Below are 55,932 nucleotides of genomic sequence, written 5' to 3' on the forward strand. Positions count from 1 at the left end.
TGCCCCTCCAGCCCAAGATCACGGTCGTGGCGGGCACTGCGGCCACCAACACGGGCAGGCTGGACTCCAACACCGGTGGCCCCCAGCAGAACATCCTCGTCGGCAACTACTACGGTGTGCGCGCCAGCATCAATCCCGGCGGCTACGGCACCCTGGGCCTGTCCTTCGCGCAGAACAACGGCAACCGTACGGCCTTCGGCGTGGACTATGACTTGGGCTTCGGCGCGAAGGATGCTGAAGGCAACTCGCCCTTCACCCTGACGGGTGCGTATGTCGCCAGCATTCCCCAGACGGCTGCGGGCTTCGCGACGGGTGGCGGCACGTTCCAGAACGCCCTCAACAGCCGTGACCAGGCCTTCTTCACCGAAGGCAAGGCCAACCTGGGTATCGTGAACTTCGGCGCAAACTTCCGCGCGATTGATCCTCAGTTTGCCAACGGTGTGGCGGGCATGTCGGCCAACGACTCGGGGTACTACTACGGCGCGCAGGGCCTCAAGTCCAGCATGCCCTACGCCCCCAATCAGGTCGGCTTCGGCGCCGGGATCGGCACCAACCTCGGCCCTGTGGCCCTCGCGGCCTACGGCGACAGCTACGTGCCCTACCTGAACGGTGACCGCAACACCAGCTTCGGTGTGAGCGCCGGGGCGAAGCTGGCGGGCTTCAAGCTGGTCGGCTTCTACAACCGCTCCACGCTCAACAACGGCCTGATCCATGCGGACCTGAACTACGCCGGTCCCGGGGCCAGCGGCTTCTCGTACAACAGCACCACCCCCTACATGGACATCGCGGACGTGCCCTTCGCGTGGTCCAGCACGACCGGTGCGGTTCTGAGCCATGATGGCACGGCCACCAACGCGCTCGTCAAGGGTCTGAACTTCACCGTTGCCGACGCCTACTTCTACGGCGACCGCATCAACGACTTCCAGGTCTACGGTAACTACAGCGGTACCTTCGGCGGCGTGAAGGTCGAGCCGTTCGCCCGTTATCACCTCTTCACCACGCCCAACGACACTCCGGTGGACTACAACGGCACGCCCACCAATGCGGCGGACGATGCCCGCACCTACAACACCGTCAAGTACGGCGTGAAGCTCAGCACCCAGCCCCTCACGGGTGTTCCGCTCCAGCCCAGCCTGTTCTTCAACATCGCCAACCGCATCAGCAACGTGGGTCGCGGCGTGCAGGTGGCGGGCGGCTCGGTCACCGAGCTGTTCGGCCAGACCGGGATCACCTTCAACCAGTTCCTGGCGCCTAACATGAAGGCCAGCCTCGGCTACGCCTACTACCAGGGCTTCAACCTGGGCAGCACGACCACGGCCAGCAGCGCCAGCGGTGCCACGGCGACCTACAGCGCGACCGCTGACCGCTTCTACCGCAGCCCCCTGGGTGGCGCGAGCGACCCCTACACGGGCGGTAACTTCGGCACCCAGTCCGGCATTCTCCAGGGTGTGTTTGCCCAGGTCAACTGGAACGGTCTGGCGGCCAACTACGGCATCTTCCGCCACACCGACCTCGACACGCCTTCGCAGAGCGGCGTTGCCCAGGGCTTCAAGGTCAGCTACACCTTCAACTTCTAAACCCTCTCGCCTCAAGGGGACCCTCCGGGGTCCCTTTTTTTGTTGCCCACGCCTTAGAATCCTGCTCATGCTGGCTGTTTTTGGACACACCAACCCTGACACCGACGCCATCGCTTCTGCCCTGGTCTATGCCCGGCTGCTGACCCGCCAGGGTGTGCCTGCGCAGGCCTACCGCCTGGGCGAGCTGAATTTCGAGACGCCCTTCGTGCTGCGCGAGGCGGGCGTGGAGGCGCCGCCCCGGCTGCCCGAGCTGGAGGCTGGCACCCCGGTGGCCCTGGTGGACCACAACGAGAGCGCGCAGTCGGCGCCGAACCTGGCGGAGTTGACCGTGACGCGGGTGGTGGACCATCACAAGCTGGGCGACCTGACGACGGCGCAGCCCGCTTACCTGCGCTTCGAGCCGCTGGGCTGCACGTCCACGATCCTGCTGAAGCTGCACCGGGAAGCGAACCTGCCGGTCGAGCGGGTGGACGCGCGGCTGATGCTGAGCGCGATTCTGAGTGACACTCTGCACTTCCGCAGCCCGACGACTACGGCGGAGGACCGGGAGGCGGTGGCCTTCCTGGCGCCTATTGCCGGAGTGGAGGACGTGGAGGCGTATGCTCTGGCGATGTTCGCGGCCAAGAGCGACCTGGGCGACACGCCCGCCGAGACGCTGCTGAAGATGGATTACAAGGTCTTCCCCTTCGGGGACCCGGCGCAGCTCCAACGCTGGGGCATCGGCGTGATCGAGACGACCAACCCCGGTTACGTGCTGGGCCGTCAGGCGGAACTGCTGGCCGCGATGGACCAGGCGCGCGCCGAGGACGGCCTGAACGGTATCCTGCTGTCGGTGGTGGACATCCTGCACGAGACGAACGTGACGCTGGTGCTGTCGGCCACCGAGGAGAAGGTGCTGCGCGAGGCGTTCGGCGCCGAGGTGGAGAACGGGCGCGCGGACCTGGGGCACCGCATCAGCCGCAAGAAGCAGATCGTGCCGACGCTGGAGACGTACTTCGCGCCGGAGGCGTGACAGGAAGCAGAGACTAGAGGGCTGGGAGGATTTCCCGGCCCTCTCGCTTTTTTGCCCCCAGCCCGGGCGCCTAGGGCGGCGTTCCGTTGCGTTGCCGCGTGTCTTGGGCGGCAACTCCACTTCGCGCCGCCCTCAGCACGTTTGCTCACTCCGTTCGGCTCAGAAAGGTTCGGCAACCTTCCTGAGCACCGCTCTATGCTGCCGGTATGACCGATCTGGACTGGTTGTTCGCGCGGCAACGCTTTGGCGTCCATCCCGGCCTCACGCGGGTGCGGGCGCTGCTCGCGCGTCTGGACGATCCGCAGCAGGCCTTCCGTACGGTACTGGTGGGCGGCACCAACGGGAAGGGCAGCACTGCCGCCACGCTCGCGGCCATGCTGACGGCGGGGGGCGAGCGAGCGGGCCTCTTCACCAGTCCGCATCTGACGCGCTTCTCCGAGCGGTTCGTGGTGGCCGGGCAGGAACGGCCGGAGGAGGAGGTGCTGGACGCCCTGCACCGGGTGCGCCCGCACGCCGAGGCGGTGGAGGCCTCCTTCTTCGAGGTCGTGACCGCCCTGGGGTGCCTGCTGTTCGCGGAGGCGGGCGTCACGACCGCCGTGATGGAAGTTGGGCTGGGGGGACGGCTGGATGCCACAAACGCGCTGGACCCGGGGTTGAGCGTGATCACGAACATCGCGCTGGATCACACCGAGATTCTGGGCGAGACACGTGAAGCCATCGCACGTGAGAAGGCAGGCATTCTCCGGGCGGGACGGCCCGCTGTGACGGGCGTGGCGGCGGACCTCCTGCCCCTGCTGGAAGCACAGGGGGCCGACCTGTGGGTGCTGGGCCGTGAGGTAAAAGTAGAGGCCTTGCCGCTCGGCTGGGACGGCTGGGACGTGCGGGTGGGGATGCCGAAAACGGCCCTGACCTTCCGCACGCCGCTGCTGGGGGCACACGGGGCACGGAACGCGGCGCTGGCGGCGGCGGCCGCTCACCGGCTGGGGGTGGGGGAGGAGGCCATCCATGCGGGGGCGGCAAACGTCCGCTGGCCGGGCCGCCTGGAAGTGCTGCCCTGGCGCGGCGGGCGCGTGCTGCTGGACGGGGCGCACAACCCGGACGGGGCACGGGCGCTGGCGGAGGCGCTGCGGGGCCTGGATGTGGGGCGCCTGCCCATCGTCTTCGGCGCGGCGGCGGACAAGGACATCGCGGGGGTGGCGGAGGCGCTGCGTCCGCTGGCGTCCGAGGTGATCCTCACGCGCGCCGTCCTGAGTCCCCGCGCCGCCGACCCCGCCGCGCTCGCGCCGTCCTTCGCGGGAGTGCCGGTGCGGCTGGCGGATACCCCTGCGGACGCCCTGGACCGGCTGCCGCCCGCTGGCCTCGCGGTGGTGTGCGGCAGCCTGTACCTGATCGGGGAGGTGCGGCCCCTCCTGCTCGGGGAAGCGGGGGAGAGGCGGGAACGCTGGCAGTGATACCACCGGATGGGCCGAATGACGTATTTCGCTGCCCCCCTGCCCGGACGCTAGGCTGCGCGCATGAGCATGGACGAACTGAAGCGCCGTCTCGGTCAGGTGAGCGACCTGTACGCCGCCGCCGGGCTGATGTCCTGGGACCAGGAAACGCTGATGCCCGAGGAGGCCGCCCGCGTGCGTGGCCTCCAGATGGCGACCCTGGAGGGCCTGGCCCACGAGCTGTTCACGGGGGCGCGCACCACCGAGTTGCTGGAGGCGGCACGCGAACCCCAGGACGAGACGGAGGCGGCCGTCCTGCGCGTCACGCGCCGCGACCACGCGAAAGCCACCCGCCTGCCGACCGAGTTCGTGGAAGAGGCCGCCCGCGCCCGCAACGAGGCGCACCACGCCTGGCTGGACGCGCGGCAACGCAGCGACTTCGCCACCTTCGCGCCGCACCTCGAAAAGATGATGGACCTGGCGCGGCGACAGGCCGACCTGCTCGGCTACGAGGAACATCCCTACGACGCCCTGCTGGACGAGTATGAACCGGGAATGCGCGCCTCACAGGTGGAACCGGTGTTCGCCGACCTGCGTGACCGCACGCTGCCGCTGCTGCGCCGGATCGTGGCCGCCGGGGATGCCGCCGACTACAGCGTGCTGACGCGCCCCTTCGCGCCCGAAGCGCAGAAGGCGTTCGCCTGGCGCGTGGCGGGAGAGGCGTTCGGCCTGAAACCGGAGTTCGCGCGGCAGGACGAGAGCGCCCACCCCTTCCAGACCAACTTCAGCCGCAGCGACCTGCGGATCACCACCCGTGTGGAGGACTACTGGCCCGCCTGTCTGTTCGGAACCTGGCACGAAACCGGGCACGCGATGTACGAGCGCGGTATCTCGGAACGCTGGGAACGCACGCCGGTTTCCCGCGGCGCCAGCCTGGGCGTCCACGAGAGCCAGTCGCGGATGTTCGAGAACCTGCTGGCCCGCTCCCGCCCCTTCTGGGAAAGGTACTTCCCGCACCTCGCGGAGGCCGCGCCGGAAGTCGTGGCGGGGCTGGACGCCGAAACGCTCTACCGCGCCGTCAATCGCGTCAGCCCCAGCCTGATCCGCGTGGAGGCCGACGAGGTCACCTACAACTTCCACGTGATGCTGCGCTTCGAGCTGGAACTCGCGCTGCTGGAAGGCCGCCTGAAGGTGCATGAACTGCCCGAAGCCTGGAACGCCAGGATGCAGGCGTACCTGGGCCTCACGCCGCCGAACGACGCCCTGGGCGTCTTGCAGGACATCCACTGGTCTTCGGGCCTGATCGGCTACTTCCCGACCTACACGCTCGGGAACCTGCTGAGCGTGCAACTGCTCGAAGCGGCAAAACGTGACCCGGCCGTCGCCGCAGGCATCGAACATGCCGAGTACGGCCCCCTGCTGGCCTGGCTGGTCGAGAACGTCCACCAGCATGGCCGCAGCCTCACGCCCACCCAGATCGCCGAGCGGGCCACCGGCCGCCCTCTGACCGCCGATCCCTACGTCGCGTACCTGCAAGAGAAGTACGCGGGGATTTACGGGCTCAAGGCCGAGGACTGAGCGCCGGGGGCCGAGAGTCATGAGAAAAAGCAGGGGGCAGAGAGCCAGGAAAGGCCTCTGCCCCTTGCTCCCGGTGCTCGGCCTCTACACCGCCTGCTTCCGCTCGGCCTGCGTGATCAGGTAAGCGCGGGCCGAGCCGAGCCACGTCTGCGCGAGGCCGCTGTGCGGGTGATGACGGTCGCGCAGGGCGCTCAGGCCCACGCTGAGGTGACGCTCGATACGCCGGATGGCCCCCAGACCGCCCTCGTTCTCGGCCTCGATCAGGGTATTGAGGACGGTGGTGGGATGAACGTAGCCGACGCGGATGCTCTCGGCGATGATGTCCAGTGCGCGCATGGGTGGCCCTCCTGCGGGCGGGAAGATGAAAAATACGTGGTTGAGGTGAATCTCGCCTTTGATTACGATAGTAGCAGAGTGTCTTGGGAGTAACAAGAAGAGGAAGCCTTTATTCTGTATTGACCGTAGCGGGGAGCGGTGTTACACTCCGATCAAGGGTGGCGGATTCTGCTGGCAGGCAAACGCCGCCCCAGGCGGCACACACGCTCCGGACGGCCAGCCTGGCGGACGGGAACGGGTGAGGCGACGCCGCAGCCGAGGAGGTGAAACATGAAACTGCACGAACGACTCCGCGAACTGCGCAGCGAACGCGGGCTGCGGCTCAAGGACGTGGCGGAAACCGCTGGAATCAGCGTTCCGTACCTCAGCGACCTGGAACGCGGGCGCACCAACCCCAGCCTGGAAACCCTCCAGACGCTGGCGGGCGCCTACACGATCACCGTCCACGACCTGCTGGAGGGCGTCGAGTTCTACGGCGACTCCACCGAGGGCGCGCTTCCCAAGGGCCTGGCCGATCTGGTGGCCGACCCCATGCTGGGCGGACAGATCACGCCCGACTGGGTGCGGACCCTGTCCCGCATCGAGCTGCGCGGCAAGCGTCCGCGCGACAAGCAGGACTGGTACGAGATCTATCTGCATCTCAAGCGCATCCTGGGCTGAGCGCTTCTCAATCACGGCGGGCCGGAGACTTGCTGCTCCGGCCCGCCGTCCTGTTTTTACGATTCGGCTTCCCGCCCCGGGCGGGTCAGGAGCAGCGTACCCGTTCCCCAGGCCCCACCAACCAGCGCGCAGGTCAGGGCCAGCGGCGGCAGGCTGAGCGTCGCGGCGACGGCCCCCAGACCCAGCAGCGCCCCCAGGGCATCCGGCGCGGGCAGCCGCAGACGGTAGGCCACCGCGCGGCCCGCGTCATAGGCGCTGACGCTCAGACCGGTCGCCACCAGCAGCAGCGCAAAGGCGCTGGCCAGCAGCGCGGGCACCAGCAGTCCCGCCAGCGCCAGCCCCAGCGCCGGGCCGATCAGGAGAGCCAGGGCCAGCACCCCCAGCGCGAGGGTCAGCAGGGGCGCGTGGCGCTGCCGCCGCGCCAGTACGGGGGCGGCTCCGGCCACGAACAGCAGCAGCAGCATGCCGCCGGTCAGCACCACGAAGATCCGGCTCCACGCCGCGCCGCCCAGCCACCCCAGCAGGGGCCGGAAGGCGGAGGCGGTCGCCAGGCTCGCGCCGGTGGGGGGCGCGGTCTGGAGGGCGGTCGCGTCACCGGGGGCGTGGCCCAGCAGCGTGTTCACGCGGCCCGCCACACTCGCCCCGGCTTCCCGCCGCACGTCCCCGAACAGCGTGATCACCTCGCCCTGCACCTGGGCGTCCCGGGCCAGGATGACGTTCCCGCCCAGCGCGACCACGTTCCCCGCGACCCGGCCGTGAACGGTGACATCGTGGCCGACCGTGACCCCGCTGCGTCCGAACGCCTGATAGAGCGGGGGCAGGGTCAGGACGGCCGAGAGCGCGAAGGCCCCCGCCCCCAGGCGCTGCACCGCTGGCGTGGGCCGCCAGGCGATCAGGAGGCTCACCGCCAGCAGCAGCACCAGCCCGACCCCGGCCAGGGGCGACACCTGCGCGACCAGGGTCTGCAACACGGTCGCCCCGGCCGCCAGGTTCGGCCACGCGCTGGTGATCCCCAGCAGCGTCAGGCCGACCAGCAGCCCCGACACCAGCAGCAGCGGTGCGGGATTGTGCCTGGCCGGGGTGGGTGCGGGCGTTGCGGCCCCGCCCCCCACCTCCCGCGCGATCCGGGCGGCCAGCGGACCGGCCGCCGAGGCCGGAAGGGGAGGGGAGGGCCGCTCCAGCCGCGCGGCCCAGCCCACCTCGGCGGCGACGGTGGGCGCGAGGCTGCGGGGCAGGACCGGGGCCGCACCCACCCAGGTGGACGCCCGCACTTCTGCCGCCACGTCCTGCGCCACACTACGCGGCAGCGCGGGGCCAGCGGCCAGGGAGAGGCGCTGGCTCAGCCCCACCTCCGAAGCGACCCGCGCCGCGACTGAGGACGGCGCGGGTGGTGCGGCCCGCAAGCGCATGGACCAGGCGATGTCGGAGGCCACCTCTTCCGCCAGGCTGTGGGGCAGGCCGGGGGGACGCAGCGCCTGGAGAGCCCCGGTCGCGTGGGCGAGGTGTTGCCGGACCTCGCTGAAGGTGGTGTCCTGTTCCAGCAGGACCAGTTGCGCCCGCTCGGCCTCGGTGAGGTCACCGTCCGCCTCGCGGTGCAGCAGGTCCAGCCAGGATTCACCCCCCTTCGCGCCCATATGTTCTCTCTACGTTGAACGAAGGCCGAAAGTTCCCGGCATCCGCCTAGCCTGCACGTTCCGCCGTGGCGTAGTCACCGCTCTTGCCCCCCGTTTTGGCGAGCAGGCGCACGCCCGTGATCTCGATGGCCTTACTGGCCGCCTTGAGCATGTCGTACACGTTCAGGGCGGCCACGGTCACGGCGGTCAGGGCCTCCATCTCCACTCCGGTCGGGGCGGTCGTGCGGACGGTCGCCTCGATCCGTACCCCCGCCTCCTCCAGCGTGACGCGCACGTCGGCACCGGTCACGGGAATCGGGTGGCAGAGCAGGATCAGGTCCGCCGTGCGTTTGCTGCCTGCCAGGCCCCCCAACCGCGCGACGGTCAACGGGTCCCCTTTGGGGTTGGTCCCCGCCTCCAGGGCGGCCCGGGCCTCCGGCGGGAGCCTGACCCATCCCTCGGCGGTCGCGGTGCGCGTGGTGGCGGCCTTCCCGGTCACGTCCACCATGCGCGGGAGGCCATCCCGGAAGTGCGTCAGCTCGGCGGGGGGCAGGCGGGGTGTCTCCTCCGCCACGTTCAGTCCTCCGGGAGCTTCAGGTCCCGCAGCGCCGTGAACGGGTTCTGCCGGGCGTGGGCGGACCCTTCGGGGGTGCCCAGCTCGTCGTCGATCTCCTCGACGGGCACCTGCGCGCTGTGCTCGCACGGCCCCTCGTTCAGGTCGTGGCCGCAGACCTGGCACAGCCCCTTGCAGTCGGGCGCGTGCAGCACGCTCAGGGGGGCAGCCAGCAGCGCGGTTTCGGCCAGGTAGGCGCTCAGGTCTAGGTCGGGGTCCCCGAAGACCAGCACCTCCTCGCCCGTCTCGGCCTCCTCCAGATAGGGGGCGTCCACGGACGGCTCGTAGCGCAGCAGGGTGCCCAGCTTCAGGTCCAGCGGCACTTCCACGTCGCGCAGGCAGCGGGCACACTCCAGAATCAGCGTCGGCTCGAAGCGGCCCTGAAGGTACATCTCCCCGCCGCCGAGGGGATTGACATCCACTTCGTAGGGGGCCGGGCGCGCAAAGCGCAGGGTCTGCTCGCTGCCGCCCTGCTCGTAGGTGAGGTGATCCAGTTCGCCCTCCGCGTGCGCGTCCGAAGACGACCGCAGCAGCGAACCCAGGTGAATGTGGGGCGTGTCGATCATCCTCCCATGATAGGCCCCTGGGCTTCCCGGTACCGGGTCGGGCGCACGGTCAGGCGGGATGCGCGGCCAGCCAGGCCAGCACGTCCGCCGCGTTGCGGTCGGGCGGGAACACCAGGTAAAAGACGTGTTCCACCACGCCTTCCCGCAGCATCAGCGTCACCCTTTGCAGGAGCGTCTGCCCCTCCACCTCGAAGGTCGGGAGCCGAAGGGCTGCCGCCAGCCGCAGTTCCGCGTCCGACAGCAGCGGGAAGGGGAGGTGGAGCCGCCCAGCCGCCTCCCGCTGATAGGCCGTGTCCTGGGTACTCAGGCCGAAGACCCGCGCCCCCGCCGCCTGCAACTCGGCGTGGTGGTCCCGAAAAGCGCACGACTGCGGCGTGCAGCCCCGCGCCCCCGGGATCAGGTCCCAGCCCTCCGGTAGGGGTCCATCCGGCCTCCCCGTGCGCGGGTAGATGTACAGCACCGTCCTCCCCGGCAACCCTGCGAGGTCCACCCAGTTGCCCGCCGAGGTGGGCAGAGGCACTGAAGGGACCCTCGCCCCCGGCAGGTGATCGCAGGCGCCGTCGTCCAGCGGGGCGGGGAGGTTCGCGGGGAGAGCGGAGAGGTCCGTCAAGCCAGTTCGACCACGCTGGCGTCCGAGAGGGTGAGCTTGTGGGTGCGCGGCACCTTGCGCCCGCCCCGCACCTGCGCCCGCACGCCGATCAGGCAGTCCTGAAGGCGGGTGTTCAGGTTCTCGATGCGGGCTTCGGCGTCCACCACGCTGTGTTCCACCTCGGCCTGCCGCACCACGCTGCCCGGCCCGATGCTGGTAAAGGGGCCGATATAGGCGTCCTCGATCACCACGCCCTCGCCCAGCAGCACCGGCCCGACGATCTTGCTGCGCGTCACCCGGGCCGAAGCCGGGATCACCACCCGGCCCGTCAGCCGGGAGCCTTCCACCTCACCCTGCACGTCCTCCACGATCTGCTCCAGCAGCAGGCGGTTGGCGTCCAGCAGGTCGGCCGGGCGGCCCGTGTCCTTCCACCAGCCGCACACCCGTTGCCCCAGCACCCGCCCGCCGCGCTCGATCAGACCCTGAATCGCGTCGGTGATCTCGTACTCGCCCCGTGCCGAGGGCGGCATCCCTTCCAGCACGCCGAACACCTCGGGCGTGAAGCAGTACAGGCCCGCGACGGCCAGGTTGCTGGGCGGCACCTTGGGCTTCTCGACCAGGCGCGTGATGCGCTCGCCGTCCAGTTCGGCCACCCCGAAGGCGGTCGGGTCGGGCACTTCCACCAGCGCGATCACGGCGGCCGGGCGCTCCCGCCGGAACCGCTCGATAAACGGCGAAACCCCGTGCTCGAACAGGTTGTCCCCCAGGTACACGCAAAAATCGTCCTGCCCCACCCACTCGCGCGCCATCATCACCGCGTGCCCCAGACCCAGTTGCTCGTGCTGGTTGATCAGCGTGACCTCGACGGCCGGGGCCTGCTTCAGCGCGTGCGCGATCTCCTCGCGGGTCGCGTCCGACACGATGATCGCGACCTCGCTCACCCCGGCGGCGCACAGGGTTCTGAGCGCGTGCACGATGATCGGGGCACCGGCGACCGGGAGGACGGGCTTGGGACGGGTGTAGGTGAGCGGCCGTAAGCGCGTGCCCAGTCCCGCAGCAGGAATGATGGCTTTCATTGCGAGCATTCTAGGAACATTTGGGCCTCTCATAAAGCTGAAGTCGCCTTTACGCAGCGTGCCCCATTCTGCTCACCGGCCGCTTTCCCTGTCAGGGTGCCCTGGAGTGAGGACATTTCGCCAGAGGAAGTGGGCCCGACAGGGTAAACTGAAGCAGAGGGAAACTTTCCCAATGACCACTGGAGTTCTCATGAGTCAACAATTGTTCCTTTGGGCCTGGACCCTGGCCCATCCGGCCAGAAGCCTCTCCAGGCTGACCGCCGTGTGGGCCGGAGACGAGGCGTGACCGCGCTTCCTTTTCTCCCCGTGATTCTCGCGGGAGGCAGCGGCGAACGCTTCTGGCCGCTGTCCCGCAAGCATCGCCCCAAACAGTTCCTGACGCTGGACGAAACCGGCCGCAGCCTGCTCCAGGCGACCAGCGACCGCCTGAGCGTTCTCAGCGGCAGCGCCGAACAGGTGATGGTGGTGACCGGTGGTGAGTACCGCACGCAGGTGCTGGAGCAACTGCCGGAGATGCCGGTCGAGAACCTGATCGTCGAGCCGGTCGCCCGCGACACCGCCCCCGCCGTCCTGTACGCGGCGCTGCGGGTGGCGCAGGAAGCTCCGGACGCCGTCATGGGCGTCTTCCCGGCCGATCACCGCATCACCGACCCGGGGGCGTTCGGCCAGGTGGTGCGCCGGGCCATCTCGGTTGCCCACACGACCGGCCAGCTCGTCACGCTGGGGATCACGCCCACCTTCGCCGCCACCGGCTACGGGTACATCCAGCGGGGCGAACTGCTGCTGGATGGGGAGCTGCCCGCCTACCGCGTGGACCGCTTTACCGAGAAGCCCGACGCCCAGACGGCGCGGACGCTGGTGGCCGACGGCCGCTACACCTGGAACAGCGGGATGTTCATCTGGCGGGTGGAGGCGATCCTCGCGGCCTTCCGGCAGCACCAGCCGGAGATGTACGCCCAGCTCTCGGAGGCGTTCAGGCAGGGCCGCCGCGCGCAGGGCATCCGGACGACCTTTCCCGAGCTTCGGAAGATCAGCATCGACTACGCCATTCTGGAAAAATCCGATCAGGTGGTGGTGATCCCGGCAGAATTCGGCTGGGACGACCTGGGCGACTGGAATGCCCTGGAGCGGCTGCTCAAGACCGAGGGGCAGAACGTCACGGTGGGGCGGCACGTGGGTCTGGACACGGGGGGAGCCATCCTGTATACCACCCGGGGAGATGACCTGATCGCCACCATCGGTCTTGAAGACGTGGTGATCGTCCGTACCGACGAGGTGACCCTGGTCGTGCGCAAGGACCGCACCCAGGACATCAAAAAAGTCGTCCAGCAACTCAAGGCCCACCCAGAATTGGAGCGCTTCGCGTGACCCTATACCCTCAGCAGGAACCCGGCCCGGCCGGTCGTCAATCTCAGGGTGCCGAGACCGAGATCGATCTGAACACCCTCTGGCGGGGGGTACGGCGGCACCTGGCCTGGATTCTCCTGACCGCGGCAGTGCTGGCCCTGGGCGCTTATCTGTGGTCACGGACCCAGCCGCCCGTGTACGAGGCGTCCTCCAGCCTGATCGCGGCCAACGGTCAGGGGCAGGATGGTCCCTTCGGCAACGCGCTGGTCAAGGCCCCCCCCCTCCCGGAAGGCGCGGTAGCCCAGGCGATGCAAAGCACCCTGGTGATCGTGCCCCTTATCCAGGCTCTTCAGGGGGATGAGACGATTCCTCAGGCCGAACGTACCCGGCTGGCCCAGGCGCTGAGCCGTGAACTGCGCGAGCAGCGCCTGCGGACCATTACCCTGACCTCGCAGCTTGACCTGAGTGGAAACGGCATCTATACCCTGCGTGCCCGTGCCCGCAGCGCGCAGGCGGCGCAGCGTCTGGCGAATCTGGCCAGTGCAGCCCTGCTGAACTGGGACCGCAGCCGCGCCCTGGAGAACATCCGGCGTGCCCAGGCAGGCTTTCAGGCCCAGCTCGCGCAGATCGACCAGCAGTTGCGGCAGGGGAATCTGCCCGCCGTGGAGCGCCAGACGCTGATCGCCCGCCGAGCCACCGTTCAGGAAAATCTCGCCCAGGTGGGCATTCTGGAGAATTCGGCCACCGGTGTCCTGAGTCTCCTCTCCAACGCCGTTGAACCGTCGCGCCCAGTCGCGCCCAAACCGCTGCGCAATGCCGTTCTGGCTGCGTTGCTGGGCCTGCTGCTGGCCACCGGGGTGGTGGCGCTGCTGACCATTCTCGACCGCACTGTCCGCAGCGAAGACGATCTCCTGGCGCTCAATGCCCCCACCCTGGCGGTAATTCCACGGTTGCGCCAGCGCGACATTGTCTTCTCGGGCATCGTGCGGGCCGCCCGCCAGGCCGGGCTGTACGAAGCCATCGGCTTTCTGCGCGTCAACCTGATGACAGCCTTCGGGAACAAGCCCCATCCAGTCGTGATGATCACCAGCACCGCTCCGGGTGAGGGCAAGAGCAGCCTGACCGCGACCCTGGCGGACGGCTTTGCCTCCAGTGGCCAGCGGGTGCTGATCATCGACGCGGACCTGCGGCGCGGCACCCAGGCCGCCGTCTGGAAGAAGTACGACGAGGGCGGCCAGTGGCATCAGTTGACCGGACAGGGTGGAGCCAGGACCACCCGCGAGGCTCTGGCCAACCCACAGAACGTGCAGGTGCTCCAGGTCGAAGACAATGTGGACATGCTCCCCGCTGGACCTGGGGTGCAGGACAGCCTCGCTATCTTCAACCAGGCCGACATCGAGACCGCCTTGCGGTTGTGGCGGCAGAACTACGACATCGTGCTGATGGATAGTGCGCCCCTGCTCGCCCTGGCCGACGGCCTGGTCCTGGGCGGCCACGCCGACGCGGTCCTGATGGTTACCGAGTACGGCCGGACCAATGTGCAGTCCGTACGGAGTGCTTTGCGCCGCGCCGAGCGTGCGGGCCTGAACTTGATCGGCTTTGTGATCAACAAGTCCGACGTGCGTGAGGGCAGCAGCTACGGGTACTCGTATTCCTATGCCCCCAGAGCTGGAGGCGTGAAGGTATGAAGGCGCTGCTGGCTCCGAGCTGTGCCTCAGGCGGCGCGTCCTGCCCCGCCGCCCTCCCTGTTGTAGAGCCTGCCAAGCTTTCAAGGTGAAGTCCTTGCTCCTTCGCAACCTCGTCTCGCTGTATGGGATTCAGCTCGCCACGCTGATCCTGCCGCTGCTGACCCTGCCTTACCTGACGCGGGTGCTGGGACCAGCGGCCTGGGGTCAGCTCGCCGCTGTGCAGGCTCTGGCGATCACCCTTTCCCTGGTGGTCGAGTTCGGCTTTGGGTACTCGGCGACGCGGGCGGTGGCGCAGCAGCGCGGGAACACGTCGGCCCTGGCCCGGATCGCCGCTGGCGTGCTGGGTGCCAAGCTGTTCCTGCTGCTGAGCCTGCTCCTGGTGGCGACGATCATCTATGCGCTGGCCCCGGCCTTCCGTCAAAGTCCGGCCCTTTACTGCTGGGGCATCGTCTTTGCCGCTGTTCAGGGCTTTGCTCCCCTGTGGTACTTCCAGGGACAGGAGCGGTTGCAGCAGGCCGCCGCGCTGGATATCGCGGGCCGTGTGGTCGCGACCGCCGGGATTTTTCTGCTCGTCCGGGTGCCCGAGCAGGCCTGGCGTGTCCTGGCCCTCTATGCCGTGATGATCGGGCTGGCGCAGGTGATCAATACCTTTCGCATGTACCGCGAACTCCCCTTTGTTCTCCCGGCCTGGACGACCACCGTCGAGAGCCTGAGGGCCGGGTTCAGCATGTTCCTGTTTCGCGGGGCGACCAGCCTGTACCTCTCGGCCAATTCCGCCCTGTTGCGGCTGTACCTGCCGGGCGCGCAGGTGGGGTACTACGCCAATGCCGAGCGCCTCGCCGCGGCGGGCAAGAGTATGGTGCAACCCATCACCCAGGCACTCTTTCCCCGCGTCTCGCACTTGGTCCAGCACGACGGCGAGGCTGCCCGGAGCCTGCTGCGCCGCAGCCTGTTGCTGATGCTGGCCGTGTCCTGCGCCGCCGCGCTCGGCCTGTTCATGGCTGCGCCGTGGTTCGTTCCGTTGTTCTTCGGGGCGGCCTATCAGCCCTCGGTGCCGCTCCTGCAAGCCCTGATCGTGACCCTGCCCATCGTCGCCGCCAGCAACGTCCTGGGCCTTCAGTGGATGCTGCCCAACGGCCAGGACCGCGCCTTTAACGCGATTGTGGTGGCCGCTGGTCTTCTGAACATTGTCCTGGTGATGCTCCTCGTCCCGCGCTATGGTTCACAGGGCATGGCCTGGAGTGTTATCACGACAGAGAGCGTCATCACCCTGAGTATGGCCCTTTACATCCTCCGGCAACCCGACCACCCCTTTCGCAAACAGCAGCTACCTCAGGCGCTTTGACAGACCGCGCTTGGCTGTCTTGGCCTGCCTTCTGAAGCATCGATATTGGGCCTGAGCTTAGATTCTTGAACAGAGGGTAAAATATGAGTTTTGGACAGACTTCGAGCGTGTGTGCAGTAGTGGTAACCTACAACAGGCCGGAAAAGCTGGCGAAGACACTCCAGCTTCTGCTGGGCCAGACCTACAGTCTGCAAAAGATCATAGTCATCGACAATGCCTCTGATGAGAGGACAAAAGATCTGCTGAGCCATTTCAAGTCTCGCTCAGAGATTGTGGAAGTCCATTACCTTCTAGAGAATAGAGGCGGTTCCGGCGGTTTCCATGAAGGAATGCGGCTTGCTATGGAGTCAGGAGAAGATTGGGTCTGGATCATGGATGATGATGCTTACCCTACACCTGACTGCCTGTATAAACTAGTCATGGCGTCCGCGGACGCTCCCGTCAGGGTGGCCGTTCAGGTCGATCAACTCGGGCAGAAATATGGCATTTATCGGTGGGACAATGCAGTAAAGGCGCTCCCAGTTGACGATAATCAGCTTTATCAGCCCATAGACCTCTTTGCGTTCGTTGGCCCTTGCTTCCGACGTGAAGTGGTCGTGGCGGTCGGCCTGCCCCGCGCCGACTTCTTTATCTGCGCTGATGACTGGGAATACTCTCTACGGATAAAGGGTAAGGGGTTTTCTGCCGTTGCTGTTACAAATGCGATTATTCATCATAACTACGGCGAAACGTCCAGAGTCGTTGAACGTTTCTCTCGCAAGAGCGTGCGAGATGGGCAGCCAGCTTGGAAGCAGTATTACGCGGCACGTAATGAAATAGAGATCCTCCGATCTTCGAATAGCGACTCACTTGTAAAGGCTAAATATGCAAGAAACTTACTAGTGAAATGGCTCCGTATAACGATTGGGGAAATAGTTTTTGAAGCTAACTTATCGAAAATAAAATATAGAATGAAGGGGATCTTTGACGGACTGATTGGAAAGATGGGTAAAATAAAGTGACAGAGCGCAAAACTGTGTATCATGTTTTGGGAGAACTAACTGGTGGAGGCATTGAGAGGTGGCTCCAAAATGTTGCGGAATATCCTAGTGCAAAGTATGAGCATCATTTTATTCTACTAAAGAAAACAGTTGGCGACATTGAAGTTGATCTCATTGAGAAGGGACATAAAGTTTTCCATGTAGATTCAAAAAACCCCTTAAAGTTTGGGATTTTTATAAATAGATTAAGAAGAATAGAGAAAATAGATATATTGCATTCTCATCTGCATTTCTATTCTGGCTTAGTTGTTATGCTGGCCGCTTTGATTGGAATTAAAAAACGTATATCACACAGCCATCTTACCGACGACGGCTCTAATGCATTCTACAAGTTTGTGATGAGACTCCTGATTTGGGCATTCTCTAGTAGGGGCGTAGCTGTGAGTAGGGAGGCATATAGTGAATTATTTTTCAAAAGTTCTAAGAACGTGGTCATACATTGTGGTTTGCGGTTAGATACGATAGAGAAGGCTAGAGTTAGACGAGATGATTCTATCGTCATAGGAACTGTGGCGAGATTAGAGAGGATAAAAAATCAGACAGTTTTGATAGATATACTGGAAGAATTGCAGCGTAGGGGATGCGTAAACTCCAGTCTAATAGTTGTTGGTGACGGCTCACGTATGAGCTATCTTAGAGAGTATGCAGATGCAAAAGGGCTATTACCCTACGTGGAGTTTTCTGGGTGGCAGGGCAATGTCAACGCTTTTCTTGATCAGATGGACTGTTTTATTTTGCCCTCTTTGGCGGAAGGATTGCCCTTGTCGGCAGTGGAGGCACAGGCAAGAGGCCTGCCAATAATTATCTCACAGAATATTACAAGGGAAGTAATTATTGACCCTGCCGCTGGAGTAGATATTCGGCTAGACGCAGGCATTGAAGCATGGGCTGATGGGGTGCTGAATGTTATTGATAGAAAAGTAGATATCGGATTGGTTGCGGCAAGCGATTTTAATATAGATATAAATATAAAAGAGCTGGAGCGACTCTATGATGGTCTCTAGGCTATTCAACATTTTTGTTGCCGTAGTCACACTTTTTGCCATATTCTCCCTAAAAACATTTGAAATCACTACTCTGGATAAGATAAGCTTCTTATCTGCAATTATGCTTATTTTTGCAGTTTTGCATTTGGTGCTAGATTACTATAGTCTAGGAAGACGTTTTGTTATTACGCCTTATAATATTTTTTTCACTGCTCTTTTTATATTCAACCTCGGCTATTCCATCACCAATGGGTTCCCTGGTGGTCCGAAATTTACTGATATTCCCGTGGACGAGAGTATTATTTTTAGAGCAGTGGAATATGTTTCTCTTTCTATTGTCGTTTTTTCTTTAGGCTACTTATTGTTTTGTTCTCCAAGAGGGGTCAAAGGTGGACCAGTTGAGATTGAAGGTTTTTTTAGGAAAAAAGAAGTTAGGACTATATCTGTCCTTTTGCTACTGTTGAGTCTTCCATTCCTTGTCTATGAACTACTCAACAAGATAATCTTGGTAAGTAGATATGGTTACTTAGGGTATTATAAAAACGTAGACGATTCTTCCCTAGGAAGCATTATCAGCTCATTCTCTTCTTTTGCGATAATGATGCTTCTTGTATGTATAGTTCTGTTTAAAGGCGAAAAGACAATAACTGTGTTGCTGACGCTTGCGTTCTTTTTAGCAACTGCATTAAATATAATGCTTGGATTCAGGGCGGGGGGGATGTTGCCGTTTTTGGTATACCTCTATATACGTGATAGGTACATTAGAAAAGTCAATTATATAGGAGCACTACCTATAGTATTGCTAACTTTCATAATTGTCTTTCCTATTATTGCCGAATATAGGGACTTTATAGGACAGTCGAATAGGAATCTGGGTAGTGAAAATGAAAGTGGTTTAATAGGTATAATTAGAGAACTTGGAAGAACTTTTCAGGCGACAGCATATACAATGAAGGTATTGGATTTTACTAACGAGTTTAGATTGGGGTGGAGCTATGTTGGTGCCCTTGGATTGGTCCTACCCTCGGGTGTGTTGGGTATTGATGTGGAGAGCGTGCGTCCATCTGTCTGGTTGGTTTCGATTGTTGACCCTGTGTTTAAGCGTGCTGGCGGGGGTCTTGGATTTTCCATGATAGCAGAGTCATATTACAATTTTGGTATTTTAGGAGGATTGGCCGCAATGTTTTTGCAGGGTATCCTCATAGGAAAGCTATCCGAAATTTCACTATTTTCTAGAAGATACATTCTGGGACTCCTTGCTGCCGCCTATATGTCTGTTCTGGTTTTTTACGTTAGGCAAGAGGCTGTCGGGGTGGTTAGAGGTTTCTTCTGGTTTGTGGTGGGTACATATGCCGCTTATCTAATTACTTGCTACAGGGGAAATGCAGTTGAAGCCCGTCGTCTTAGGGAGCTGGGAGGGGATAGATAAATTGTTGCAACACAGCCTTTTAGCTGTCACGGTATTAAGGTGGCAATAAATATACTAATTCGTGTTACTGGAGGAAAAGAATGATCACAATTGGCCTTGAATATCGTTTCTTGCGGGACACTACCGGTAGGGTTTGGGCCAAGACTCAATGCGATGAAGCATTTTGGCGGAAGTATACTGAAGTTCTTGGGAATATTAATATTGTTGCCCGCATAAGAGAAGTATCAGAAAAGCCTGAAGATTATCTGCGTTCTGATGGTCCAGGGATTGACTTTAAGGGTATTCGGGACTATCACGGCCCAGCTTCATTTCTGAGATACATCTTTCCAGTAATTGGCGATATAGTAAGCTATACAAAAGATTCGTCGCTTCTTATCTTAAGGACTCCAGGGCTAATTGAGAATGTTATGTATCTAGTCGCTCGCGCTCGCCACATTCCTTTCGCTGTTGAAGTGGTTGGTGATCCACAAGAGGTATTTGCGAACAATGGCGCTGGTGGACGAGTGGCTCCATTATATGAGCTGTTTTTCACTAGTATGCAGCGTTGGATGTGTCGTGATGCCGAAGTCGTTTCATACGTCACTGGTGAGACTTTGCAAAAGAAGTACCCCAACAGTGCAGGGAGAGAACATGCTGTTTCTGACGTTTATCTTCCCGACGAAGCTTTTCTGCCTGAGCCGCGCCACTTTAAGAAGTTGCCCTCGCCCTTAAGCATGGTCATGGTAGGATCGCTAGAAGTGCCGTATAAGGGTGTAGATGTTGCTCTTCGAGCGCTCAGTAAAATCAAAAATTATGTCAACGCAACACTGACTATTGTTGGGGACGGCGTACTTAGGCTTGAACTTGAGGCTATGGCACACTCTCTCGGCTTGCAACAGCAAGTGCGTTTTTTGGGCGCTTTGCCAGCGGGGGAAGCTGTACGTAAAGAGTTGCGTCAGGCGGATCTATTTCTAATGCCCTCAAGGACGGAGGGGATGCCCCGCGCCTTACTCGAAGCGATGGCCCTTGGACTGCCTGCGCTGGCCTCACGCGTGGGCGGAATCCCGGAGGTTCTGGGTGAGGACTACCTCTTTACCTCTGAGCAGCCGGATGAGCTGGCGGCCCTGTTGATGCTGCTCACACCCGAAAAACTCGGCAAGATGTCCAGTGAGAACCTGCAAACGGCTCGGAAGTACCATCTGTCCAATACGACACGAGCGCACAGAGAGTTTTTGCGGGAAGTCAAAGCGCTCATGGCAGAGAACAAATGAGAGCATCTCAACAGACCATCTTCTACTCCGTCACGATCTCCTTCAGCCTCAGATTCCTCAAAGGGCAACTGGGGCGTCTGGAGGAGCATGGCTGGCGGGTGCTGGTCAGCGCGGGTGAAGACCCCACTACCCCTGGCGAGCTGGAGGCCTTCGCCCGGCAGGAAAAGGCTCTGGCCATTCGTGTACCCATGCACCGTGAAATCAGTCCGCGTGCTGATCTGGTTTCGCTGGCTCGTCTGTTTCTGACGTACCGCAAGGCACGGCCCACGGTCATCAATGTGGGGACGCCCAAGGCGGGACTCCTCGGGGGCCTGGCGGGTGTCGCAGCCAGAGTGCCCATCCGCATCTACACGCTGCACGGCCTGCGCCTGGAGACGGCCACGGGGGCCAAACGCCAGCTTCTGACTGCGATGGAACGGCTGGCGATGGCTTGTGCTCACCGCGTCGTGTGTGTCAGCCCCAGCCTGCGTGAGCGTGTCCACGAACTGGGGCTGGCTCCAGCCAGCAAGACGGTGGTGCTGGGGGCCGGGAGTGTGAACGGCGTCCCCCTCCCCGATCCGGCAGCGACCCTGGGCGCCAGCGCCGAACTTCGGCGGACGCTTCCGTTGCCCGAGGGGACGCCGGTGGTGGGGTTCGTGGGAAGGTTCACGCGGGACAAGGGCATTGCCGAACTGATGGCGGCCTATCGCCAGGTCCGTTCGCAGTTCCCGGCAACAAGGCTGCTCCTGGTGGGGGATTACGAGGCTGGCGATCCGGTCCCGGCGGATATACGGAAGGCGATTGAAAGTGATCCGTCGGTCATCCATGTGGGCTTCGTCCCCGACGTGACCCCCTACTACCCGCTGATGAGCGTGCTGGCGCTGCCCACCTACCGCGAGGGTCTGGGACTGGTGGCATTGGAGGCGGCGGCGGCAGGCGTCCCCGCCGTGACCACCGACGCGACCGGCGCACGTGATGCGGTGCAGGAGGGTGTAACTGGCTGGCGGGTTCCTGTGGGAGACAGCGGCGCTCTGGCCCGGGCCCTGCTGGAAGCGTTGACCCAACCGGAAGTGGCGCGCGCCCGTGGTGCAGCCGGGTACCGGCGTGTCCGCGAAGAGTTCGCCCCCGAAGTGGTACAGCAGCACTGGAAAACCTACTATCAGGAACTGCTGGCGGCGCGCGGACCGGGACGAGGCCAGGCGGTGAAGCGTCCCGCCGCCCGATCAACCTCACCGGCTTTGCTGGGCGTTCCGCTGGCGCTGCTCGCCGGTTTGCTGTATGTGAAACAGAGGCGGAAGGAGTGCCCCCTCGCACGACCAGCCAGGCGGTGCAGCGGGTTTGGCGCCTCCAACGAATCTACGAGACGAGGAGAAGTGAACGACGCATGACAATGAGTCACCCTCACGCGCCCGCAGGGCGTCTTCTGATGACCGGCGCGACCGGCAACACCGGCCTGGCGACGCTGCGCCGCCTGCGGGCGCTTCAGCCCGAACGGCCCGTTCTTGCCCTGGTGCGCGCGAGTACCGACACGGCGCCGCTGGCCGAACTGGGCGTTCCCTGGCACGTCTGTGACCTGGACCGTGCGGAAACGTACCTTGGCGTAGTGCAGCCCGGTGATGTCCTGCTGGAAACGGCCAATCTGCGGCACGCACGGGCGCTGCTGCCTGCCCTGGCCGGAGCGGGCGTGACACGCGCCTTTTGTGTGACGACCACCGGCGTCTTTTCCAAACATCACTCGTACTCGGCGCTGTACCGCGAGATCGAGGAGGAGATGCGGCATGGGCTGGTCCAGGTGACGATCCTGCGGCCCAGCATGATCTACGGAAACGAGCGGGATCACAACATGCACAAGCTGCTGCGTTTCATTGCCCAAGTGCCCCTGTACCCGGTCTTCGGGACTGGCCGCGCACTGATGCAGCCTGTTCATGTGGAGGATCTGGCAGAAGGGGTGGCGCGGGCCGTCACGCAGGATGCCCGCGGGGAATTCAACCTGGCAGGCCCGGTCGCGCTCCCCTACCGGCAGATCGTGGACGAAGCCTTCCGGGCGCTGGGTCGGCGGGGAGTAATGCTGTTCGTTCCGGTGGGGCCGGTGGCGGGCCTGGTGAGTGTGTTGCAGCGGGTGCCGCGCTTTCCCGTGAAGCATGAGCAGGTGATTCGCCTACAGGAGGACAAGGCGTTCGACATCGGCGCGGCGCGGGAGGCTCTGGGGTACGCGCCCCGGACTTTTGCCGAGGGAATCGCGCAGGAGGCTGCACGCTTGCGGCAGGTGGGGCTGCTGTGAAGTCGCCTGTACGGAGCGGAAGTGTCCGGGCGGCCGTGTACGAGCCGTTCAAGCTGACCTTCGACCGCTGCCTCGCTGCGGTAGGTGTGTTGGCATTGTTGCCGGTGATGGCCGTGGTGGCCGCGCTGATCTTCCTTGATGATCCCGGCCCCGTCCTTTTCCGGCAAAGCCGCGCCGGACGCGGGCACAGGCCGTTCACCATCTACAAGTTCCGCACTATGAAACGGAACACGCCTAACGTTTCCACCGAGGAGATGCGGCGGCTGAAACTCAGCCCCTACACCCGCATCGGGCCGTTCCTGCGCCGCACCAGCCTGGACGAGTTGCCGCAGCTCCTCAATGTGCTGCGTGGCGAGATGAGTCTGGTCGGCCCCCGACCGGCCCTCATGACGCAGCAGGTGGTGTTGAGCGGCCGGGAAGCGGCGGGTGTGGATCAGCTCCGCCCAGGCATCACCGGCCTCGCTCAGATTACCGGCCGGGACGACCTGCCCGACGAGGAGAAGATTCGCCGGGATATGGCCTACCTGCATCAGATCGGGCCGCTGACGGACATCATTATTCTGTTCTATACCTTGCGTGGCGTACTGGGTGCGCGAGGTGCCTACTGAAATTCACGTCCGAATGAACGTGATGTGATGGAATGGAGAACAGGATCATGAGCGTCACATCAAACACGCCACTGAAATTCCTCCTTGACCTCGCCCTGTGGGGCAGTGCGGCACTGCTGGCCTACGCCTTCCGGCAGCCGGGGCTGGTAAGGCTGGGTATTCCCATGAGCGTGTGGGGCTACCTGCTGCTCAGCGTTCTGGTGATGGCGATGCTGGAAGGCCGGTATGGACTGCACCGGCAGACCTGGCGGCGGGTCGGGGTGCTGGACCTCAATATGCTGGCGCGGGCGGTGGCCCTGGCCACCCTGGTGATGTTTGCGCTGGGCTTCGTCTTGCAGACGTGGCTGCAACTGCCGCGCAGTGTGCCCGTGCTGGCGGGGGTGCTGGGTTTCCTGCTGATGGGCGGGGCACGGCTCGTGGCCCGCCGGACCAGCGAGCGGGTGCGGCTTCAGGCGACGCCCCTGCGGCAGCGGGTCCTGATCGTGGGCGCGGGAGAGGCGGGCAGCCTGATCGCGCGGGAGATGCAGCGGCACCCGGAAGCAGGCCTGGACCCCATCGGCTTTCTGGACGACCAGCCGGGCAAGGTGCGGCAGCGGGTAGTGGGCCTGCCGGTGTTCGGACGGGTGGAGGAGCTGGTGGAGGTCGCCCAGCGGGAGGGTGCACAGGAGATCCTGATCGCCGTGCCTTCCGCGGCGGGCGAGTTCGTGCGGCGGGTGGTGGACCTGGCACGGGATGCGGGGCTGCGCTACCGCATCATTCCGGGCGTGTTCGAGATTCTCAGCGGTGACGTGAACATCAACCAGATCCGCGACGTGAACCTGGAAGACCTGCTGCGCCGTCCCCCCGTCCACCTGAATACCGCTGAGATCGCCGGGTACCTGTGCGGGCGGGTGGTGCTGGTCACGGGCGCAGGGGGCAGCATTGGCTCCGAGATCGTGCGGCAGATCGTGAGCTTTGCGCCAGAGATGGTGCTGCTGTTTGGTCGAGGGGAGAACAGCATCTTCGGTATTCAGCAGGAGCTACTGCGCCGCTGGCCGGACATCAAACAGGTGGGCCTGATCGGTGACGTGCGCGACGAGGCGCGGTTGCGGGCGGTCTTCGAGCAGTATCGCCCGGAGGTGGTCTTTCACGCGGCCGCCCACAAGCACGTCCCCCTGATGGAAGAGACCCCTTCAGAGGCCATCCTGAACAATGTGGTCGGCACGCAGAATGTAGTGGAGCTGTGTCTGGAATACGGCGTAACCCGTCTGGTGAATATCTCCACCGACAAGGCCGTGAACCCGACCAGCGTGATGGGCGCGTCCAAACGCATTGCCGAAATGGTGGTTTCGGCGGGCGCGGCCCGTGCCCGTGAGACGCAGGCGTTCGTGTCCGTTCGCTTCGGGAACGTGTTGGGCAGCCGGGGGAGCGTGGTCCCGACCTTCATGGCCCAGATTCGCGCGGGCGGCCCCATCACCGTGACGCACCCGGACATGGTCCGGTACTTCATGACCATTCCTGAGGCGGCACGTCTGGTGCTTCAGGCGGGCGGCCTGGCCGAGAACGGCAAGGTCTACGTGCTGAACATGGGCGATCCGGTCAAGATCGCTGACTTGGCGCACGACGTGATCCGTCTGAGCGGCGCGCAGAATGTCGATGTGGTCTACAGCGGCATCCGCCCCGGCGAGAAACTCTACGAGGAACTTCTCACCAGCGGCGAGGGCATCGACGCCACGACCCACAGCGAGATTTTCAGTGCCAAGCTGGACGCTGTCGCCCCCGAATTCATTGCCAGCCGCCTGCACACGCTGCGTGCTTACGCCTTACACAACGACGCCGAGGCGATTCGCCGGGAACTGCGCCGCCTGATCCCCGAGAACAAATTCGGGAGCATCCGGTAGCCTGCGGGGCAGGCAGGCCTGCCTGTGGAGGCTGTGGTCAGCCTCACTCTGACAACGGGTACAATTACCGTTATGAAGGTGTTGGTTACAGGTGGTGCTGGGTATATTGGAAGTACTGTTTGCTCGGCCCTCAAAGATGCTGGTCATGTGCCGGTGATCCTCGATTCTCTGATCACGGGCCAGAGGGCTTTTGTCAAAGATCGGATTTTTTATCATGGCGACATCGCGGATGAAGTGCTCCTGCGCCGTATTTTTGCAGAGCATCCTGATATAGGAGCAGTTATTCACTTCGCGGCCCTAATTGTTGTGCCGGAATCCGTCGCCGTCCCTCTTCGTTACTATCAGGAAAATGTTTCCAAGTCGATTATTCTCTTCCAGACATTGCTTGACCATGACGTAGAAAGGGTAATCTTCAGCTCAAGTGCGAGCATTTATGACACTACCTCTGCTACATGTGTCTCAGAAGAAAGCTCCTTGTTGCCAGCGAGCCCCTATGCCAGAACCAAGCTGATGATGGAGATGATTCTGGAAGATGTCTGTCGGGCCTCCAATCTGCGGGGTATTGCACTGCGCTACTTCAACCCCATAGGGGCCGACCCGCAGTTTAGAAGTGGGCCGTACCGGCATGATCCCTCACATGTCCTGGGCCGAATGCTGGAAACAGCCAGGGGACGGTCCGGGCCTTTTCAGGTGACGGGCGTGGATTACCCGACGCGAGATGGCACGGGCTTACGCGATTACATTCACGTGTGGGACCTAGCTCTGGCGCATGTTCAGGCTGTGGAGCAGTTCGACCGGGTTTTTGAACGCGCGCAGGCCCGGGGAATGAAGGGGCACTATCTGGCGCTGAACGTAGGCTCAGGCAACGGCGTAACCGTTCGGGAACTGATCGGCGCTTTTGAACATGCGTCCGGACTGAAACTGCCCCATCAGGATGCTGCGCGCCGTCCTGGCGATTCACCCGGCGCCTATGCTGTGATCGAGCGGGCGCGTGAGCTGCTGGGGTGGGAACCACGCTCCAGTACGGAGACAGCTATCCGCAGTGCGTTGGAGTGGGATGAACGGTACCATCAGGCTGTCAAATCCTAGCTGACCCCTCATCCCTCACTCCATTCTGGAATCCGTACTTTTTCTTTCTCCCTCCAGTCGGGTTTTACCGTTAGGGCGCTATTACACGGCTATTCAACTGGAAGTCATATCAGGACTTCGTGTGCGGCGGGGCGGGAATGAACAGGAGCTTTTGTACATCGAGATTTCGGTCCACGATAGGACCGACAAAAGGGTTGGTCAGTTTGACCGTTACCGGCCCTCTGGAGACTGGTAATTGTACAAACTCACGTTGTGCTGAAGTTTGCTTTTCCAGAAGCTGCTGACCATTCTGCTCGAACAGGAGAACGGGAAAAGCCCCCCGAGCTTCACGCCCCATCACATAGAACTTCAGCCGCCCACGCCCGCAAGGCACAAGGGTGGCTGGTATCTCGGAAACCAGGACAGCCGTGTTGGCTTCTGGATACCAGCCACCGGCACCCTTAGGGACATGAATGTCCAGTTGTCTACAAGCGGATTGGGCGAGTGAAAAGCCGTCCAGATTGGCCACACGAGCATTCATGAAGTAGTAATCATTGAAATAGCCGATAGTCAGCCGTCCCGCTTCAGGGATCTTCAGCTTCAGGGTTTTTCTTCGGTCAAAGCTCTCTACAGCGAGGGGCTTGGAATTCAGCATAAAGGTCAGCTCCGGGGCTGCTCCTGCGGCCACCTGGCCTTCGGCGGTGACCAGCAGTGTTCCTGCGGAGCAGAGATCGGTCTGGAGCCACGAGAGGCCCTGAAAGTGAAAGCCGCTGCCCTGGGGGGTGAGGCCATTGTCTTCCCGCTGATAGCCAACCCGGTAGGTCGGTGGCTGAGTGCAACTCAGTTCTGGCTTGACCAGGTCTAGGGAGGGGACGTTTTTCGTCCGCTGAGCGAGAACCGTCAGCAGTGCTGCGGGGATCAGGGGGAACAGCAGAAGTGCCAGCCGGACGTTCCGGGGCGTCATGGCTTGATCTCCACGTTCCAGGCACGGCGTCCTGCGGGTGTGGGACGAGTGCTACCCTCTCCGACGTAGAGCAGCAGTTCCAGGCGCTGCCGGGGGACCGGTTGCAGGTCGCCACTCAGCGTGAGCAGCGGGGCCTGGCGGGAGGCCGGAGCCGTGAAGTCGATGGTCACGATGGGCATGCAGCTGTCCGTGCAACTGCGGAGATTGGCCCGATATTTCCCTGGAGGAAGGTCAAACTGCGCGAACGCCGTATATGCCCTGGGGCTCCTGACCTGTGTGGGGGCATTCAGAAAGCGCAGGCTTGGGGGCGGACGGACCTGCGGAGCGGGCAACCTACTCGCCAGGAGAGGAAACGAAAGTGCCAGCATCAGCCCGGCGGCCCAGCCTCCCACAGCGCCCAAGCTCGTCGGTGCCAATCTGAGCAACTGCGCCCCCGCGGCCACCCAGAACACCTCCGCGAAAAAGGGGCTGGGGACCAGCAGCGTATTATCGTTGGCCGTGGCGACCAGCAGGCCGGAGATGACGGCCAGACCGAGTGGGTTACGGTTCTGAAAGACCGCAGTGACCACCGCGCCCAGCAGGACAAACAGCCCCAGCAGGCCTAGGGGTCCTGTCTCAGCAAGTTGTTGCAGAGCAATATTATGGGCAATCAGCCAGGGGCTGCCCAGCTTTTTCACCCATGGGGGACAGGAGGGAGCAGTGCCATTTGCCGCCATCCACAGTTCACAGTTGTCTCCTGGGGGAGCCAGCCGTTGACCCAGCAGATAGCTGCCCACACCGCTGAGCGGCTCACTCCTGATCACCGAGAGGGTGTTGTACCAGACGATGTCCCGTCCAGTGGTGTCGGCGTTGCCCAGCCGGGTGATGGCTGCTACCTCCAGCTTTTTCCCCAGGTAGAACCCGCCTGCCAGCAGGACCGCCCCGACCAGCACACCCAGCGCCAGCCGCCAACCCCGGCGGATGATGAACCCCGCCACGCACCCAACCAGGGCAGCGGCCAGTGGTCCGCGGCTCCCCGAGAGCAGCAGCACGCCCAGGCCCAGCAATCCCAGAGGGACGCGCCACAGCAGCTTGCCTCCGGCGAACAGGGCCAGCCAGATGCCCACAGCCCCAGCCAGCCCCAGCGTGATGGGGGTCATGTAGGGATGGCTCAGGCGAGAGCTGAAGGGGTCCGCACCGCTCAGGCCGCTAAAGACCAGCGCCGTCACATACACGACCATCAAGCCGATGCCCAGCCACCGCAGCCGCTCGCTTTGCCTGAGCGAGACGCCCACCCCGATCAGCCCGAGCATCAGTAGCGTGCGGACCAGGGCCAGGAGGCTGGCGAGGAGCGGTTCGGGCGAGAACAGGGCCGGGAGTTGCTGGCTGAACGCGTAGAAGCCCAGGACCCACCACGCGGCGTGGGGCAGCCGCCGGAGTTGCGGCAGGGCCAGCAGGGCCAGTGGCGAGATCACGTACAGGGCGGGCAGCGCGGCCAGCCAGGGAGGAATCCAGCGCAGCGGAGCGGGCGCGGGGGCTTCGGCAGGGCGCGTCACGCGCGCCACTATAGCGGCCCCACATGATGGGCAACAAAGCAAAAACCCCCGCCGGAACGGAGGCTTCTGATGGTGACCCCAACGGGATTCGAACCCGTATCGCTACCTTGAAAGGGTAGTGTCCTAACCGTTAGACGATGGGGCCACACCACTTCAGCTTGCCAGTGCTCGCTGCCTTTCAAGGGGCGCCCTGTTCGGGCACGCACGGAAGAATAGCGGAGGGCCGGGAATCCGTCAACTGCCTGCGGAGCGGGGCGCCGCTGGTAGATTGGGAGGACGGAAACCCTATGCCTATCAACTTCGGTACCGACGGCTGGCGCGACATCATCGCGGAGGACTTCACGTACGAGAACGTCCGGCAAGTGGCCCGGGCGCATGCACAGGCGCTGCGGGCCGCCGGGGGAAACTCGGTGGTGGTGGGGTTCGACACCCGTTTCCAGGGCGCCAACTTCGCGCGGGTGGCGGCGGAGGCGCTGGCGGAGGGCGGCCTGAACGTCCTGCTGGCCCGCGAGTTCCTGCCGACGCCCGCCCTGTCGTTCGCGGTGGTGCATCACCGGGCGGCGGGCGGCGTGATGATCACCGCCAGCCACAACCCGCCGCTCTACAGCGGCTACAAGATCAAGGGGGCGTACGGCGGCAGCGCGACGCCCGCCCTGGTGGCGGAGATCGAGCGGGCGCTCGCGCAGCCGCAGGCCTATGAGGGCCCCCCCGGAACGGTCCAGTCCTTCGACATCCGGGGGGCGTACTACGCGGGGCTGGACCGGCAGCTTGATCTGGAAACCCTGCGCGGTTACCGGGGAACGGTCATCCACGACGCGATGGGGGGCGCGGCCGGGGGGTGGCTCACGGGCTACGCGCGGCACGCGGGCCTGGCGCTGGACCTGCGCGAGCTGCACGGCCAGCCCGACCCCATGTTCTACGGCGTGAACCCCGAGCCGATTCCCCAGAACCTGGCGGGACTGATGGCCGCCCTGAGCGCGGAGACGGGCACCGCGCTGGGGGTGGTGACGGACGGGGACGGCGACCGGGTGGGCGCGGTCACGGCGGGGGGACACTTCTTCAACAGCCACCAGATTTTCGCGGTGCTGCTGCGGCACCTGCACGGGCGCGGCCTGCGCGGGCGGGTCGTGAAGACGGTGTCGGGCAGCCGCGTGATCGAGCTGCTGGCCAGGCGGCTGGGGCTGGACCTGCTGGAGACGCCGGTGGGCTTCAAGTACATCACCGACGCCTTTCTGGAAGGCCAGCAGGACGAGGCGCGGGCCGTGCTGATGGGGGGCGAGGAGTCGGGCGGCCTGGGAATGGGGGCGCATATCCCCGAACGGGACGGCCTGCTCAACAGCCTGCTGCTGCTGGAAGCGGTCGCCGCGAGCGGCCGGAGCCTGGACGAGCTGTTTGCCCAGATCGAGGCCGAGGTGGGCTTCCGGCACCACTACGACCGCAACGACCTACGCCTGAGTGCTGGCTTCGACAAGAACGCGCTGCTGAAGGAGGCGCGGGGCTATACCGAGGTCGCGGGCCACCCGGTCGAGGGGATCAAGACCACCGACGGTGTGAAGCTGCTGCTGGCGGGCGGGGCGTCGGCCATGTTCCGGGCGTCCGGCACCGAGCCGGTGGTGCGCGTGTACGTGGAGGCGCAGTCGCCGGAGGCCGTGCAGGCCATCCTGAACGAGGCGACGCGCCGCGTCCTGGCGCTGGATACGGTGCAGCCCGCCTGAACCAAAAGGGGAGGGGCGGGAGGCCGAAGCTTTCCCGCCCCCCTTCCCGGTTCTCTTTACATATGCAGCGCGCGCTTGTCCGTCGCCAGCGCCGCCTCCTTCACCACTTCGGAGAGGGTGGGGTGGGCGTGGACGGTGCGGCCCAGGTCTTCGGCGCTGGCCCCGAACTCCATCAGGGCGACCGTCTCGCCGATCAGTTCGGAGACGTTCGGGCCGACCATGTGGACGCCGAGGATCTTGTCCGTGTCGGCGTCCGCGACGACCTTCACGAAACCGCGCGGGTCGCCGTGGCCCAGGGCGCGGCCGTTGGCGCTGAAGGGGAACTGGCCGGTCTTGACCTTGTGGCCCTGTTCCCTGGCCTGCTTCTCGGTGAGGCCCGCCCAGGCGATCTCCGGGCTGGTGTAGATCACCCAGGGGACCACGGCGTAGTTGACGTGCCCGGCCTGCCCGGCCAGCAGCTCGGCCACCGCCACGCCTTCCTCCTCCGCCTTGTGGGCCAGCATCGGGCCGCCGATCACGTCCCCGATGGCGTAGATGCCGGGGAGGTTGGTGCGGAAGTGGTCATCCACTTTCACGAAGCCGCGCTCGTCGAGCTGGAGGCCGACCTCCTGGGCGCCCAGGCCCGCCGTGTGCGGCACGCGCCCGATGGACACGATCAGCTTGTCGAAGCGGGTGGTCACCGGCTGGCCCTTTTCCTCGTAGGTGACGGTGACGCCCGACTCGTCCTGCTGCACCTCGGTGATCTTGATGCCGAAGTGGAAGTCGAGGCCCTGCTTCTGGAGCTGCTTGAGGGCTTCTTTGCTCACGGCCTCGTCGGCGGCCAGCAGGAACCCGGGGAGGGCTTCCAGAATGGTCACCTGCGCGCCCAGGCGGCGCCACACGCTGCCCAGTTCCACGCCGATCACGCCCGCGCCGATCACGCCGAGCTGGGCGGGCACCTGCTCGAAGGCCAGCGCCCCAGAGTTGTCCACGATGTTCCCGCCGAAGGGCACGCCGGGAAGCGCGCGGGGGCTGCTGCCGGTCGCCACGATCACGTTCTTGGCGCGAACTTCCTTCCCCGCCGCGTCCACGATCCAGGCTTCACCGTCCTGACGGACCAGGCGGCCCAGGCCGTGGATGCTGGTCACCTTGTTCTTCTTGAAGAGGTAGGCGACGCCGCCCGTCAGCTTGTCCACCACGCTTTCCTTGCGGCCCAGCATCTTGCCCAGGTCCACCGTAGCGCCGTCCACCTGAATGCCGTGCTCCCCGGCCTCGCGCGCGATCATCTCGAACTTCTCGCTGGAATCGAGCAGCGCCTTGCTGGGAATGCAGCCGACGTTGAGGCAAGTGCCGCCCAGAGAGGCCTTGCCGTTCCGCTCGAAGGCGTCCACGCAGGCGGTCTTGAACCCGAGCTGCGCAGCGCGAATCGCGGCCACGTAGCCCGCCGGGCCGCCGCCAATCACCAACACGTCGTAAGAATCCATAACCACCCCCGAGCGTACCACCCGCTTCCCGCGCCAATAGGGCCGCGTTCCCGTTGCAGGGACAGCTCTCGCCGGTTATGCCCGCCGGTAGCGTTTCACGGGGCGCCCGATGCCCCGCGCGTCCGTCTCGGCGCTGGCCTCGCCCGCCTCCACCAGATGTTCGAGGTACCGCCAGGCGGTGACGCGGCTGAGGCCGAGGGCCTGCCCGAGTTCGCTGGCGCTGTACGCCCCGCCGCCCCGCAGGGCCGCCCGGACGCGGTGGAGGGTTTCGGCGTCCAGCCCGGAGGCGGGCACCGGGGGCCGGGCGAACAGCGCGTCGAGGTGCCCCTGCCGCACGGCGTCCTGCCCCCACAGGGCGGCGCGTTCACGCACGCGGTCGAGGGCCAGGGCGAAACGTTCGGGCGTGCAGGGTTTCACCAGGTAGTCGGCGGCTCCCAGGGCCAGCGCGTCCTGCACGCTGGGGATGTCGCTGGCGGCGGTGAGCAGGATCGCGTCCACCCGCTCGGAACGGGCGCGCCACTCACGCAGCAGGTCCAGGCCGCGCCCATCAGGCAGGTACACGTCGAGCAGCAGCAGGTCGGGATGCAGCGTCCCCGCCATCACCCGCGCCACCCGCAGCGTCTCCGCCGTGCCCAGCACCTCGAAATCCCCGGCCCCTTCCAGCAGGCCCCGGTGCAGCGCGGCGATGCGCGGGTCGTCCTCGACGATCAGGGTGCGGATGGGCGTCATAACGGGACCTCCAGGGTGAAGCGGGTCCAGGGGCGGCCTGCCGGGTCGAGTATCCGGTCATGCACCAGGGTCGCGCCCAGGGCATCCGCGCGGGCCTGCATCAGCGCGAGGCCCACGCCGCGCCCGGGTCCCTTGCTGCTCACCCCCCGCCGCGTGAGGGTGGCGGCGAGCGGCGCGGGCACGCCGGGGCCGCTGTCGCGCACCTCCACCACCAGGCCTTCGGGGTCGTGGGCGATCAGGAGGCGCACCTCGCCGCCCGGCTGGCCGTCCAGCGCCTCGAAGGCGTTTTCGAGCAGATTCCCGACGCTCAGCTCGATCAGGTCCAGCACGCCGGGCGGCAGATGTTCCGGCAGCGCGGTGAGGGGATCGAGGATGAGGGTGAGGCCCAGCTCGGCGGCCCGCTCGTACTTGCCCAGCACCAGCGCGGCCAGGCGCACGTGGCGCAAGGCTCGCACCGCGTCGGCGTGGGCCGCGTGGCGGTCCGACTGCGCGTAGATCAGCTTCAGCGCCTCCCGCGTCTCCCCGAGGTGCAGCAGGCCCGCCAGGGTGTGCAGCCGGTTGGTGAATTCGTGGGTCTGGGCGCGCAGCAGGTCGGCGTAGCGTTGCGCCTGGGTCAGTTCGTCGGCCAGGGCGCGCATCCGGGCGAGGTCGCGCAGCGTCACCACCTGCGCGCCGTCGGGGGCGGGGCGGACGCTGACCAGCAGGGGCCGGTCCCGCACGGTCACCGGGATGGGCGACTCGGGGCTGGGATCGTCCAGCAGCGGGGCGGGCAGCAGCCGGGTGAGGGGCACCGGGAGCCTGTCCGCCGCGTCCCCGCCCACGCCGAGGAGGGCGCGGGCCTGCGGGTTCATCACGTGGACCTGCCCGCCCCGCACGACCAGCACGCCTTCTTCCAGCGCGTTCAGCACCGTGCGGTAGTGCAGCAGGCCGCCCGCGATCTGTTCGGGTTCGAGGTCCAGCATCTCGCGCCGCACCCGCCGCGTCAGGAGGGACGCCAGCAGCAGCGCGAGCGCCAGCGCCCCCACGTACCAGGGCAGCGCCACCCGCACCACCGCCTGAAACACGTCCCCCAGGCGCGGCAGCAGAAAGCCCACGCTGGCGAGGCCGAGGACCCGCCCGTCCCCCGCCAGGACCGGCACCTTCGCCCGCACCGAGCGGCCCAGCGTGCCCTGAACGGTTTCGGTGACGCTGCGCCCTTGCAGGAAGCTCTGGAAGTCGCCGCCGACCATCGGCTCGCCCAGCCGGGCGGGGTTGGGATGGGTCAGGCGGCGGGTGGCGCGGTCCGTCACGACCACGTAATCGGCGCCCAGCAGCGCGCGGTACCCGTTGATCAACTCGTTCAGCCCGTCGCGGGTCTGGGCGTCCCCCTCCAGCGCGGCCCGAACCGGGGGCAGGGTGGCGATCAGGCGCGACTCGCGCAGCGCCCGCTCGGCGTAGGTGCGGTGGATGGTACCGCGCAGGGTGGTCGTCGCCAGCAGGGCCAGCGGCAGCGCCAGCAGCAGGAAGGCGGCGGCAATCGAGAGAAAGAGCCGGGACTGCACCCGCAGCAGCCGGGGCGTATGCGGCAGGGCCACCTCCCGTGCCAGGTTGGACACGCTGGCGGGGGCGGACCTGGGGGCAGGACGCAAGAACACCGCGTCCAGTCTGGCAGACCCCCGCCCGCCCCCCTGGAATTTCGTTCACGCTGCGGACAATAAGGGGCGGGAAGGGGAGACGTTTTTCTGCACCCACCGCAGAAAATCCGGTCATTAAAGGTTCGATGAAGAGGAGGGGCGGAGCCTTCTTTGGCCCATGCGCCAGCATGTCCGCGCAGATTCCTGCCTCAACTTTTTCCGTTTCCCTCTCTCTGTGTGCCGGGACGCACGCTGCCCGGTCCTTTTCCGCGAGGTGTATCCATGCCCAGGATTTTCCGCAGCCTGTACGTCCAGGTGCTCATCGCCATCGTGCTGGGCATCCTGGTGGGCTTCCTGTTCCCGAGCTTTGGCGAGAGCCTCAAGCCGCTCGGGGACGGCTTTATCAAGCTGATCAAGATGCTGATCGCGCCGATCATCTTCGCCACGGTGGTCAGCGGCATCGCCCACATGCGCGACACGAGGAAGGTGGGGCGTGTGGGCGGCAAGGCGCTGATCTACTTCGAGGTGGTGACGACCTTCGCGCTGATCATCGGACTGGTGATCGCCAATGTCCTCAGACCGGGGCACGGGATGAACGTGAACCCCGCCACCCTCGACACCAGCGCCATCAGCAAGTACACCCAGGCCGCCGGGGAGCAGAGCGTCAGCGACTTCATCCTGAACATCATTCCCAACACGCTGGTCAGTGCCTTTACCGAAGGGGACCTTCTCCAGGTGCTGCTGATCGCGGTGCTGTTCGGCTTCGCGCTGATGAAGCTCGGCACGCTGGGCGAGAAGGTGCTGGCGGGGATCGAGGCCGTGAACAACGCGGTCTTCGTGATCCTCGGCTTCGTGATGCGGCTCGCCCCCATCGGGGCCTTCGGCGCGATGGCCTTTACCATCGGCAAGTACGGCGTGGGCACGCTGGCGCAGCTCGCCTACCTGATGGTCGCCTTCTATGCCACCTGCCTGCTGTTCGTGTTCGTGGTGCTGGGGCTGATCGCCCACTTTGCCGGGTTCTCCATCTTCAAGTTCGTCCGCTTCATCAAGGAAGAGCTGCTGCTGGTGCTGGGCACCAGTTCCAGTGAAAGTGCCCTGCCGCGCCTGATCACCAAGCTGGAATATGCCGGGGCCAGTCGCAGCGTGGTCGGGCTGGTGGTCCCCGCCGGGTACTCCTTCAACCTCGACGGCACCAGCATCTACCTGACGATGGCGACCCTCTTCATCGCGCAGGCCACCAACACGCACCTCAGCCTGGGGCAGCAGCTCGGTGTGCTCGGTGTGCTGCTGCTGACCTCCAAGGGGGCGGCGGGCGTGACCGGCAGCGGCTTCATCACGCTGGCCGCCACCCTCAGCGCGGTAGGACACGTGCCGGTCGCGGGCCTGGCCCTGATCCTCGGGGTCGACCGCTTCATGAGCGAGGCGCGCGCGCTGACCAACTTCGTGGGCAACGGCGTGGCGACCCTGGTGATCGCCCGCAGCGAGAACGCCCTCGACACCAGCCGCCTCCAGCGTGTCCTGAACGGCGAGGAACTCCCGCCCGCCACCCCCGAGGTCGCCGCCGAGGAACGCGGCGAGGGCCGCCAGCTCGACTCGCCGCGTCCGGCGTAAGCGCGGAAGAAGAAATGTGCCCCCTCGGTGATGAGGGGGCGTTTTTCGTGGGGGAGCAGGTGGAGTAGCCCTGGGACGTGGTGAGGGCAAGCTGGGGCTTGCCACCCCCCTCCCAACCTCCCCCGCACGGGGGGAGGGGTTAAAAACTCCTTCCCCCACGCTCTCTCTTTCCAAGCTTCAGGGCGTCTGGCGTTGCAGGGCCGCGTATTCGCTCGCCACCCGTGCCGCCACCGCCGCGTTGTGCCGCACCAGCGCAATATTCGCCGCGAGGCTGCGGCCTTCCGTGATCTCCACGATGCGGCCCAGCAGGTACGGCGTCGTTTCCTTGCCGGTCAGGCCGAGGGCGGCCATGTCCGAGAGGGCGCGTTCGATGTGCGGGGTGATCTCAGTGGCGGGAATCTCGGCCTCCTGGGGAATCGGGTTGGCGAGCAGCACGCCGCCGGTCAGGCCCAGCGTCCATTTGGCGTGCAGCACGCGGGCCGCCTCGGCCTCACTCTGCACGGTGAGGGGCGAGGCGAAGCCGCTCTGGCGCGAGTAGAAGGCGGGGAACTCGGGGCTGCCCAGCGTGATAGCGGGGACCCCGTGCGTCTCCAGCACCTCCAGCGTGAGGCCGATGTCGAGGATGCTCTTGACCCCGGCGCTGACCACGCATACGTCGGTGCGGGCGAGTTCGGTCAGGTCCGCGCTGATGTCCATGCTCTCGCTCGCGCCCCGGTGGACGCCGCCCGTGCCGCCCGTGGCGAAGACGCGGATGCCTGCCAGCGAGGCGATTCGCATGGTGGACGCGACCGTCGTAGCCCCGTGCCCGCCCAGCGCGACGGTGAAGGGCAGGTCACGGGTGCTGATCTTCTGCACGCTCCTGTCGGCGGCGAGCAGTTCCAGTTCGTCCGGCGTGAGGCCCACCTTCAGGCGGCCGCCCAGCACGGCGATGGTGGCGGGCGTGGCGCCGTTCTCACGCACCACCGCTTCCACGCCGCGCGCCATCTCCACATTCTGCGGGTAGGGCATCCCGTGGCTGATGATGGTGCTTTCGAGGGCCACGACCGGCCCGCTCGCAGCGAGCGCGGCGGCGACTTCGGGGTGAAGGTCCATGAGGGCGGCGACCTGCGGGGGGATGGGGGTGGTCATGGGGACTCCTTTGGGGTATCTGGGCCGTGGGGTGTATGGGCTGAAAGCCTGACCGCTAGGGCTGAGGGCTGTGCAGGCGCGCGCGCACGGCGCCGGGCGTGAGGGTGGGGGAGACGGCGCGGGCGCTCTCGACGGTGAGCGCGGCGGCGGCGTGGCCCTGGCGGGCGGCCTCGGCGGGGGTGTGGCCGGTGAGGAGGGCGGCGAGGTAGGCGGCCAGCATCGCGTCCCCGGCGCCGGTCACGTCCACCACCCGGGCGGGGAGGGCGGGGAGTTCGGACACGCCGTCCGGGCCGGAGAGCAGGCTGCCCCGTTCCCCCCGCCGGACCCACACGGTCTGGACCCCACGTGCATGCAGGTCGCCCGCCGCCTTCCGGAGAGCCGCGGGGGTATCGGCCACGTCCCGGCCCAGCAGCGCCGCGAGTTCCGCGACGTTGGGCGTGACGGTGTGCGGTGCGAGTCCGGCGTGCAGGGCTGGGAGAAGGCGGGCGGTCTTGGGGACGCTGACCGGCTCGAATGTCACCGGCACGCCCGCTTCCGCGCAGAGGGTCAGCAGGTGCGTCAGCGTCTGGGCGCTCAGGTTCCCGTCCGCGATCACCGAGGTGGCGCGGTGCAGCAGGCCCCGGCGTTCGTTCAGCGCGGCGGGGGTGAGGGCTTCGGTCACCTCCATCGCCGCCACCGCGATCAGCAGTTCTCCCCGGTCGTCCAGAACCGCCGTGTAGGTGCCGGTCGGTGCGTCCAGGCGCAGGACGCTCCGCACGTCCACGCCCGCCGCCTCCGTCTCGCGCAGCAGCAGGTCGCCGGGGGCGTCCCGCCCGACCGCCGCGATCAGGTGCGTCCGGACCCCCAGCCGCGCCAGATTCTCCGCGATGTTGCGGGCTACGCCGCCCGGGGCCTGGGTGGTCGCCCCCGGATTGCTGGTGCCCATGACGGCGGGCGCGAGGGTCCGGGCCTTCACGTCCACGTTCGCGCCGCCGACCACCACCACGCGGGCCTCATTCTCCGGCGCGACCACGTAACCGCGCCCCAGCAGGGCGCCCTTGCGGATCAGGTTGCTCACGTGGACATTCACCGCCGCCCGGGAGGTGCCCAGCCGCCGGGCCAGTTCCTCCGGCGTGCTGAGCGGGGCCTCCCGGATCAGGGCGAGGAGGGCGCGTTCGCGGTCAGTGAGGAACATGGCTTAATTACGATAAAGCCACTTATCAGGATAAACAAGAGGTGAGGGCTGTTTGCCCGCCGGATTCGCACTCCTTCCGCAGAGTGTGCGGCTGAGCAGGGCGCGGTCCACCACCTGCCCCGTCCGTTGCCTTTGATGAGGCAGCTTCAGCGGGGTTCCGGCCTCGTCTCCTCCCAGATCGCCAGCCTTTCCCGCGCCTCCTCCACGTGCATCTGCTCGACCAGGGCGCCCAGGTACGTCGCCACGCTCCTGCCCTCCGCGCGGGCCTGTTCCCAGGCGGCGAGGAGGGCGCGGGCCTCGTCGGCCTCCACGTCGGTCACGCCGAACGCCGCGTTGGCAGGCTCCACCTGGTCCGGGTGAATCACCGTTTTCCCGGCAAAGCCCAGCGTGCGGCCCTGTTCGCACTCGCGGGCGAAGCCTTCCGGGTCGCGCACGTCATTGAAGACGGCGTCCAGGGGCAGCTTGCCGTGCGCCCTCGCCGCCAGCACCACGGCCGAGAGGGCGTGCAGCAGCGGCAGGCGCCCGGGGTGAGGGCGGGTTCGCAGGGCGCGCGCGAGGTCGTTCGTCCCCACGATTAGGCCTGCCACGCCCGGCACCGCCGCGATCTCCGGGGCGCGCAGGACGCCCAGCGGCGTCTCGATCATCGCCCAGAGGGGGACACGCAGGTGGAGGTCCCGCACCGTGCCCGCATCCTCCACCTTGGGCAGCACCAGACCGTCCACGCCCGCCAGCAGGGCCATCTCGCGGTCGGCATATTCCCAGGGGGTGCCCAGGCCGTTCACCCGCACCAGCAGGGGGCCGGGCCAGCGCCACGCCAGCGCCTCCTTGACGTTGCCGCGCGCCGCGTCCTTGTGTTCGGGCGCGACGGCGTCCTCCAGATCGAGGATCACCGCGTCGGCCCGCAGCGTCCGCGCCTTTTCGATGGCGCGCGGCTTGTCGCCCGGCACGTACAGCACCGAGCGCCAGGGCTTAACGCTCACGCTCGGCGTCCTTCCGGCGCTGCGCCGCGCTCGACACGAGCAGGAAGGGGAGGAGGGCGAGGAGGAATCGGAGGGGGCGCTTCATGCGTCCAGGGTAAAGCCCCAGATGCTCGCGGGCGCGAGTTCCAGCACGTTCCCCGCCGGGTCCTCGAAGTACAGACTCTCGCCCCGGTCGCCCCAGGCGTAGCGCGTGACCTTCAGGCCGTGTCCTTCCAGCCGCGCCTGCCAGGCGTCCGTTTCCTCACGCGGAATGCCCAGGCAGGCGTGCCCGCCCGGCTTCCCCGCGTGGGGGGGCACGTCCCCCGGCAAGGCGCTTGAGCGCGGATCGAAGATCAGCAGCATGCTGCCTTCCAGCCGGTAGAACAGGTGCCGCCCCGCCGCCTTCCCGTACAGCGCGAGGCCGAGCACCTCCGAATAGAAGGCCTCGGCCCGCTCCAGATCGTCCACGTACAGGCAGGTTTCGAGGGCGCGCATGGAGAAAGCTTAGAGCGATCAGCCGTCAGCGATCAGCGAAAAGAGCTTTTGCTGATCGCTGACGGCTCTCAAGGCAACAACACGCGCGGCGTCGGCCCCGGTCCCGCCGCGCGGCGCTGCACCTCGCGCAGGGTCTGCTCGCCGGTTTCCTGAAGGCCGTGTTTGCGGAAGCTGGTGGCGAGGCTCTCGGCGTCGCGGCGCAGGAGTTGCTGGAAGTTGGGGTTGGTGCGGGTCGTGAGTTGTGGAAAGTCGATGATGGTCACGCGGTTCTCCCACCACAAGAGGTTGTAGGTGCTGTAGTCGCCGTGCGCGTAGCCCAGCCGCAGCAGATCGGCCATGCCCTGCACCGCCTGCTGCCACGCGCTGCGGGCCTCCTCGGGCGTGAGGGCAGCGTCGCTGAGGCGGGGGGCGGGGGCGTCCTCGTGGCCGATCAGGCGCATCAGCACGGCGGGGGCGGTCTGTTCGTACTCGGTGGGCTCGGGGCCGACGAGAGGCTCGGGGACGTTCAGGCCCGCGCGCCAGAGGTGCCACAGGTGCGCGTACTCGGCGCAGACCCAGCCCGCCTGGAGCATCGCCAGCCCCTTGCGGCTGCGGCTCTGCATCGCCCTGGCCGCGCGCTTGTCCAGAATCACCTGCCCCTCGCGGTACACGCCGTCGCGTTTGAAGGAGCGGGCTTCCAGGTCGCGGTAGAGCTTCAGCAGGACGCTGCCGCGCGGGCCACGTGCCACGTAGGCCGTCGCCTCCTTGCCGCTCTTGAGTTCCGCCACCACCTCGGTGATGTGGCCCCGGTCCAGCAGAAAGCGGATCACCGGGTCTTCGGCGTCCCCGGTTGCGGGGTCGGTGGTCAGGTCGCCCAGGCGGCGGCGCCCGAGCGGTTTCTTGGTCCTGTCCTTGCGGCGCCGTTCGGGGAAGGCGTCAGCGTCTTCCAGCTCAGCGCTGAGCCAGTCGTGTTGGCGGGCACTCAAGGGTGCCCCGGGGGCGCGTTACGCGCGGGTTGGGCGATGGTCTGCGGGTTCGGGTGCGGCACGCTTGCTCCTCTGGACGGCGGCGAGAATTCCTCGTTCGGTCGCGGTCAGGCTGACAATGATGTTGTCGGTCATGCACAGCACCTCCTTCCGGTGTCGCCCCTACCGTAGCAGGTGGGGCGGCCGTGAAAAAGCGGAAGCGGCCCCCTAGGCCATCTTGCTTAGATCGGTGTCCGCCGCAGGCGGCTCGCTGATTCCAGATGTAGGCAGACTCAAGGCAACTTAAGTATTCCGCCTTGAAGATTCAAAAAGAGCCAAGACCTTCCTTGTTGTTCTGGTGTCACTCCTCAGCGGTGGCTGCTTAACTACATGTAACCATGTCGGCAAACTCCACTCGAAGTGCTGTAAAGGGGCCAGAATATTTAACTCATTCATCCGCTGACGCGCTGGCCAGAACCGCGAAAGAGGCACGGGCAGCGGGACACGCCACTTCCCGTGAGGATGAAAAAGAGGACAGCCGCCTGCGGGCATATCTGTTCGATTCCGAGGGCGAGGACCGCGAGGTGCAGCTCGGCGAGGAGGTGGTGCGCGGGCTGTGCGAGCAGCAGCTCCTCTGGGTGGACGTGCCGGGCCACCAGGCGGGAGAACTGGAGCGCGTCGCCGCCCTCCTGGGCGTGGATCAGCAGGCCGTGCGGCAACTGGCGGACCCGGCCCCGCATCCCCAGGTGGAGAGCTACGGCGAAACCTTCCGGGTGGACGTGCAGGCGGTGCGTGAGCAGAACGGGCGGCTGAGGGGAGACGAGCTGAACATCGTGGTCGGCCCGAACTACCTGCTGACGGTCCACCCCGAGAACGTGGGCTTTGTCAGGGAATTTGCCGACCAGCAGCGGGGCAACGGCAAGCTCGGCGGCCTCACGTCGCAGACGTTTCTGGCGGCGCTGCTCAACTGGCACCTCAACAGCTACCTGCATGAGGTCGAAGCCCTGGAAGGCCAGCTCGATCCGCTGGACGAGGAGATTCTCCAGCGCCCCTCCGACCGGGCGTTCCTGAATGAGCTGGTGCGCTACCGCAGGCGGGCGGGCGAACTGCGGCGGCTGCTGACGGCCCACCGCGACGTGTACGCGACCCTGTCCCGCCCCGATTTCAAGGCGCTGGCAGACGACGAATCCGCCAAGAACTTCGATGCGCTGGAGGACCGCTTCGAGCGGGCGGTCGCCTCGGTCGAGGGAGCGCGGGAAGTGATCCTGGGGACGTTCGACCTGTATATGACCAGCCTGGGCCAGCGCACCAACGAAACCATGCGCGTCCTGACCGTCGTGACGGTGGTGATGGGCCTGTGGGCCCTCGTCTCGGGCCTCTTCGGGATGAATTTCGATGTGCCGTGGTCGAAGACCGGCTGGGAGGGGTTCATAACGGTCGTGGGGCTGCTGCTGCTGCTGTCCGCGCTGATCACCTGGTTGGTCCGTCGGCGGAGCTGGTTGTGAGGGTGCCCCGCTGAAGGTGCCTTCACCCGGTTCAAGCCTGGCCTTTGAGCCGGGTAAAGCGGCCTTGTTCCCGGGCGCATCCCCGGCCGGGCTGCGGACGCGAGATTGAAAAGCCCTGGCCCTTGAGGGGGCCGGGAGGAAGGTTGGCCGCCTGGGCGCGAGCAGAGCCCCTCTTCGCTCATACCCACTCCGGAAGGTTGACTTGTCAACCGGAACATCCGGGCGAAGCGAGGAGGGGAGACTACGGACTGAAGCTGAAGCGGTCTGCCGCCACGAGCGGTGCTTTCCCGCTTGTTGTGGCGGGGAGCGGAAGCCGTATCCGGCGGTGCCCCCGGGTTCACCCGGCGAGAGTCACGCAGGTTGTTCAGCCGGTTCGGCGGCAGGCGCCGGAGGCGTGTATCTGCCCGGCCACACCTCCTGAGCCCGACGAAAGGAAAGACACCCATGCCCCGACCCACCAAAGACATGCAGCGGGCGCAGCGCATCGCCCGGGAAGTCTTCGGCTACGACAAGTTGCACGCCGCCCAGAAGGAAGCGATCCAGTCCGTGCTGAGCGGCCACGACACCCTCGCCATCATGCCGACCGGGAGCGGCAAGTCGGCCATCTACCAGATCGCGGCGCTCTCGCTCAGCGGGCCGACCGTCGTGGTGTCGCCCCTGATCGCGCTGCAACGGGACCAGGTGGAGGCGCTGGAGCAAAACGCCCCCGGCCAGGCGGCCCTGATCAACTCGACCCTGCGCCCCGCCGACCGCGAGGCGACCTGGGAGGCGCTGGAGGAGCGGGAACTCGAATTCCTGTTCCTGGCGCCCGAGCAGCTCAGCAGCGAGGAGACGCTCGAACGCCTTAGGGCCGCTGAACCCTCGCTGTTCGTGGTGGACGAGGCGCACTGCGTTTCGGAGTGGGGCCACGACTTCCGGCCCGAGTACCTGCGGCTGGGCGGGGTGGTCGAGGCGTTGGGGCACCCGACCGTGCTGGCCCTGACCGCCACCGCCGCGCCGCCCGTCCGCGAGGAGATCGTGGAGCGGCTGGGGATGCGGGATGCCCGCGTGCTGGTGCGCGGCTTCGACCGCCCCAACATCCACCTCGCGGTGCAGCAGTTCGCGGATGAAGGGACCAAACGCGCGGCGCTGCTCGGCGCGGTGGTGGGCGCCCCGAAGCCCGGCATCGTCTACGCCGCGACCCGCAAGGGAGCGGAAGAATTCGCGCACGACTTGCAGGAGCGCGGCGTGAAGGCGGCGGCCTACCACGCCGGGATGAATGCGGCCGCGCGTGAGGAGGTGCAGACGGCCTTCATGGAAGACGAGCTGGAAGTCATCGTGGCGACCACCGCCTTCGGTATGGGCATCGACAAACCCAACGTGCGCTTCGTGCATCACCTCGACATCTCCGGCTCCATCGACGCCTACTACCAGGAGATCGGGCGGGCGGGCCGCGACGGCGAACCGGCGGAGGCCACGCTCTTTTTCGCGCCGGGCGACCTCAACCTGCGCCGCTTCTTCGCGGGCAGCGCCATCGTGGACGCCGATCAGGTGGAACAGGTGTTGCGGGCCGTGGAGGAACAAGACGCCCCGGTCGACCCCGCCGAGCTGCGCGAGGAAACCGGCCTGTCGCAGACGCGCATTCTCAGCGCGGTGAGCCGTCTGGAGGAGGTCGGGGCGCTGGAAGTGCTGCCCGGCGGCGAGGTGGTGGCGGTGGAGGGCACCGAAGCGCCGGAAGTGGCGGCCGAGGCCGCGCTCGCGCAGGAACACCGCCGCACCTTCGAGCGTTCGCGCCTGGAGATGATGCACGGCTATGCCGACACACACGCCTGCCGCCGCGAGTATCTGCTCAACTACTTCGGGGAGGCGTACAGTCCACCCTGCGGCAACTGCGACAACTGCGACGCGGGCCTGAGCCTGACGGCGGAAGCGGAGGGAGACGTGCCCTTTGCCATCGGCAGCCGCGTGGCCCACGCCACCTTCGGGGAGGGTCAGGTCGTGCGCTACGAGGGCGAGAAGGTCACCGTGCTGTTCGACCAGCAGGGCTATCAGACGCTGGCGCTGCCCATCGTGCTGGAAAACGGGTTGCTGGAGCCGGTACAGGCTTAAGTGGGTGTAAAGGCCAGCGGGAGGCCGACCCCGGATAATCGTCCCAGGAGGGCAACATGGCGAAGATCAACCCGATCCAGCTCCAGAAGCATCTCAAAGGTGTGGATTACCCGGCCAGCAAGCAGGATCTGGTCAAGGCCGCCCAGCAGAACGGCGCCGACGAGAACGTGCGCGCTGCCCTCGACCAGTTGCCCGACGAGAAGTACCAGACGCCCGCCGACGTGAGCAAGGCCCTCGGTGATGTCGAGGACGGGGGCGGGAGCGACCAGGACGACCGCGGCCACGGCCAGCGGGGAGGCCGGGACGGCGAGCAGGACCGGCGTGAGCAGGGTGACAACCACGGGCAGGACGATGACCACGGCGGCCAGGGGGCCAGAATCAACCCGATCCAGCTCCAGAAGCACCTCAAGGGTGTGGATTACCCGGCCAGCAAGCAGGATCTGGTCAAGGCCGCCGAGCGGAACGGCGCGGATGAGAACGTGCGCTCCGCCCTCGACCGGCTCCCCGACACTGAATACAACAAGCCCTCCGACGTGAGTAAGGCCCTGGGTGACCTTGAGGGGGGCGGCGGCGATCACGGCGACGGCCGGGGCGACAGAAACGAGGATCGTGGGCGGGACAAGAAGGGCGACAGGTAACGAAGCCGCGCCAAAGGGTTGAGGGAGGGGTCACGCCAGAGCGGCGGCCCCTCCCCAACGTTTGGCCTTCAGCGAACCGTCTTGCTGATCAGGCTGTTCGTATAGAACGTCTCGGCCTTCGCCCCGGCGGGCAGACTGCCCTGCTTGATCAGGGCGGCGATGGCCTTGGTCCACGCGGCCGGATCGCTGGCGCCCAGGCCGTTCGCCTGGGTGTAGGCGCTCTGGATCAGCGGCGTGCTGGCGCGCAGGACATCGAGCGTGCCGCCCCCCGTGCCGAAGAACGGCTGCGCGAGCTTGAAGGCGCGGGCGGGGTCGGCCACCGTGAACTTCAGGCCGCGCTGCGAGGCGCGCACCACCTTGCGGGCCAGGTCGCCGTTCAGGGTCTTGTCCAGCGTGATCAGGCCGGAGCCGACCATCGGGTAGGCCGCGCTCAGGTCCAGCGTGTACACCTTCTGCCCGGCGTCCCGCAGTTGCACGACCTCGTTGTTCACGAAGCCCACCGCCGCGTCCACCCGCCCGGCCCGGATGGCGTCGAGCTGCGTGAAGCCGATGGAGGCCAGGCGCACGTCGCGGCCTTCTTGCAGGTCCGCGCTGTCGAGCAGGGCCAGGATGGCGGCGTAGCTGCTGCCGAAGGTGCCGGGAATGCCGACCGTCTTGCCTTTCAGGTCCGCGGCCCGGTTCAGCGGCTTCAGGCTGAACACGGTCACCGGGGACTTCTGGTACATCGCCATCACGTACTTGACCGGCGCCCCCTGGTTGCGGGCGAAGATCGCGTCCTCGGGATCGCCCACGATGAAGTCCAGCTTGCCCTGGAGGAGCAGCGGCATCAGTTCGGAGACGTACCCGTGCTGGAACTTCACGTTCAGGCCCTCCGCGCGGTAGTACCCGAGCTTGTCAGCCACGTAGAAGGGCGTGAACTGCACGTTGGGGAGGTACCCCAGGCCGATATTGACGGTGCGGGGCGTCCCCTGCGCGCAGGCCGTGGCGGCGGCGAGCAGAGCGAGGAGGGTCAGGGTGCGCTTCATGAGGGCGAGTATAGGAGCGCGGAGTGACGCGAGCGTGATCCGGCTCGCCCTCCGGGCCGGGTTTCGTGCCCCGGTTTAATCCCTCTGCAAGCAGCTCTACGAGTCCGGCCCTGCGGGCCACCTCCCCTCAAAGGGAGGCCACAGATTGAGCTTCCTAGAGGGCAAACGGCGTTCCCGGCTCCGTTTGAGCGAAGCTGACTGAGGGGTTGACCGGCGCGAGCACTTCCAAAGACCGGACGTTGCAGTTGCCCTGGCGGGCCACCTCCCGCCGCTGACCCGCACCTCTGCCCAGGTGGTAGACTCCGGGGTACGCCTGCGCGGCCCGGGTGGGCAAGCCGCCTATCCGCGAAGAGGGCGCAGGGAAAGGACGACCATGACCGAGGACACCAGGCAGCACACCCCGGACGAAACCGGAACCCCGGAGGAGCTGCGCGCTCTTCTGCCCGAGTTGGCGGGCGAACCCGATGAAGACCCCGTGCTGGATGCCGAAGAAGCCGAACGCGAGGGCCTGAGCGCCGCCCAGGACAGCGGCAACGTGGGCGAAGCCGAGGAGGCCGAGGACGAGTATATCGATGCCGACGACCTGCTGGCCCTGCTCGGCGAGATGAAGGAGATGCTGGAAGCGCAGAGCAAGGAAATCCGGGGCCTGCGCCGCGAGATGCGCGAACTGCGCGAGAGCCAGGGCCAGGGCGGCTTCCGCCCCCGCGAGGACCGGGGCGGCTACCAGGGTGGCAACGACCGTGGCGGTTTCCGTCCCCGTGAAGACCGAGGTGGTTACCAGGGTGGCAACGACCGCGGCGGCTTCCGCCCGCGTGACGACCGCCAGGGTGGCGGTTTCCGTCCCCGTGAAGACCGCGGTGGCTACCAGGGCGGCAACGACCGCGGCGGCTACCGTGGCGACCGCGAGGGCGGCTTCCGTCCCCGCGAGGACCGGGGCGGCTATCAGGGCAGCAACGACCGTGGCGGTTTCCGTCCGCGTGACGACCGTCAGGGTGGGGGCTTCCGTCCCCGCGAGGACCGGGGCGACCGGGGCAACTTCGGTGACCGCGAGTTCCGTCCGCGCGACGGCGGCGACACGGGCGAGGGCTTCCGTCCCCGTGCCCGCGCCGACCGGGGCTGGGGCAACAAGCGCCGCGACGAGGAGTAAAAACGCGGGAGGCGGAGCGCCGATGGGAGAAGGCCGGGCTTCATGTCCCGGCCTTCTCCTTTGGTACTGCGGGCAGGCCTACGCGCTGGCTTCCTCCGCGAGCGGCTGTCTGCCTTCGGCCCCCGGTAACCACCTCTCCAGCCACCCCAGGTATTCCCGCAGCCGCGTCAGCCGCCGGTCCGGGCGGCCCGAGCGGTTGAGTTCGTGGTCCTCGCCGGGGAAGCGCACGAACCGCACCGGGACGCCGTGCAGCCGCAGCGCCGCGTACCACTGCTCGGCCTGCTCGATGGGGCAGCGGTGGTCCAGCACCGAGTGGACGATCAGCGTGGGCGTGCGGACCTGCTCCACGTACTTGAGCGGGCTCATGTCCCAGAGCTTCAGGGCGTCGGCGCTGCGGTGGAAGTTCAGGCCCAGTTCGTCGTCCCAGAAGCGCATGCCGATGTCGCTGGTGCCCCCGAACGAGAGCAGATTGCAGATGCTGCGGTCGGTGATGGCGGCCTGGAAACGGTCCGTATGCCCGGTGATCCAGTTGGTCATGTAGCCGCCGTAGCTGCCGCCCATCACTGCCGTCCGGGTTCCGTCCAGCCGCTCCTGGGCCGCCAGGCAGGCGCCGAAGAAGGCCAGCAGGTCGGCCATGTCCACCGTCCCCCAGCGCCCGTAAATGGCCGAGGACCAGGCCTGCCCGTACCCCACGCTGCCGCGCGGGTTGCCGTAGCACACGCCGTAGCCCCGCGCCGCGAAGAGCTGGAACTCGTGCATGAAGGCGTGCCCGTAGGCGGTGTGCGGGCCGCCGTGAATGCTCAGCAGGGCCGGGGCGCGTTCCGTGCCGTCCGGCAGCAGCACCCAGCCTTCACCCTCACCGAGTTCGTTGGTGAAGGGCACACGCGCCGGGGTGCGGGCCGGGAAGGGGAGACGGTCATGCAGGTCCGTCACCTGGCCGCCGTTCAGTTCGACCTCCGGGAAACGGTCGGCCCGCTCGCGGATCAGGGCCAGGCCGCCCCCCCGCGCGGTGAAGGCGGCGATGACGGCCCGGGGGTCATGATCCTGGGGCGTCACCGTCCCGTCCAGCGCCGCGCGGAACAGCCCGCAGGAGCCGCCCACCGTGCTGAGGAACAGCAGGGTTTCCGCGTCCAGCCACACGGGCCGTTCGGGGAAAGCGCCCACGTGGCAATCCCCGCCCACCAGATTCCCCACCGGCCGGTCCCACCCCCCCTCCCCAGAATGCACGTCCAGCCGCCGCCAGGAGCCGCCCGGCTCGACCAGGAAGAGGTGGTTGTCTTCCGGGCTGCCCTTGCCCTCGGGACGGCCCACCAGGGCGAACCGCTGGCCGTCCGGGTGGGGAATGACGGCGGTGATGGCCGAGTTCCAGTGGGTGACGCGATTGCGTTCGCCACCCAGCAGCAGCGTGTCCGCCTCCTGCCGCCACTGCGCGGCGTCCTCCTCGCTGGGGCTGGAGACGAGCAGGACGCCCCGGCTGTCGGGCCACCAGGCGTAGCCGGTGATCTCCACTTCGGGGGCCAGCCACTCGTGCAGCGCCTCCTTTTCCACGTCGTAGCGCCACAGGCGGGCGGGGCGTTCGGGCAGCCAGTCGCGCCCGTTGAAGCGGTAGCGCGGGCGCGTGATCACGCGGGCCTCGCCGCGCTCGTCGCGGTTGTCCTCGTCGTCGCCGCTGCTGAGGAAGGACACCCAGCGGCCGTCGGGACTCCACTGCACGTCCTGCACCGCGCCCCTCCAGTGTTGACCTGGTGGGGGCGTCACCCGCCGGGCCTCGCCGCCGGTCAGCGGCAGCAGGAAGAGTTGCCCTTTGTGCCCCCCCTCCTCGCGCACAAAGGCCAGCGTCTGCCCGTCCGGCGACCAGCGGGGCGAACTGTCGCGGCCCTCCCCCTGGGTGAGTGGCCGGGCCGCCCCGCCGTCCGAGAGCCACAGCCGGGACTTGTAGCGCGGCCGGGCGAAGTCCGCCTCCGGCTGCTGCGGCTGTTCCTCCTCCACGCGGGACAGCACGAACGCCACGCGCCGCCCTTCGGGGCTGATCTGGGGATCGGACGGAAAGGCCAGGGCGAGCAGACTCTCCGGGCCGGGCGGGGTGAGCGGGGAAGAGGTCATACCGCAGTCAAGCACAGGCGGGGCTTCCAGTACCTCATGATCCTTCGCTTAAGGGAGAAGGCAGGGGCTCTTGCCCTTCCCAAAGAGAAAAAATCTACACTGGCTTTACCGGCAGCTCCGGAACTTGAGACTCGACCAGCACGTGCTTTTCCATCCGTTCTTTCCCTGGAGGACCTGCATGCACGAACTGCTCTGCACCTGGGTGCCTGGAACCATCGACGTTGTTCGCCTGAAAGTCTCGGGCCGGACGATTGAGTTGACGAGTACCCGCCTGGCCCGCATCTTCGGGCCGCAGGCCCTCAACGACCTGTATCTCAAGGGCCGCACGGTCCTGCAAGCCAATCCTCAGCAGGTCGCCCTGCTCGCCTGAAATCCGCTTCCCGCCCGCGCCCCGCCCCCCGCTTTTGCGGCCCGTGCGGGGCGCGGCCCTATGGCGGGGGTAGCATGGGCGGCATGACGTTTGACCTTCAGGCGATGCTCGACGACCTGCGCGCCCTGGTGGAGATCGAATCCCCGTCCACCGACATGGCCGCCGTGAACCGCGTGATGGCCGTGGTGGAAGCCTGGGCGCGCGAGCTGGGGGCCGACACCCACGCCCTGCCGGGAGGCACCCGGCGATTCAATTTCGGGGTGGAGGAGGAGGGGCGGCCGGTGCTGGTCCTGGCCCACGCCGACACCGTCTGGCCGCACGGCACGCTGGACGCCATGCCCTTCCGGGTGGAGGAGGACCGGGCGTACGGTCCCGGCACCTACGACATGAAGGCGGGGATCGTGGGCCTCTTTCACGCCCTGCGCGCCCTGGAGGGTCAGTGGCCGGAGGGCGGGGTCCAGGTGCTGCTGACCCCGGACGAGGAGATCGGCAGCCTGGGGAGCCGTGACGCCATCGAGGCCGCCGCCCGGCAGGCCCGCGCCGTGCTGGTCGTCGAGCCGCCGGTCGCGGACCTGCACGCGCTGAAGGTGGGCCGCAAGGGCGTGGGGGATTTCCAGCTCGCCTTTCGCGGCGTCGCGTCGCACGCGGGAAACAAGCCGGAGGAGGGGGCCAGCGCCATCACCGAGGCCGCCCGCGCCGTGCTGGAGCTGGAGGCCCTGGCCCGCCCGGAGGTCGGCACCACCGTCAGCGTCGGCCTGATCCGGGGCGGCAGCGCCACCAACGTGATTCCCGCCGAGTGTGAGCTGGAACTGGACGTGCGGGTGTCCACCCTGGAGGAAGGCGAGCGTATTGACGCGGCTATCCGGGCGCTCAGACCCCGGAACCCCCGCGTCCGGCTGGAGGTGACGGGCGGCCTGAACCGTCCTCCCTTCGAGCGCGGCCCGCAGACCGAGCGCCTCTTCGCGCAGGCCCGGGCCATCGCGGAGGAGCTGGGCTTCGAGGTGGGCGGGGAGATCGTCGGCGGCGGCAGCGACGGCAACTTCACCGCGCCCCTGGCCCCGACCCTCGACGGCCTGGGGGCACCCGGTGACGGCGCGCACGCGGCCCACGAGCACGTCCGCCTCGACCGCTGGCCCGACCACGTCCGCCTGCTGACGCGGCTCTTGCGGGAGGCCTGAGGTGTTTGGCCTCTTCGGCAGGAAAAAACCGGCCGCCAACCCCTACGTCAAGCAGGAGGACCCGCAGACCTTCCGCGTCCGCGTCCGGACCCTCGGGCACGGCGACGTGGTGGAGTTCCGCTTTACCAAGGCCGCGCATATCGGCGCAGATGAGGGCGGGGGTTACCTGTTCCGCAAGCCGGTCGTCAGCTCGCAGCACTTCGACCGGGGCGAACTGGTGGTGCGCTTCGACCCCCGCTACAACGTGACCGCCACCGAGGGCGAGGGGGTCGAGTTCATCCCGGTGAGCGACTGGGAAGACTGAGACGGGTTCCGCGTTGTGGACGTACATCCTGCGCCGTTTGTGGGATGTATGGCAGGGCAACTACAAAGCGGCAAGATTCGCATAGCCTCGTTCAGCCCCTCTGCAAGCAGCTCTACGAGTCCGGCCCTGCGGGCCACCTCCCCTCAAGGGGAGGCCACAGATTGAGCTTCCTGGAGGGCAACCCGCGTTCCCGGCTCCCCTTGAGGGGAGCTGTCAGCGAAGCTGACTGAGGGGTTGAACGGTGCGAGCACTTCCAAAAACCGGACGTTGCGGTTGCCCTGGGATGTACGGGAACCAAGCGGAATGCGTATGAGCCGTCTCCCCGTCCCTTCGCGCACCCTCCAGCGGCGCGGGCGTCCCCCAACACTTTCTTTACTCCGACTTATGGCCCCATGAAGGCGCGGTGGTATTACGGGCCGGGTCAGCCTGCCAAGCTGCGGTGAACAGTCTTTTTTGGAGGTTTCCCTATGCAAAAACGCCGTCTTGTTCCCGCGCTGGCCCTGGCCCTCGTCCTTCCCACCGCCCTGGCCGGAGGCATGGCCGGGATGCCGATGGGTCCCGTCAGCACCGCCCAGGTGACGAATGACAGCGACGTGCTGTTCATGGAAGTCATGACGATGGTCAACCTGGAAGAGATTCAGACCGGGCAACTGGCGCTGAAAAAGAGCAGCAACGCCGAGGTGCGCGCCTTTGCCCAGATGGTGATCGCAGACCACACGCGGGCGCAGGCCGAACTGAACAACCTGGCCGCGATGAAGGGCGTGCGGCTGACCAACAAGCCGGGGGCCGACCAGCGCCTGCAATACAACCACCTCGCCACCTTGACGGGGGCCGACTTCGACGCGGAATACAAGAAGGAGCAGGTCAGCGGGCACCAGATGGCCCTCGACCTGATCAAGACCTACCGCAGCATCGGCAAGGACGCGCAGGTGCTGGCCTACGCCGCCAAGAACCAGCCCGTTATCGCGAGTCACCTCGAATACGCCAAGATGCTGCCCTGAGCCCGCCTCACCACGAGAAGGAGCCTGGGAGGTGCCCCAGGCCCTTTTTCCTGTCCCTACTCCCGCACCTCGTAGAACGTCTCCTCGGTGATCCTTTCCGGGAACTTGCGGATGAAGTCCACCGTGCTGAGGGCCTGGCTGCGGTGGCAGGCGATGGCCTGGAGCTTGCGGTTGACGCGGTGGCTCACGTCGCGGCGGATGTTGGGGGCGAGCCAGGCCGCGCGCAGGGCCTCGTTTTCGGGGGGCGTGGTGCTGGCGTAGTACCACAGACGCGGGCGCTCGTCTTCCGGCAGGCTCTCCCACGCCTCACGTACGGCGCGGTGGGTGGTCACGTGGTCGGGGTGGCCGTTGCTGCCGTTGGGCGGGAAGGTCAGCACGACTTCGGGCTGATGCCGCTGCATCGCTGCGCGCGCCACCTCCACCAGTGGCCCAAAGGGCTGTTCCGCCAGGTGCTTGTCGGGAAACTCGTGCTGCTCGTGGACCTTCAGGCCGATCACGTCCAGGCAGGCGCGCAGTTCGGCGGCCCGCATCCGGGCGAGTTCCTCCGGACCGTCGCACAGGCCCAGGGTGCGCCCCGCCTCGCCGCGCGTGAGGGTGACCAGGCCGCAGCGGTGCCCCTCGTCCAGCAGGTCCATCAACGTACCCGACGCGCCGTACACCTCGTCGTCGGGGTGCGGCACGATCAGCAGGAGTTTCAGCGGTGCTTCGCTCATGCGCCCCAGGATAGGGCGGGGCGGTAGGCGCTGTGGCCGATGTGGTTCTGACGTGTCCGCTTCAGGATGAAGGCTATGAACGGCACCGACTTTGTTCTTCGCGCCCCCCGCAAGCCCGGTGATTACCCGGACGCGGCGGCGGTCCTGTCCAGCGCCGACCCCGAGTGGCCGGTCACCCCCGAGTTGCTGCGCGTGTGGGACGAGGCCCATGACCCCGGCCTCTTCCTGACCGAACTGGTCGCGGAGCAGGGCGGGCGCGTGGTGGGGGTGGGCCGCATCGGCCACGACGATTTCGCCTTCGAGGAGTGGCGCTACTGGGGCAACCTGAGCGTTCACCCGGACGCGCGGGGGCGCGGCATTGGCGGGGCGCTGTACGCCGAACTGCTGGAGCGCGTCCGGGCGCGTGGCGCGCGGGAAATCCGCACCATGCTGAGCGACCAGCCGCATCATGCACCGGGCCGCGCCTTTCTGGAACGGCGGGGCTTCCGGGTGGTCTGGGAGCGGTACGAGTCGCGCCTGGACACCCGGCAGGTGGACCTGTCCCGCTTTGACGAGCTGCTGGCAGGCGTCGCGGCGGACGGCGTGGAACTCCGCAGCATCGCGGACCTCGCCCGTGACCCCGAACGTGACCGGCGGCTGTGGGAGCTGGACTGGGAACTGTTTCAGGACGTGCCGATGGGGAACGCCCTGACCAAGCGGCCCTTCGAGGCGTGGGTAAAGCAGGAACTGGAGGACCCCACCTTCGCGCCGGAGCTGTCCTTTGTGGCGCTGCGTCCCGGTCTGGACGATCCCCTCACCGGCCCCTACGTTGGCTACTCCACGCTGGGGCGCAATCCCGCCGGGTTCTATTACATCGGCATGACCGGCGTGCGCCGCGAGGACCGGGGCCGGGGCATCGCCAAGGCGCTGAAGGTGGCCGCGATGCGGGCGCTGGCGGCCGCGGGTGGCGGAGAGATTCGCACCTTCAACGACAAGCCGAACGCGGCGATGCTGGGCATGAACGAGAAGCTGGGCTTCGTGCGTGGTCCGACGCACCTCAGATACGAACTGAAGCTGGAGGAAGCGTGATCGTCACGCTGCGGGAAGCCGGTGAGGCGGATTATCCCGCCGTGGCCGCCGTCATGAGCGCCGCCAACCCCCGGCACACCTGGACGGCCGAGACGCTCGCCCACGAGACTCAGGGCCTCCTCGACCACCCGCTGCGCCCGCACCTGTTTCAGCTCCTTGCCGAGCAAGGCGGGCAGGCGGTGGGTGTGGCGACCACGTATCAGCTTCCCGGCATGTTCCACCCGGACCGCTATCAGGCGGAGGTGCTGGTGCGGCCGGACGCGGAGGGTCAGGGGGTGGGCCGCGCGCTGGCGGACATGCTGGAGGCGCACCTGGAGAGCCGGGGCGCCCGCGAGGTGCTGGCGGGCACCTATGAGGACCGCCCGCGCGGCCTGGCCTTTCTGGCCCGGCGCGGCTTCACGGAGGCCATGCGCGTTTTCGACAACGTGCTGGACCTGGGCGAGTTCGACCCGGCGCCCTGGGCGGAACAGGCCCGACTCCCGGACGGCCTCCGCTTGCTGAGCCTCCCCGAGCTGGTGACCGAGCGGGGCGAGGACGCCGCCTGGCGGGCCTACCACGCCGCCTATGCCGAGGCCCGGGAGGACGTGCCGCGCACGGGGGAAGCGACGCCGCTGCTGTACGACGTGTTCCGCCAACGTGGGGAACACCCGGGCTTCCTTCCCGGGGGCGTGCTGCTCGCCGTGACGGACGCGGGCGAGGTGGCGGCCCTGACCGAGCTGTACGGGGACGCCGCCGACCCTGGCCGCCTGAACACCGGCCTCACCGGCACCCGCCGCGCCTGGCGGCGTCAGGGACTGGGCCTCGCGCTGAAGCTGGCCGCCCTCGACCTGGCCCGGCAGCGCGGCGCGCGGAGCCTCTGGACCGGGAACGCGAGCACCAATGTCCCCATGCTGGCCCTGAACGAGCGCCTGGGCTTCCGGCCCCAGCTCGCCTGGATCGAGATGCGGCGCGGCAACCTGGCAGGCGGGGGCGTATGAGCTTCACGGTCCGGCCCGTCCACGAAAGCGAATGGGCCGCCGCCGCACGTGTCTGGACCCTCGCCGTGCCCCACGACCCCTTCAGCGCCGAGGACTTCCGCAAGCGCGACGCCGAGCAGCGCGGCTGGGGGTACGCGGCCTTCACCCTGCTGGCGCTGGAGGGGGAGGAGGTGGTGGGCGTCGCCTCGGTCTACCAGAATCCCGGCATGTACCACCCCCACCGCTTCACGCTGGAAGGGGCGGTCCACCCGGAACGGCAGGGGAGGGGGGCGGGCCGCGCCCTCTGGGAGAGGCTGCACGCCGAGCTGACCCGTCACGGCGCCCAGGCCGTCCGCACCCTCGCCCGCGAGGATCACCCGCTCGCGCCCGGCTTCCTGACCCGGCGCGGGTTTGTGGGCGACAGGCGGTATTTCACGAGTGTCCTGGACCTGACCACCTTCGACGACACGCCTTTCCGGGAGCTGGAAGAAAGGCTCGCGGAGCGGGGGGTGCGCGTCCGCAGCCTCTCGGACCTGCGGGCTGCCGGAACGCCGGACCTGACCGCCCGTCTCCACGCCCTGATGAGTGACGTGCGCCAGGATGTCCCCCGCTCGGAGCCCGCCACACCCCTCAGCCGCGAGGTGTTCGAGGAGGCCGTGCTGGGCGACCCCGGCCTGCTCCCCGGCGCCTACCTGATCGCGGAGGACACGCGCGGCGCGTGGATCGGCCAGACCACCCTTTTTCGCAGCGAGGCCAGTCCCGACCTGCTGACCGGCCTGACGGGCGTGACGCGGGCGGCGCGGGGGCAGGGCGTCGCTACACTGCTGAAGCTGTATGCCATCCGCGCGGGCCGCGCTCTCGGCGGGACCACCATCCGCACCGACAACGCCAGCGACAACGCGCCGATGCTGGCGATCAATGACCGTCTGGGCTTCGTGCGCGACCCGGCCAGCGTCAGCTACGTCCTGAGGTTCTGAACACAGTCTGCCGCTGACAGGCGAGGATACTCGGAAGGTGCCCCGCCCCTCCCTTCCCCCGCAGGGTTCCCCATGCTGCTGAGCATCGACTGGGACGCCTTCAGCGGGTGCGTGCCGCTGGTGTTCGACGCGCCGATCTGGGGCACACGCGACCGCGAGTATGACCGGCTGGGCGCCTGGTGGGACCGCGCCCGCAAACGTGACCCGCGCGCCCCCGGCTGGACCGCGCTGGAGGCCGATTTCCCCCTCTACCCCGGCTGGGAGGTGCTGGAATGCTACGCGGGCATTCCGGCCAGCGTCGCGCTGACGCACGCGGACGCCTGGGCCTGGCTGGCCGCCTTTCCTGCCGGGGACGTGCTGAACGTGGACAGCCACCACGACCTCGCCAGCTTCAGCGGGGACCCGGCGCGGGTCCGCCCCGGCAACTGGGCGGGCCTGAGCCTGCGCGCGGGCCGCCTGAACCGCTACACCTGCCTCTATCCCGACTGGCATGCGGAGCTGCCGGTGGCGGAAGGCTTCGACCTGGAGCGGACCCGCGCCGAACTCGCGCCGCTTCTCCCGGCAGACGTGCTGGAGCG

General features: G+C 66.4%; 50 protein-coding genes and 1 tRNA gene (2 of these 51 running past the window's edge). 31 read left to right on the forward strand and 20 right to left on the reverse strand.

All coding sequences use genetic code 11. The features are described from left to right. The 4 genes from E5F05_RS07540 to E5F05_RS07555 all read left to right on the forward strand — a co-directional run. Window positions 1-1,577, forward strand: the 3' portion of a protein-coding gene (locus E5F05_RS07540; protein ID WP_129118025.1) for an S-layer homology domain-containing protein. Its footprint begins 1,303 nt before the window's first position; the window shows 1,577 of its 2,880 coding nt (coding positions 1,304-2,880); the start codon falls outside the window, past its left edge; it ends in the stop codon at window positions 1,575-1,577. Window positions 1,578-1,644: 67 nt separating this feature from the next. Beyond that, entirely contained in the window at window positions 1,645-2,589 is a 945-nt protein-coding gene (locus E5F05_RS07545) for a manganese-dependent inorganic pyrophosphatase (protein ID WP_129118026.1), read from the forward strand. A 206-nt stretch (window positions 2,590-2,795) separates the two neighbouring features. Beyond that, the gene (locus E5F05_RS07550; RefSeq protein ID WP_129118027.1) at window positions 2,796-4,040 is read left to right on the forward strand and encodes a bifunctional folylpolyglutamate synthase/dihydrofolate synthase; all 1,245 of its coding nucleotides are present in this window, start codon (window positions 2,796-2,798) and stop codon (window positions 4,038-4,040) included. Window positions 4,041-4,103: 63 nt separating this feature from the next. Beyond that, the gene (locus tag E5F05_RS07555) at window positions 4,104-5,597 is read left to right on the forward strand and encodes a carboxypeptidase M32 (RefSeq protein WP_129118028.1); all 1,494 of its coding nucleotides are present in this window, start codon (window positions 4,104-4,106) and stop codon (window positions 5,595-5,597) included. Between the two features lie 84 nt (window positions 5,598-5,681). Here E5F05_RS07555 and E5F05_RS07560 read toward each other — a convergent pair whose 3' ends face one another. Continuing rightward, window positions 5,682-5,933 (reverse strand): hypothetical protein, encoded by a 252-nt coding sequence (locus E5F05_RS07560; RefSeq protein WP_129118029.1) that lies wholly within the window; start codon window positions 5,931-5,933, stop codon window positions 5,682-5,684. A gap of 270 nt (window positions 5,934-6,203) precedes the next feature. On the opposite strand from E5F05_RS07560, the gene E5F05_RS07565 reads away from it, so the two are divergent. Continuing rightward, a complete protein-coding gene (locus E5F05_RS07565) occupies window positions 6,204-6,593 on the forward strand; it encodes a helix-turn-helix domain-containing protein (protein WP_129118030.1) in 390 nt (129 codons plus the stop codon). A gap of 56 nt (window positions 6,594-6,649) precedes the next feature. Here E5F05_RS07565 and E5F05_RS07570 read toward each other — a convergent pair whose 3' ends face one another. From E5F05_RS07570 to E5F05_RS07590, 5 genes are all read right to left on the reverse strand, one after another. After that, a complete protein-coding gene (locus E5F05_RS07570; protein WP_129118031.1) occupies window positions 6,650-8,227 on the reverse strand; it encodes a bactofilin family protein in 1,578 nt (525 codons plus the stop codon). A gap of 46 nt (window positions 8,228-8,273) precedes the next feature. Further along, entirely contained in the window at window positions 8,274-8,714 is a 441-nt protein-coding gene (gene moaC / locus E5F05_RS07575; RefSeq protein ID WP_241687085.1) for a cyclic pyranopterin monophosphate synthase MoaC, read from the reverse strand. 68 nt (window positions 8,715-8,782) lie between these two features. Next, complete coding sequence (locus E5F05_RS07580) at window positions 8,783-9,385, reverse strand: YceD family protein (protein ID WP_129118033.1); 603 nt, start codon at window positions 9,383-9,385, stop codon at window positions 8,783-8,785. Between the two features lie 49 nt (window positions 9,386-9,434). Continuing rightward, entirely contained in the window at window positions 9,435-9,995 is a 561-nt protein-coding gene (locus E5F05_RS07585; RefSeq protein WP_129118034.1) for a peroxiredoxin, read from the reverse strand. Then, window positions 9,992-11,050, reverse strand: a complete 1,059-nt coding sequence (locus tag E5F05_RS07590; RefSeq protein ID WP_164973389.1) for a glucose-1-phosphate thymidylyltransferase — start codon at window positions 11,048-11,050, stop codon at window positions 9,992-9,994. The genes E5F05_RS07585 and E5F05_RS07590 overlap by 4 nt, the downstream gene beginning before the upstream one ends. 282 nt (window positions 11,051-11,332) lie before the next feature. Between E5F05_RS07590 and E5F05_RS07595 the strand changes: the two genes are divergently transcribed. The 12 genes from E5F05_RS07595 (at window position 11,333) to galE (ending at window position 25,972) form a co-directional block, all read left to right on the forward strand. Next, entirely contained in the window at window positions 11,333-12,418 is a 1,086-nt protein-coding gene (locus tag E5F05_RS07595; protein ID WP_164973390.1) for a mannose-1-phosphate guanylyltransferase, read from the forward strand. Beyond that, window positions 12,415-14,085, forward strand: a complete 1,671-nt coding sequence (locus E5F05_RS07600; RefSeq protein WP_129118037.1) for a polysaccharide biosynthesis tyrosine autokinase — start codon at window positions 12,415-12,417, stop codon at window positions 14,083-14,085. The genes E5F05_RS07595 and E5F05_RS07600 overlap by 4 nt, the downstream gene beginning before the upstream one ends. 85 nt (window positions 14,086-14,170) lie before the next feature. Then, complete coding sequence (locus tag E5F05_RS07605) at window positions 14,171-15,430, forward strand: oligosaccharide flippase family protein (RefSeq protein ID WP_129118038.1); 1,260 nt, start codon at window positions 14,171-14,173, stop codon at window positions 15,428-15,430. Window positions 15,431-15,537: 107 nt separating this feature from the next. Further along, the gene (locus E5F05_RS07610) at window positions 15,538-16,431 is read left to right on the forward strand and encodes a glycosyltransferase (protein WP_164973391.1); all 894 of its coding nucleotides are present in this window, start codon (window positions 15,538-15,540) and stop codon (window positions 16,429-16,431) included. Further along, window positions 16,428-17,474, forward strand: coding sequence for a glycosyltransferase (locus E5F05_RS07615; RefSeq protein WP_129118040.1), 1,047 nt, complete (start codon window positions 16,428-16,430; stop codon window positions 17,472-17,474). Before E5F05_RS07610 ends, E5F05_RS07615 begins: the two co-directional genes overlap by 4 nt. After that, window positions 17,461-18,885: an O-antigen polysaccharide polymerase Wzy gene (gene wzy / locus E5F05_RS07620; protein ID WP_129118041.1), complete on the forward strand. Its 1,425-nt coding sequence runs from the start codon at window positions 17,461-17,463 to the stop codon at window positions 18,883-18,885. The genes E5F05_RS07615 and wzy overlap by 14 nt, the downstream gene beginning before the upstream one ends. A gap of 80 nt (window positions 18,886-18,965) precedes the next feature. Next, on the forward strand, window positions 18,966-20,135 hold the full coding sequence (locus tag E5F05_RS07625; protein WP_129118042.1) for a glycosyltransferase family 4 protein: 1,170 nt from the start codon (window positions 18,966-18,968) through the stop codon (window positions 20,133-20,135). Further along, the gene (locus E5F05_RS07630; RefSeq protein WP_129118043.1) at window positions 20,132-21,502 is read left to right on the forward strand and encodes a glycosyltransferase family 4 protein; all 1,371 of its coding nucleotides are present in this window, start codon (window positions 20,132-20,134) and stop codon (window positions 21,500-21,502) included. Before E5F05_RS07625 ends, E5F05_RS07630 begins: the two co-directional genes overlap by 4 nt. A gap of 38 nt (window positions 21,503-21,540) precedes the next feature. Continuing rightward, the gene (locus E5F05_RS07635; protein WP_164973392.1) at window positions 21,541-22,395 is read left to right on the forward strand and encodes an NAD-dependent epimerase/dehydratase family protein; all 855 of its coding nucleotides are present in this window, start codon (window positions 21,541-21,543) and stop codon (window positions 22,393-22,395) included. After that, window positions 22,392-23,003 carry a sugar transferase gene (locus tag E5F05_RS07640; protein WP_129118045.1) on the forward strand — a complete coding sequence of 204 codons (612 nt, stop codon included), beginning with the start codon at window positions 22,392-22,394 and terminating at the stop codon, window positions 23,001-23,003. The genes E5F05_RS07635 and E5F05_RS07640 overlap by 4 nt, the downstream gene beginning before the upstream one ends. A gap of 47 nt (window positions 23,004-23,050) precedes the next feature. After that, window positions 23,051-24,883 carry a polysaccharide biosynthesis protein gene (locus tag E5F05_RS07645; protein ID WP_129118046.1) on the forward strand — a complete coding sequence of 611 codons (1,833 nt, stop codon included), beginning with the start codon at window positions 23,051-23,053 and terminating at the stop codon, window positions 24,881-24,883. Window positions 24,884-24,955: 72 nt separating this feature from the next. Then, window positions 24,956-25,972, forward strand: coding sequence for a UDP-glucose 4-epimerase GalE (gene galE / locus E5F05_RS07650; protein WP_129118047.1), 1,017 nt, complete (start codon window positions 24,956-24,958; stop codon window positions 25,970-25,972). Window positions 25,973-26,081: 109 nt separating this feature from the next. On the opposite strand, the gene E5F05_RS07655 is transcribed toward galE, so the two are convergent. The 3 genes from E5F05_RS07655 to E5F05_RS07665 all read right to left on the reverse strand — a co-directional run bounded on the left by E5F05_RS07655 (window position 26,082) and on the right by E5F05_RS07665 (window position 28,595). After that, window positions 26,082-26,915 (reverse strand): hypothetical protein, encoded by an 834-nt coding sequence (locus E5F05_RS07655; RefSeq protein WP_129118048.1) that lies wholly within the window; start codon window positions 26,913-26,915, stop codon window positions 26,082-26,084. Further along, the gene (locus tag E5F05_RS07660) at window positions 26,912-28,450 is read right to left on the reverse strand and encodes an O-antigen ligase family protein (RefSeq protein ID WP_129118049.1); all 1,539 of its coding nucleotides are present in this window, start codon (window positions 28,448-28,450) and stop codon (window positions 26,912-26,914) included. Before E5F05_RS07660 ends, E5F05_RS07655 begins: the two co-directional genes overlap by 4 nt. A 70-nt stretch (window positions 28,451-28,520) precedes the next feature. Next, window positions 28,521-28,595, reverse strand: a tRNA-Glu gene (locus E5F05_RS07665). Window positions 28,596-28,737: 142 nt separating this feature from the next. Here E5F05_RS07665 and E5F05_RS07670 point away from each other — a divergent pair. Beyond that, the gene (locus E5F05_RS07670; protein WP_129118050.1) at window positions 28,738-30,165 is read left to right on the forward strand and encodes a phosphoglucomutase/phosphomannomutase family protein; all 1,428 of its coding nucleotides are present in this window, start codon (window positions 28,738-28,740) and stop codon (window positions 30,163-30,165) included. A 56-nt stretch (window positions 30,166-30,221) separates the two neighbouring features. On the opposite strand, the gene lpdA is transcribed toward E5F05_RS07670, so the two are convergent. The 3 genes from lpdA to E5F05_RS07685 all read right to left on the reverse strand — a co-directional run bounded on the left by lpdA (window position 30,222) and on the right by E5F05_RS07685 (window position 33,991). Next, the gene (lpdA, locus tag E5F05_RS07675) at window positions 30,222-31,628 is read right to left on the reverse strand and encodes a dihydrolipoyl dehydrogenase (protein WP_129118051.1); all 1,407 of its coding nucleotides are present in this window, start codon (window positions 31,626-31,628) and stop codon (window positions 30,222-30,224) included. Between the two features lie 75 nt (window positions 31,629-31,703). Then, the gene (locus E5F05_RS07680; RefSeq protein ID WP_129118052.1) at window positions 31,704-32,357 is read right to left on the reverse strand and encodes a response regulator; all 654 of its coding nucleotides are present in this window, start codon (window positions 32,355-32,357) and stop codon (window positions 31,704-31,706) included. Further along, window positions 32,354-33,991: an ATP-binding protein gene (locus E5F05_RS07685; RefSeq protein WP_241687081.1), complete on the reverse strand. Its 1,638-nt coding sequence runs from the start codon at window positions 33,989-33,991 to the stop codon at window positions 32,354-32,356. The genes E5F05_RS07680 and E5F05_RS07685 overlap by 4 nt, the downstream gene beginning before the upstream one ends. A 261-nt stretch (window positions 33,992-34,252) precedes the next feature. Here E5F05_RS07685 and E5F05_RS07690 point away from each other — a divergent pair, with 261 nt between their 5' ends. Beyond that, complete coding sequence (locus E5F05_RS07690) at window positions 34,253-35,581, forward strand: dicarboxylate/amino acid:cation symporter (RefSeq protein ID WP_129118053.1); 1,329 nt, start codon at window positions 34,253-34,255, stop codon at window positions 35,579-35,581. 177 nt (window positions 35,582-35,758) lie between these two features. Here the strand turns inward: E5F05_RS07690 and E5F05_RS07695 are convergent, their stop codons facing one another. The 5 genes from E5F05_RS07695 to E5F05_RS07715 all read right to left on the reverse strand — a co-directional run bounded on the left by E5F05_RS07695 (window position 35,759) and on the right by E5F05_RS07715 (window position 40,302). Continuing rightward, window positions 35,759-36,709, reverse strand: coding sequence for a pseudouridine-5'-phosphate glycosidase (locus E5F05_RS07695; protein ID WP_129118054.1), 951 nt, complete (start codon window positions 36,707-36,709; stop codon window positions 35,759-35,761). Window positions 36,710-36,764: 55 nt separating this feature from the next. Continuing rightward, a complete protein-coding gene (locus E5F05_RS07700; RefSeq protein WP_129118055.1) occupies window positions 36,765-37,883 on the reverse strand; it encodes a carbohydrate kinase in 1,119 nt (372 codons plus the stop codon). Window positions 37,884-38,029: 146 nt separating this feature from the next. Next, entirely contained in the window at window positions 38,030-38,863 is an 834-nt protein-coding gene (locus E5F05_RS07705; RefSeq protein WP_129118056.1) for an HpcH/HpaI aldolase/citrate lyase family protein, read from the reverse strand. Window positions 38,864-38,944: 81 nt separating this feature from the next. Continuing rightward, window positions 38,945-39,337, reverse strand: coding sequence for a VOC family protein (locus E5F05_RS07710; protein ID WP_129118057.1), 393 nt, complete (start codon window positions 39,335-39,337; stop codon window positions 38,945-38,947). A gap of 68 nt (window positions 39,338-39,405) precedes the next feature. Next, the gene (locus E5F05_RS07715) at window positions 39,406-40,302 is read right to left on the reverse strand and encodes an RIO1 family regulatory kinase/ATPase domain-containing protein (protein ID WP_164973393.1); all 897 of its coding nucleotides are present in this window, start codon (window positions 40,300-40,302) and stop codon (window positions 39,406-39,408) included. Between the two features lie 563 nt (window positions 40,303-40,865). Here E5F05_RS07715 and E5F05_RS07720 point away from each other — a divergent pair. From E5F05_RS07720 to E5F05_RS21595, 3 genes are all read left to right on the forward strand, one after another. Beyond that, a complete protein-coding gene (locus E5F05_RS07720; protein WP_241687082.1) occupies window positions 40,866-41,786 on the forward strand; it encodes a magnesium transporter CorA family protein in 921 nt (306 codons plus the stop codon). A 444-nt stretch (window positions 41,787-42,230) separates the two neighbouring features. After that, entirely contained in the window at window positions 42,231-43,874 is a 1,644-nt protein-coding gene (locus E5F05_RS07725; RefSeq protein WP_129118059.1) for a RecQ family ATP-dependent DNA helicase, read from the forward strand. 56 nt (window positions 43,875-43,930) lie between these two features. Then, window positions 43,931-44,512, forward strand: coding sequence for a DUF2795 domain-containing protein (locus E5F05_RS21595; protein ID WP_241687083.1), 582 nt, complete (start codon window positions 43,931-43,933; stop codon window positions 44,510-44,512). Between the two features lie 68 nt (window positions 44,513-44,580). Here the strand turns inward: E5F05_RS21595 and E5F05_RS07740 are convergent, their stop codons facing one another. Next, window positions 44,581-45,537 carry an ABC transporter substrate-binding protein gene (locus tag E5F05_RS07740; protein ID WP_129118060.1) on the reverse strand — a complete coding sequence of 319 codons (957 nt, stop codon included), beginning with the start codon at window positions 45,535-45,537 and terminating at the stop codon, window positions 44,581-44,583. 373 nt (window positions 45,538-45,910) lie between these two features. On the opposite strand from E5F05_RS07740, the gene E5F05_RS07745 reads away from it, so the two are divergent. Next, window positions 45,911-46,684 (forward strand): hypothetical protein, encoded by a 774-nt coding sequence (locus E5F05_RS07745; RefSeq protein ID WP_129118061.1) that lies wholly within the window; start codon window positions 45,911-45,913, stop codon window positions 46,682-46,684. A gap of 78 nt (window positions 46,685-46,762) precedes the next feature. Here the strand turns inward: E5F05_RS07745 and E5F05_RS07750 are convergent, their stop codons facing one another. After that, complete coding sequence (locus E5F05_RS07750) at window positions 46,763-48,787, reverse strand: alpha/beta hydrolase family protein (RefSeq protein ID WP_129118062.1); 2,025 nt, start codon at window positions 48,785-48,787, stop codon at window positions 46,763-46,765. A 178-nt stretch (window positions 48,788-48,965) separates the two neighbouring features. Between E5F05_RS07750 and E5F05_RS07755 the strand changes: the two genes are divergently transcribed. From E5F05_RS07755 to E5F05_RS07770, 4 genes are all read left to right on the forward strand, one after another. Continuing rightward, on the forward strand, window positions 48,966-49,157 hold the full coding sequence (locus tag E5F05_RS07755) for a hypothetical protein (RefSeq protein ID WP_129118063.1): 192 nt from the start codon (window positions 48,966-48,968) through the stop codon (window positions 49,155-49,157). A gap of 74 nt (window positions 49,158-49,231) precedes the next feature. Next, window positions 49,232-50,335, forward strand: a complete 1,104-nt coding sequence (locus tag E5F05_RS07760; RefSeq protein ID WP_129118064.1) for a M20 family metallopeptidase — start codon at window positions 49,232-49,234, stop codon at window positions 50,333-50,335. Window position 50,336: 1 nt separating this feature from the next. Continuing rightward, on the forward strand, window positions 50,337-50,639 hold the full coding sequence (locus E5F05_RS07765; RefSeq protein ID WP_129118065.1) for a hypothetical protein: 303 nt from the start codon (window positions 50,337-50,339) through the stop codon (window positions 50,637-50,639). Window positions 50,640-51,106: 467 nt separating this feature from the next. Beyond that, complete coding sequence (locus E5F05_RS07770) at window positions 51,107-51,640, forward strand: DUF4142 domain-containing protein (protein WP_241687084.1); 534 nt, start codon at window positions 51,107-51,109, stop codon at window positions 51,638-51,640. Between the two features lie 56 nt (window positions 51,641-51,696). Here E5F05_RS07770 and E5F05_RS07775 read toward each other — a convergent pair whose 3' ends face one another. Continuing rightward, window positions 51,697-52,353: a PIG-L deacetylase family protein gene (locus tag E5F05_RS07775; protein ID WP_129118066.1), complete on the reverse strand. Its 657-nt coding sequence runs from the start codon at window positions 52,351-52,353 to the stop codon at window positions 51,697-51,699. A gap of 75 nt (window positions 52,354-52,428) precedes the next feature. Here E5F05_RS07775 and E5F05_RS07780 point away from each other — a divergent pair, with 75 nt between their 5' ends. The 4 genes from E5F05_RS07780 to E5F05_RS07795 form a co-directional block, all read left to right on the forward strand. Then, window positions 52,429-53,421, forward strand: a complete 993-nt coding sequence (locus tag E5F05_RS07780) for a GNAT family N-acetyltransferase (RefSeq protein ID WP_129118067.1) — start codon at window positions 52,429-52,431, stop codon at window positions 53,419-53,421. Continuing rightward, window positions 53,418-54,398, forward strand: coding sequence for a GNAT family N-acetyltransferase (locus tag E5F05_RS07785; RefSeq protein ID WP_129118068.1), 981 nt, complete (start codon window positions 53,418-53,420; stop codon window positions 54,396-54,398). Before E5F05_RS07780 ends, E5F05_RS07785 begins: the two co-directional genes overlap by 4 nt. Continuing rightward, a complete protein-coding gene (locus E5F05_RS07790; RefSeq protein WP_129118069.1) occupies window positions 54,395-55,354 on the forward strand; it encodes a GNAT family N-acetyltransferase in 960 nt (319 codons plus the stop codon). Before E5F05_RS07785 ends, E5F05_RS07790 begins: the two co-directional genes overlap by 4 nt. Window positions 55,355-55,426: 72 nt before the next feature. Further along, a protein-coding gene (locus E5F05_RS07795) for an arginase (protein ID WP_129118070.1) crosses the window boundary here: on the forward strand, window positions 55,427-55,932 show its 5' portion. The gene runs 187 nt beyond the window's last position; only the first 506 of its 693 coding nucleotides appear in the window; the start codon lies at window positions 55,427-55,429; the stop codon falls past the right edge of the window.

Origin of the sequence: Deinococcus metallilatus (assembly GCF_004758605.1) — a bacterium.
Classification (GTDB): domain Bacteria; phylum Deinococcota; class Deinococci; order Deinococcales; family Deinococcaceae; genus Deinococcus; species Deinococcus metallilatus.

What these genes read in the sequence shown, in the direction of transcription:
- E5F05_RS07695 (WP_129118054.1), bottom strand. Translation starts at nt 36,709, where the DNA reads ATGACCACCCCCATCCCCCCGCAGGTCGCCGCCCTCATGGACCTTCAC.
- E5F05_RS07770 (WP_241687084.1), top strand. Translation starts at nt 51,107, where the DNA reads ATGCAAAAACGCCGTCTTGTTCCCGCGCTGGCCCTGGCCCTCGTCCTT.
- E5F05_RS07635 (WP_164973392.1), top strand. Translation starts at nt 21,541, where the DNA reads ATGACCGGCGCGACCGGCAACACCGGCCTGGCGACGCTGCGCCGCCTG.
- E5F05_RS07725 (WP_129118059.1), top strand. Translation starts at nt 42,231, where the DNA reads ATGCCCCGACCCACCAAAGACATGCAGCGGGCGCAGCGCATCGCCCGG.
- E5F05_RS07630 (WP_129118043.1), top strand. Translation starts at nt 20,132, where the DNA reads ATGAGAGCATCTCAACAGACCATCTTCTACTCCGTCACGATCTCCTTC.
- E5F05_RS07755 (WP_129118063.1), top strand. Translation starts at nt 48,966, where the DNA reads ATGCACGAACTGCTCTGCACCTGGGTGCCTGGAACCATCGACGTTGTT.
- E5F05_RS21595 (WP_241687083.1), top strand. Translation starts at nt 43,931, where the DNA reads ATGGCGAAGATCAACCCGATCCAGCTCCAGAAGCATCTCAAAGGTGTG.
- E5F05_RS07570 (WP_129118031.1), bottom strand. Translation starts at nt 8,227, where the DNA reads ATGGGCGCGAAGGGGGGTGAATCCTGGCTGGACCTGCTGCACCGCGAG.
- E5F05_RS07760 (WP_129118064.1), top strand. Translation starts at nt 49,232, where the DNA reads ATGGGCGGCATGACGTTTGACCTTCAGGCGATGCTCGACGACCTGCGC.
- wzy (WP_129118041.1), top strand. Translation starts at nt 17,461, where the DNA reads ATGATGGTCTCTAGGCTATTCAACATTTTTGTTGCCGTAGTCACACTT.
- E5F05_RS07670 (WP_129118050.1), top strand. Translation starts at nt 28,738, where the DNA reads ATGCCTATCAACTTCGGTACCGACGGCTGGCGCGACATCATCGCGGAG.
- E5F05_RS07710 (WP_129118057.1), bottom strand. Translation starts at nt 39,337, where the DNA reads ATGCGCGCCCTCGAAACCTGCCTGTACGTGGACGATCTGGAGCGGGCC.
- E5F05_RS07565 (WP_129118030.1), top strand. Translation starts at nt 6,204, where the DNA reads ATGAAACTGCACGAACGACTCCGCGAACTGCGCAGCGAACGCGGGCTG.
- moaC (WP_241687085.1), bottom strand. Translation starts at nt 8,714, where the DNA reads ATGGTGGACGTGACCGGGAAGGCCGCCACCACGCGCACCGCGACCGCC.
- E5F05_RS07555 (WP_129118028.1), top strand. Translation starts at nt 4,104, where the DNA reads ATGAGCATGGACGAACTGAAGCGCCGTCTCGGTCAGGTGAGCGACCTG.
- E5F05_RS07550 (WP_129118027.1), top strand. Translation starts at nt 2,796, where the DNA reads ATGACCGATCTGGACTGGTTGTTCGCGCGGCAACGCTTTGGCGTCCAT.
- E5F05_RS07745 (WP_129118061.1), top strand. Translation starts at nt 45,911, where the DNA reads ATGACCGAGGACACCAGGCAGCACACCCCGGACGAAACCGGAACCCCG.
- E5F05_RS07590 (WP_164973389.1), bottom strand. Translation starts at nt 11,050, where the DNA reads ATGAAAGCCATCATTCCTGCTGCGGGACTGGGCACGCGCTTACGGCCG.
- E5F05_RS07690 (WP_129118053.1), top strand. Translation starts at nt 34,253, where the DNA reads ATGCCCAGGATTTTCCGCAGCCTGTACGTCCAGGTGCTCATCGCCATC.
- E5F05_RS07625 (WP_129118042.1), top strand. Translation starts at nt 18,966, where the DNA reads ATGATCACAATTGGCCTTGAATATCGTTTCTTGCGGGACACTACCGGT.
- E5F05_RS07775 (WP_129118066.1), bottom strand. Translation starts at nt 52,353, where the DNA reads ATGAGCGAAGCACCGCTGAAACTCCTGCTGATCGTGCCGCACCCCGAC.
- E5F05_RS07790 (WP_129118069.1), top strand. Translation starts at nt 54,395, where the DNA reads ATGAGCTTCACGGTCCGGCCCGTCCACGAAAGCGAATGGGCCGCCGCC.
- E5F05_RS07680 (WP_129118052.1), bottom strand. Translation starts at nt 32,357, where the DNA reads ATGACGCCCATCCGCACCCTGATCGTCGAGGACGACCCGCGCATCGCC.
- E5F05_RS07545 (WP_129118026.1), top strand. Translation starts at nt 1,645, where the DNA reads ATGCTGGCTGTTTTTGGACACACCAACCCTGACACCGACGCCATCGCT.
- E5F05_RS07645 (WP_129118046.1), top strand. Translation starts at nt 23,051, where the DNA reads ATGAGCGTCACATCAAACACGCCACTGAAATTCCTCCTTGACCTCGCC.
- galE (WP_129118047.1), top strand. Translation starts at nt 24,956, where the DNA reads ATGAAGGTGTTGGTTACAGGTGGTGCTGGGTATATTGGAAGTACTGTT.
- lpdA (WP_129118051.1), bottom strand. Translation starts at nt 31,628, where the DNA reads ATGGATTCTTACGACGTGTTGGTGATTGGCGGCGGCCCGGCGGGCTAC.
- E5F05_RS07655 (WP_129118048.1), bottom strand. Translation starts at nt 26,915, where the DNA reads ATGACGCCCCGGAACGTCCGGCTGGCACTTCTGCTGTTCCCCCTGATC.
- E5F05_RS07780 (WP_129118067.1), top strand. Translation starts at nt 52,429, where the DNA reads ATGAACGGCACCGACTTTGTTCTTCGCGCCCCCCGCAAGCCCGGTGAT.
- E5F05_RS07700 (WP_129118055.1), bottom strand. Translation starts at nt 37,883, where the DNA reads ATGTTCCTCACTGACCGCGAACGCGCCCTCCTCGCCCTGATCCGGGAG.
- E5F05_RS07740 (WP_129118060.1), bottom strand. Translation starts at nt 45,537, where the DNA reads ATGAAGCGCACCCTGACCCTCCTCGCTCTGCTCGCCGCCGCCACGGCC.
- E5F05_RS07580 (WP_129118033.1), bottom strand. Translation starts at nt 9,385, where the DNA reads ATGATCGACACGCCCCACATTCACCTGGGTTCGCTGCTGCGGTCGTCT.
- E5F05_RS07560 (WP_129118029.1), bottom strand. Translation starts at nt 5,933, where the DNA reads ATGCGCGCACTGGACATCATCGCCGAGAGCATCCGCGTCGGCTACGTT.
- E5F05_RS07750 (WP_129118062.1), bottom strand. Translation starts at nt 48,787, where the DNA reads ATGACCTCTTCCCCGCTCACCCCGCCCGGCCCGGAGAGTCTGCTCGCC.